Raw genomic sequence first — 57671 nt, 5'->3', positions numbered from 1 at the left:
GGAAAATAAAGACGGTAGCGCGTCCTGCTACGGGCGAATTCGGCGCCTTAGATTTTGCCACATCGGCCATTATCGCGGCGTCGTACTGCAGCGGCCCGTCAATCACCAGATCGGGACGTTTCTCCTGCGCGATACGCGTTGCCTCACGCACTTTTTCCACATCGCTGCCGGCGCCCGAGTTGCCGGTAGAGTAGGAGATCATCGCCACGCGCGGCTCGATGCCGAAGGCCGTAGCGGAATCTGCCGACTGAATAGCAATCTCTGCCAGCTGTTCCGGGTTGGGATCCGGGTTAATGGCGCAGTCGCCATAAACCAGCACCTGCTCCGGCAGCAGCATAAAGAAGATGGAGGAAACCAGCGAGCTGTTGGGCGCGGTTTTAATCAGCTGCAGCGGCGGACGGATGGTATTGGCTGTGGTGTGAACCGCGCCGGAAACCAGGCCGTCTACTTCGCTACGTTCCAGCATCATGGTGCCGAGCATGACGTTATCTTCCAGCTGCTCCTGCGCCACAACCTCGGTCATACCTTTGTTCTTACGCAGTTCTACCAGGCGCGGGACGTAGTTTTCACGCACCTGCTGAGGATCGACAATTTCAATACCTTTGCCAAGCGTCACGCCCTGTGCGGCAGCCACGCGCTGGATTTCGTCCGGATTACCCAGCAGTATGCAGGTCGCAATGCCGCGTTCAGCGCAGATAGCCGCGGCTTTTACCGTACGCGGCTCGTCGCCTTCCGGCAGTACGATACGCTTGCCCGCCTGACGTGCCAGCTCGGTAAGCTGATAGCGGAAGGCTGGCGGCGACAGACGACGGCTGCGTTCGGAAGCGGCGGTCAGCGACTCAATCCATTCGGAGTCTATATGGCTGGCCACGTATTCCTGCACGCGCTCAATACGCTGGGTATCATCGCTCGGCACTTCCAGATTAAAGCTTTGCAGGCTCAGCGACGTCTGCCAGGTATTGGTTTTCACCATAAATACCGGCAGGCCAGTAGCGAAGGCACGCTCGCACAGGTGGGCGATGGAATCATCCATCTTATAGCCACCGGTCAACAGAATTGCACCAATTTCCACGCCGTTCATCGCCGCCAGGCAGGCAGCCACTACCACATCAGGACGGTCTGCCGAAGTCACCAGCAGCGAGCCGGGGCGGAAATGCTCCAGCATGTGCGGCAGGCTGCGCGCGCAGAAGGTAACCGATTTTATACGGCGCGTATCAATATCACCCTGGTTAATTACCTGTGCATTAAGGTGACGACACATGTCGATAGCACGCGTGGCGATCAGCTCAAAGCTCCACGGCACGCAGCCCAGTATCGGCAGCGGGCTATTGGCAAACAGCTGCTTAGGATCGATGTTGGCTACGCTGGCTTTGGTTGAGTCGTCAAAAATTTCGGACAGATCGGGACGCGTACGGCCCTGTTCGTCAACGGGCGCGTTCAGCTTGTTAACAATCACGCCGGTGATGTTTTTATTTTTGCTGCCGCCAAAGCTGTTGCGGGTCAGCTTAATGCGTTCCTGCAGCTCTTCCGGAGAATCATTGCCTGGCGACATCACGAAAATGATTTCCGCGTTCAGCGTTTTGGCAATCTCATAGTTCAGCGTAGGGGCAAACTGATGCTTACGCGTAGGCACCAGACCTTCGACTAATACGACTTCGGCATCTTTAGCGCTTTCATGGTAGCGCGCGATGATTTCTTCCATCAGCACGTCCTGCTGACTGGCGCTCAGCAGGGATTCGACGTGGCTCATTTGCAGCGGTTCTGCTGCCGGAATAGCAGAATTTTTGCGGATGATTAAGGTTGTCTGGTCAAGTGAATCGCCGCCGGTGCGAGGCTGGGCGATAGGTTTGAACACGCTCAGCCGTACACCTTTGCGCTCCATCGCGCGGATAACGCCAAGGCTGATACTGGTAAGACCGACGCTGGTGCCGGTAGGAATTAACATGATGGTACGTGACACGGTAAACCTCTCGAAATCACACCCCTGGCAGCGGCGCTGACGCGTTGAGAGCTGGCTTAATCTGCCGTTAGCGCTACTGCCATGCGGGTTTCCTGGTGTCTGAAACAACACCGCCAGCCTGAGCTGACGGTGTGCGGGATTAAGCAGTCAGACGGCTGGCGTCCTGGGCAATCACCAACTCTTCATTGGTTGGAATAACGATTGCCGGGCGCGTGCCTTCTTTATTAATAAAACCGGCTTTGCCAAAGCGAGCTGCAAGGTTGCGCTCGTGATCGACTTCAAAGCCAAGCAGTGCCAGCTTATTCAGCGTCAGCTCGCGCACCATCGCGGCGTTTTCGCCGATGCCGCCGGTAAAAATCACGGCGTCCAGGCGGCCATCCATCAGCGCGGTATAGGAACCGATATATTTGGCAAGGCGGTGACAGTATACGTCCATCGCGCGCTTCGCATCTTCCTTGGTGGCGTAGTTATCTTCCACGTAGCGGCAGTCGCTGGTCACGCCGGTCAGGCCCAGCAGGCCAGACTCTTTGGTCAGCATCTTGTTAATGGCGTCCACGCTCATGCCCAGCGTATCGTGCAGGAAGAAAACAATCGCCGGATCGATATCGCCCGAGCGGGTGCCCATCACTAAACCTTCCAGCGGCGTCAGGCCCATAGAAGTATCAACGCACTCGCCGTTGCGAATGGCGCTGACGGAGCCGCCGTTACCCAGGTGACAGGTAATGATATTCAGCTCGTTCAGCGGCTTATTCAATACTTTTGCCGCCTGATGCGTCACATAATAGTGGCTGGTGCCGTGCGCGCCGTAGCGGCGTACGCCGTGCTCTTTATAAAGATGGTAAGGCAGGGCATACAGATAGGACTCTTCAGGCATGCTCTGATGAAACGCCGTATCAAACACGGCCACGTTTTTATCAGAAAGATGCGGAAAATTCTTCATGGCTTCATCAATGCCGATCAGGTGCGCCGGATTGTGCAGTGGGGCAAAAGATGAAGCATCTTTAATACCCTGAATAACATCCTGATCGATAACGATTGACTGGGTCAGTTTCTCACCGCCGTGCACAATACGATGGCCTATTGCAGTAATTTGTGCGGACAGCTCTGGTTTTTGTGCCAGAATAGTTTTAACGATAAAGTTAAGAGCCTCGCTGTGAGCTGCGCCAGCGCCTAATTCGGCTTCCTCTTTATTGCCGTCCAGTTTCCATTTAATGCGCGCTTCGGGTAGATGGAAACATTCAGCTAAACCGGAAAGGTATTCATCGCCGCTTGCGGGATTGAGAATGGCAAATTTTAACGACGAGCTACCGCAATTCAAAACCAGAACTAACTTACTCGACATGGGAGATCCTGTTGGTTGAGGGTGGCGAAAAAAAACTCAATCAGACTATCAGCGTAGCGCATGAAAGCTGGTACATTAATGATGAACATCATGCTGACGGCACATTTTGTCCGAAAGCAAAAAATTTCATAAAAATCCCAAGATTTTTTGAACTTGTGCAGGCGGCAGCGTTCAGATCTGTCTAAAGGCGCAGCAAGCACGTAACAGCCAGTCAACAATCGCGCACAGGATAACCAGAGTGCCCTGTAAAGACAAAATTTTTTGAAAGATGTCAGATAAAGTTGTTGGGTTGTGCATTATGTTTAATTTTTATCCCTGAAGTTGAGGTCAACCATGGCAAATGAATCCGGCACTGTCGGTTGGTTTAAACTGTTCCAGAACGGGCAGCACTATATGAAAACGTGGCCAGCCGATAAGCGCCTTGCACCGCTGTTCCCGGAGAACAGGGTCACAACGGCGACGCGCTTTGGCATTCGTTTTATGCCGCCGCTGGCCGTCTTTGCCATGAGCTGGCAAATTGCGCTTGGTGGCCAGCTGGGGCCCGCCGTGGCAACCGCGCTGTTTGCCTGTAGCCTGCCGATGCAGGGACTGTGGTGGCTGGGCAAGCGTTCCGTGACGCCGCTGCCGCCTACGTTGCTGAGCTGGTTCCATGAAGTGCGCGAAAAGCTACAGGCCGCAGGCCAGGCGCTGGCACCGCTCGAAGGTAAGCCGACCTACCAGTCGCTGGCCGACGTGCTGAAACGGGCCTTCAGGCAGCTGGACAAAACGTTTCTCGACGACCTTTAACGTAGCGCCATTCGCCACTTCGGTGGCGAAATTTGGTCTGGGTCAAAAAAGCCGCTGTTTGCCGTGTCGACAGGCGGCGGTTGTGCAATCCTTGCGCCATCCTAATCTCATTTTGTCCAGCGGACACCGGGAGTTAATGATGGAAATGACCCACGCGCAACGTTTAATCCTCTCTAATCAGTATAAGCTCATGAGCCTGCTCGATCCTGACAGCAGCGAGCGCTATCACCGTTTGCAAACTATTGTCGAACGCGGCTACGGGCTACAGCTCCGCGAGCTGGACCGCGAGTTCGGCGAGCTTCCCGAAACGGTTTGCCGCACCATTATTGATATCATGGAGATGCATCACGCCCTCCACGTGTCCTGGACAAATCTGAAAGATCCCTCATCTGTTGAAGAGCGCCGCCTGCTGTTTTTAGGCTTTGATGCCGCGACTGAAGCGCGCTACCTTGGCTATGTGCGGTTTATGGTACAGATTGAAGGCCGCTATACTCAGTTTGATGCAGGCAGTCACGGCTTTAACGCCCAGACGCCAATGTGGGAAAAGTATCAACGTATGCTGGCTGTATGGCACACTTGCCCCAGACAGTACCACCTGAGTGCGAATGAAATCGCGCAAATCATCAACGCCTGAGAAGGAAAAAGTAGTGAAGTGTAAAGGTTTTCTGTTTGATTTGGACGGCACGCTGGTGGATTCACTACCGGTGGTCGAACGCGCCTGGACAAACTGGGCATCGCAGCACGATATCGCAGCCGATGACGTGCTGAACTTCATCCACGGCAAGCAGGCTATCACCTCACTGCGGCACTTTATGGCCGGGGCCTCTGAAGAGACCATCCAGCAAGAGTTTCTGGCGCTGGAGAAAACGGAAGCCGAAGACACCGAAGGCGTGGTGGCTTTACCTGGCGCGGTACAGCTGCTCGCCACGCTGAACGAGCTGCATATCCCCTGGGCGATTGTCACTTCAGGTTCCGTTCCCGTTGCTTCTGCGCGACGTAAGGCGGCAGGTCTGCCAGAGCCAGAGGTGTTTGTCACCGCTGAACGAGTGCAGAACGGCAAACCGGCACCGGATGCCTATCTGCTCGGCGCGCAGCTGCTGGAGCTGGAGCCGGAAGAGTGCGTGGTGGTGGAGGATGCCGCGGCGGGTATTCTCTCCGGCCTGGCCGCCGGTAGCCACGTCATTGCCGTCAATGCGCCAGCCGGGTCGCCGCGTCTGGAGGATGTGGATATGCTGCTTACCTCGCTGGAAGAGCTGATTATCAACAAAAACGGTGATGGCACCATCGACGTTCACCGAAAGCACTAAGATATGATTTAGCCCCGCATCCGCGGGGCTTTTTTATGGCATTCTGCGGAAAATTTTTCTCACAGGCAGGAAGCAAAAGTGAATGCGGATCTGATCCGGGTGCTTATTTTGCTGGCGATAGCGATTGTCCTCTTCGTCAGCGGCAAAATACGTATGGACGTCGTGGCGCTGCTGGTTATCGTCGCTTTCGTGCTGAGCGGCACGCTGAGCCTGCAGGAAGCCACGCTGGGGTTTAGCGACGCCAACGTTATCCTTATTGCCGCCTTATTTGTGATTGGCGAAGGGCTGGTGCGTACCGGTGTCGCGTTAAGAATGGGCGAGTGGCTGATGAAAATGGCGGGCAGCAGCGAAACCAAAATGCTGACGCTGCTGATGCTTACCGTCGCTGGCCTCGGTGCCTTTATGAGCTCGACGGGCGTGGTCGCCATCTTTATTCCCATCGTGCTCAGCGTCTCGGCAAAGATGAACCGCTCGCCCGGCAGGCTGATGATGCCGCTGAGTTTTGCCGGGCTGATCAGCGGAATGATGACGCTGGTCGCCACGCCGCCCAACCTGGTCGTGAACAGCGAGCTGGTACGCGAAGGGCTGGCGGGCTTTAGCTTTTTCGACGTAACGCCCGTGGGCCTGGTTGCGCTGGTATTGGGCATCGGCTATATGCTGCTGGCCCGTCTCTGGTTAGGGAAGGGAGAACCGGCAGGCAAGAAAGGCCAGGAAAGAACCTTCCGCGACCTCATCCGCGACTACAAATTAAGCGGCAGAGCGCGTCGCCTTGCCGTTCATCCCGAATCGCCTTTAATTGGCAAGCCGCTCGACGATCTGCAACTGCGTGAACGCTATGGCGTTAACGTTGTTGGGCTAGAGCGCTGGCGCAAATTCCGGCGGATTATGGTGCCGGTAACGGGCGCAACGCAGTTTCGCGCGCGCGACGTACTGCTGATTGATATGTCCGCCGCCGATGTTGATATTCGTGAATTCTGTAGCGAGCACCGGCTTGAGCCGATGATCCTGAGGGGAGAGTACTTTTCCGATCGCGCGCAGGATGTTGGCATGGCGGAAGTGCTGATTTTCCCGGACTCGGCGCTACAGGGAAAAACGCTGCGGGAAAGCTCATTTCGCTCTCGTTATGGCGTTAGCGTCATCGGGATCCGGCGGCGGGGGGAAGTCATGGAGGGCGCGCTGAGCGATCTGCCGCTGGAGCTGGGCGACTGCCTGCTGGTCATCGGCGACTGGAAAAAAATCACTCAGCTTCAGCAGCAGAAGCGCGACGTGCTGCTGTTAAGCCTGCCGGCGGAGGTTAAAGAGGTAGCGCCGGCCAGCAGTCAGGCACCGCACGCTATTTTTTGCCTGGCGCTGATGGTTGCCATGATGCTGACCAATGAGATCCCCAATCCCGTTGCCGCGCTGATTGCCTGCCTGCTGATGGGTAAATTTCGCTGTATCGATATGGAAAGCGCCTATCGGGCCATCCACTGGCCAAGCCTGATCCTGATCGTCGGCATGATGCCTTTTGCGCTGGCGCTGCAAAAAACCGGCGGTATCGCGCTGATTGTGGATGGGCTAATGGATCTGGCTGGCGGCTATACGCCGCGCGTGATGTTACTTTGCCTGTTTATTCTGTGCGCCACCATCGGGCTTTTTATTTCCAATACCGCAACAGCGGTACTGATGGCACCGGTTGGCGTAGCGGCCGCGCATCAGATGGGCGTTTCGCCTTATCCGTTCGCGATGATCGTAGCGGTAGCCGCTTCTGCCGCCTTTATGACGCCGGTTTCCAGCCCGGTCAACACGCTGGTGCTGGGGCCAGGCGGCTATCGCTTTAGCGATTTTGTAAAAACGGGCGTGCCTTTTACTTTGCTGATTATGGTGGTGAGCGTGCTGCTGGTGCCGCTACTGTTCCCGTTTTAAAGCTGGCCTACAGCGATTCCTGGCTGATTTCATCCAGCGACAGGCTGAAGCTGGGGGCAAACACCTCGACAAAATAGTCCATTTCCGAGCTGTGGCGCTCGGTAAGCGTTTTTTCCAGGCGCGCCTTAGCCAGCTGAAACTCATGGTTTCCGGCAGAGAGTTCTTCCAGGCATTTCAGATAGGCGCACAGCGCGTCGGCCTGCTTGACGATGGCGTTTTCCTCTTCGCTACGCTGTTGTTCATCCAGCAGCGGCTGCCAGGCGTTGCGCAGCTCCTCGGGCAGCATATCAACCAGCTTTAGCTGGGCGATTTTTTCAATCTTTTTATACTCGCTGGCAATCTGGGCGTTGTAGTACTTAACCGGCGTGGGCAAATCGCCCGTCAGCACCTCGCTGGCGTCATGGTACATGGCCATCAGCGCAATGCGTTCGGCATTGAGATTGCCGTTAAACTTTTGATTTTTGATCACGGCAAGCGCGTGGGCAACCATAGCAACCTGCAGGCTGTGTTCGGATACGTTTTCCGTACGCACATTGCGCATCAGCGGCCAGCGATTAATCAGTTTCAGGCGGGAAAGGTGAGCGAAAAAATGACTTTGGTTCATAAAACGGTTTCCTGTGCTTGACGGCCAGAGGCGGGCTCTGGCGTCACAGTATAGCCGTTTCAGCAGCGGGAATGCAGCGGATATCCTCAGACGCCTGCCCGCCGCTCAAAGCGTTGAACGCTACTGGCGATAGCCTTCCAGGAAGCGGCCAAATTTACCGATAGCCATTTCCAGATCGTTGACGTGCGGCAGGGTGACAATACGGACGTGATCCGGCCACGGCCAGTTGAAAGCGCTGCCTTGCACCAGCAGAACTTTTTCCTGCAGCAGAAAATCCAGCACCATTTTCTGGTCGTCATGCAAATTGAATTTTTTCGCGTCAATCTTAGGGAACATATAGAGCGCGCCGTCCGGCTTCACGCAGCTGACGCCCGGAATATCATTGATCAGTTCCCAGGCGCGCTGGCGCTGCTCATACAGCCGACCACCGGGCACGATAAATTCGCTGATGCTTTGATAACCGCCAAGCGCGGTTTGAATCGCGTGCTGGGCCGGAACGTTGGCACACAGGCGCATCGAAGCCAGCATTTCCAGACCTTCAATATAGCCTTTGGCATGTTTTTTCGGCCCGTTCAGCACCATCCAGCCCTGACGGAAACCCGCCACGCGATAGGTTTTGGACAAACCGTTAAAGGTAATCGTCAATAAATCCGGTGCCAGTGCGGCAATGGAATGGTGCTGGGCGGCGTCATACAAAATTTTGTCGTAAATTTCGTCAGCAAAAATAATCAGGTTATGCTGGCGGGCCAGTTCCACAACTTCCAGCAGCAGCTCCTTGCTGTACACCGCGCCGGTTGGGTTGTTAGGGTTAATTATCACTATCCCGCGCGTGCGCGGCGTGATTTTGCTGCGGATGTCGTCAAGATCGGGGAACCAGCCCGCCGACTCATCGCAAAGATAGTGCACCGCTTTTCCACTGGACAGGGAAACCGCAGCCGTCCACAGGGGATAATCGGGTGCCGGAACCAGCATCTCATCACCGCTGTTGAGCAACGCCTGCATTGACTGAACAATGAGTTCAGACACGCCGTTACCGATATAGACATCTTCAACGGTGACTTCACGCAGGCCGCGTGCCTGATAGTGCTGCACGATAGCTTTACGTGCCGAATAGAGTCCTTTTGAATCACAGTAACCCTGCGCGCTCGGCAGGTTACGGATTACATCGACCAGGATTTCGTCAGGCGCTTCAAAACCAAAAGGGGCGGGATTGCCAATATTAAGCTTGAGGACTTTGTTGCCTTCTTCTTCAAGGCGTTTGGCTTCTTTTAGTACCGGGCCACGGATGTCATAACAGACGTTATCGAGCTTGCTGGATTTATCAATTGGGGTCATTTCATTCGCCTTTGGCTTAGCCGCATTCCTGCCGTGGAAAAGTAAACCCGCACAATGTACTCCTCTCGCTGACGCTTTTGAAGTGGGGCGGCTGGCTTTGGCGTAACAGGAGCGCGTTTCTTGAGAGCGGTTTTGCAAACGCCATCGAAAAAACACACGCAGCAAAAATAGCTTAAACGGTAAAGGTTTAACAAAATTCACGCCTGAAGCAGGCAGAAAAATGCAAAAAGATGCGTCAGGACGCAAGTAAGAGGAGTTTTTTTGTCATTTTTAGGTAAAATAAAGTGCATTGATGCGATGTGTAACTATAAAGCATTTCTTAACTTTTAGTGTATAATCTACTCAGGTGCCAGATAAGCAATTGCAAAGCAGAAAAGTGCAAATCTACGTAAGGCGCTGGCTTGCATGCTGACATATTGTTACCAATTGATAAATTTTTATGCTCTGAGGGAGGGGTGAGACGCCATTCTCAATAAAAACTTATTTTACTGATAAGAATAATCGGATTTGGGCTTAAAAAGTAATCGACAGTATGTCAGGATAATAGTGGAGATACCGCGTGCTTCACGCGCGGGTTTCCAGCGAGGCGGTAAATGTAGCTTATCGTCCTTAATGTTAAGTTTTTTTTATTATTATTCCGCTGTAACTACAGCGTGATGGTCGTTCAACTTTCAATGGCAGTTCTACATTGACAGCATCGTCGCTGAGCACGTAATGGTGGCCGACGAAGTAAATGGGTTTAAGCGTTGTTGTTCCTCTACCGGTCAACTGCGCGCAGTAGTGATGTACAGACGCACCGCCCGTCAGCGACTTTGTTGCGGCATTAGTCGGGCATATTGGGTCGCTGGGGTTAGCGCGTCTGCGAGTACGGTAATGGCGAACGGCAACGTTCGTAGTATTACATGATTATTACCTCTGTATCTTACTGATAGAGAAGGTAATAACACCAGGGTAGCAGTATATTAAAAATCTTATAAAGTGAATAAAACATGACCAGTGCAAATCGTCCAATCCTCAATCTCGATCTGGATCTGCTGAGAACCTTTGTGGCTGTCGCCGATCTTAACACCTTCGCGGCAGCTGCCGCGGCGGTATGCCGTACGCAGTCTGCCGTCAGCCAGCAGATGCAGCGTCTGGAACAGCTGGTAGGTAAAGAGCTGTTTGCTCGCCACGGCCGTAACAAGCTGTTAACCGAGCACGGCATTCAGCTGCTGGGTTACGCGCGCAAAATCCTGCGTTTTAACGATGAAGCCTGTACTTCTCTGATGTACAGCAATATTCAGGGTGTGCTCACCATCGGCGCTTCTGACGATACTTCAGACACCATTCTGCCTTTCCTGCTGAACCGGGTAACTTCGGTTTATCCAAAACTGGCAATTGATGTCCGCGTTAAGCGCAATCCTTTTATGATGGAAATGCTGAATCAGGGTGAAGTTGATCTGGTGGTTACCACCTCCAGTCCAATGAACTTTACCTGGCAGGTACTGCGTACTTCGCCAACGCTATGGTATTGCGCGGCAGATTACGTTTTCCAGCGGGGAGAAGCTATCCCGCTGGTTTTACTGGATGAACCAAGCCCGTACCGCGATATGGCCATCGATCACCTCAACGAGGCGGGCATTCCATGGCGCATCTCTTACGTGGCATCCACGCTGGCGGCAGTTCGCGCTGCCGTTAAAGCGGGTCTGGGCGTTACCGCGCGTCCGGTAGAGATGATGAGTCCGGAGCTGCGCGTAATGGGTGCAGCCGAAGGTCTGCCTGTGTTGCCGGATACGGAATACCTGCTGTGCCGTAATCCGGAAAGCGACAACGAACTGGCTCTGGCCATTTTCAACGCGATGGAATCCAGTAACGATCCGTACAGCCTGGCAGCCAGCGCACAGGATAGCTCTGTTTTCGCTGATGAAGATGAGTAATTATTTATTTTAATTTAGATAAATAATATCAAATAGTTGCGTTAAAAACGTGAATAAAACAGACCTTCTGAGGGTTTTAATCTTCAGAAGGTTTTTTTATGGGCTTTTTTTGCCGTCACAACCCGCATTTTTACCCCTGATTACTTTTCAACTGCTGTAAAAAACAGCATGGCGTTTTCTTGCTCATCAACAATACTCTTTTGGCAACGGGCTAATCAGCCTTGAATTGATTTTGCTCAGTTCTGGTCGCTTACTTTTTTCTCTAAAAATACCAAAGCTTGTTCTGGATCAAAAAAATAACCCTTGTAAGGGGAGGGAAAAGTACCTGATTCCTGCGAGAATAGGCACCGTTAAATCCGTGATCCATACAGGGAAATACCCGCTACACTGTAGATGACGAAGCTCACTGACACGATTTAGCGCAATTTTTGCGCATCAAATGTTAAATAAATGCTACTTATGTAAAATAACCTGTGGATACTTTTATCAAAGTTGACAAAAGGTTATATAAAGGAGTAAAAAACCCCATAAAATTGCTGCTTAATCTATAAAGACAGCATCGTTTATCTGGTTTTTTATTTTTTTCCCTTGAATCGAGGCATCAGTCAACTGCCACTCAACAGAGCAGCATGTCTGACGCCCCTTTATTGAGTTAAGCAGAGTGTATGTCAACAACCACTGAAGTCGTCGCTCATCACTGGGCATTTGCTGTATTTCTGGTCGTTTCTATCGGTCTGTGCTGCGCAATGTTGGCCGGGGCATGGTTTCTGGGCGGAAAAGCTCGCGGAAGGTATACAAATACACCTTTTGAATCGGGTGCCGCGCCTGTCGGTACAGCTAAACTGCGCATGTCCGCTAAGTTTTATCTTGTCGCCATGTTCTTCGTTATTTTTGACGTAGAAGCCCTCTATCTGTACGCATGGTCGACCGCCATCCGCGAAAGCGGCTGGATCGGCTTTATCGAAGCCACCATTTTCATTTTGGTACTGCTTGCTGGTCTGGTTTATCTGGTGCGGATCCGCGCGCTGGACTGGGCGCCTGCACCTCGTCGTGTTGTCGCTAAATCAACCACCGTTTCGCATTCCAATCGTCATACGCAGTAAAGCGAGGCAAAACAATGGACTATACGCTAACCCGCGCAGATCCGAACGGCGACAACGACCGTTATCCGCTGCAGAAACAGGAGATCGTCACCGATCCGCTGGAGAAGCACGTTCATCAAAGCGTCTATATGGGCAAGCTCGAACATGCACTGCATGACATGGTGAACTGGGGGCGAAAAAACTCCCTGTGGCCATTTAACTTCGGGCTGTCATGTTGCTATGTAGAAATGACCACTTCTTTCACCTCCGTGCACGACGTTGCGCGCTTTGGGTCGGAAGTTATTCGCGCCTCGCCTCGTCAGGCAGACTTTATGGTGGTGGCCGGTACGCCTTTCACCAAAATGGCCCCGGTTATTCAGCGCCTGTACGATCAGATGCTGGAGCCAAAATGGGTGATTTCCATGGGTGCCTGTGCTAACTCCGGCGGCATGTATGACATCTATTCGGTGGTGCAGGGCGTCGATAAGTTTTTACCTGTTGACGTTTACATTCCCGGCTGCCCGCCGCGTCCCGAAGCCTATATGCAGGCATTGCTGCTGCTGCAGGAATCCATCGGCAAAGAGCGTCGTCCGCTCTCGTGGGTGGTCGGTGACCAGGGGGTTTATCGTGCCAATATGCAATCCGAGCGTGAAAGAAAGCAGGGTGAGCGTATCGCGGTAACTAACCTGCGTACCCCGGACGAAATTTAAGAGTTAATGGACAAGGCCCGATCAGCACGCAGATAACAATAATACGCGCGCGGCCTGTTCTGACGCCAATACTGAGTGCCTGCATGCGGGCCCACATGGTGAACGACCTATGACAGATTTAACCACGCAAGATCTCGCTCAGCCAGCATGGCAAACCCGGGATCACCTGGATGACCCGGTGATCGGCGAGTTGCGTAACCGTTTTGGGCCAGATGCCTTTACCGTTCAGCCTACCCGTACCGGTATTCCGGTGGTGTGGATCAAGCGTGAACAGCTACTGGAAGTCACAGAGTTTCTGCGTAAGCTGCCGAAACCCTATGTAATGTTGTATGACCTGCACGGCATGGACGAGCGTCTGCGCACGCATCGCGATGGCCTGCCTGCGGCAGATTTTTCCGTGTTCTACCACCTGCTCTCCATTGAACGTAATCGCGATATTATGCTCAAGGTGGCGCTGTCTGAAAAAGATCTGCATCTGCCGACCATTACCAAAATTTTCGCCAATGCCAACTGGTACGAGCGCGAAACCTGGGAGATGTTCGGCATTACCTTTGATGGCCATCCACACCTGACGCGCATCATGATGCCGCAGACCTGGGAAGGGCATCCGCTGCGCAAAGATTATCCGGCCCGCGCAACCGAATTCGATCCTTTTGAGCTGACTAAGCAAAAAGAAGATCTGGAAATGGAGGCGATGACCTTCAAGCCGGAAGAGTGGGGCATGAAGCGCGGCACGGCCAACGAGGACTTTATGTTCCTCAACCTTGGCCCTAACCATCCTTCCGCACACGGCGCGTTCCGTATCATCCTGCAGCTGGACGGCGAAGAAATCGTCGACTGCGTGCCGGATATCGGCTACCACCATCGCGGTGCGGAAAAGATGGGCGAGCGCCAGTCCTGGCACAGCTATATTCCCTACACTGACCGTATTGAATACCTGGGCGGCTGCGTCAATGAAATGCCTTACGTGCTGGCGGTAGAAAAGCTGGCCGGCATTAAAGTACCGGAACGCGTGGATGTGATCCGCGTGATGCTGTCAGAGCTGTTCCGTATTAACAGCCACCTTCTTTATATTTCTACTTTTATTCAGGACGTTGGAGCGATGTCTCCGGTGTTCTTTGCCTTTACCGACCGCCAGAAAATTTACGATGTCGTAGAAGCGATTACCGGTTTCCGTATGCATCCGGCCTGGTTCCGCATTGGCGGCGTGGCGCACGACCTGCCAAAAGGCTGGGACCGTCTGCTGCGTGAATTCCTCGACTGGATGCCGAAGCGTCTGAAAGCCTACGAGCAGACCGCGCTGAAAAACTCCGTTTTGATTGGCCGTTCCAAAGGCGTCTCCGCCTACAATATGGATGAGGCGCTGGCCTGGGGCACCACCGGTGCGGGCCTGCGCGCCACCGGTCTGGACTTCGACGTGCGTAAATGGCGTCCTTATTCCGGCTATGAGAATTTCGATTTTGAAGTGCCGATTGGTGATGGCATCAGCTGCGCCTATACCCGCGTCATGCTGAAAATGGAAGAGATGCGCCAGAGCATGCGCATCCTGGAACAGTGCCTGAAAAACATGCCGGAAGGGCCGTTTAAAGCCGATCATCCGCTGACCACGCCGCCGCCGAAAGAGCGCACGCTGCAGCACATTGAAACGCTGATTACGCACTTCCTGCAGGTTTCCTGGGGACCGGTGATGCCAGCCAACGAATCCTTCCAGATGATTGAAGCTACCAAAGGGATCAACAGCTACTATCTGACCAGTGACGGCAGCACCATGAGCTACCGCACCCGCGTGCGGACGCCAAGCTTCCCGCATCTGCAGCAGATCCCTTCCGTCATCAACGGCAGCCTGGTATCCGATCTGATCGTGTACCTCGGCAGTATCGATTTTGTTATGTCAGACGTGGACCGCTAATTATGCACGATCAAAGAATTGCGATCGAAACGATCGAGCCTTCAGACGCTTTCGTCCTGAGCGCGGCAGAGCACGACGCCATTGAGCACGAAAAGCACCACTACGAAGACGCCCGCGCGGCCTCTATCGAAGCGCTGAAAATTGTGCAAAAGCAGCGCGGCTGGGTGCCGGACGGCGCGATTAACGCCATTGCTGACGTGCTGGGTATTCCGGCCAGCGACGTTGAAGGCGTAGCTACCTTCTACAGCCAGATTTTCCGCCAGCCCGTTGGCCGTCACGTTATCCGCTATTGCGACAGCGTAGTCTGCCATATCACCGGCTATCAGGGGATTCAGGCGGCGCTGGAAGAAAACCTGAAAATTAAACCGGGCCAGACTACGCCGGATGGCCGCTTCACGCTGCTGCCGACCTGCTGCCTGGGCAACTGCGACAAAGGCCCGACGATGATGGTGGATGAAGATACGCACGTGCATCTTACTCCGGAAAACGTCGTCACTTTACTGGAGCAGTATCAATGACAAGCAAAGAGATCGTGCGTACTGCGGAGATGCATCCGCTGACCTGGCGCATGCGTGACGACAAGCAGCCGGTTTTCCTGGACGAGTATCGCAGCAAGAACGGCTATGCCGGTGCGGAAAAAGCGCTGAAGGGCATGGCACCAGAAGAAATCGTGGCGCTGGTCAAAGATTCTGGTCTGAAAGGACGCGGCGGCGCAGGCTTCTCCACCGGGCTGAAGTGGAGCCTGATGCCGAAAGATGAATCCATGAACATCCGCTATTTGCTGTGCAACGCTGATGAGATGGAGCCGGGCACCTATAAAGACCGCCTGCTGATGGAGCAGATGCCGCACCAGCTGGTAGAAGGCATGCTGATCAGCGCCTTTGCCCTGAAGGCTTACCGCGGCTACATCTTTCTGCGCGGCGAATATATCGAGGCTGCCGTTAACCTGCGTCGCGCTATAGCAGAAGCGACCGAGGCTGGCTATCTGGGGAAAAATATCCTGGGGACGGGCTTCGATTTTGAACTGATCGTGCATACGGGCGCGGGACGTTATATCTGCGGCGAAGAAACTGCGCTGATTAACTCGCTGGAAGGCCGTCGTGCCAACCCGCGTTCCAAGCCGCCATTCCCTGCTTCTGCGGGCGCGTGGGGCAAGCCGACCTGCGTTAACAACGTCGAAACCCTTTCTAACGTACCGGCGATCCTGGCTAACGGCGTTGACTGGTACAAAGGCATCTCTAAAAGCGACGATACCGGTACTAAAATGATGGGCTTTTCCGGACGGGTAAAAAACCCTGGCGTCTGGGAGCTACCGTTTGGTACGACCGCCCGCGAGATCCTGGAAGATTACGCTGGCGGCATGCGCGATGGGCTGAAATTTAAAGCCTGGCAGCCTGGCGGCGCGGGAACCGACTTTTTGACCGAGTCGCACCTGGATCTACCGATGGAGTTTGCCAGCATTGGTAAAGCAGGTAGCCGTCTTGGCACCGCGCTGGCGATGGCTGTCGACCACGAAATCAATATGGTTTCGCTGGTGCGTAACCTGGAAGAGTTCTTTGCTCGTGAATCCTGCGGCTGGTGTACGCCGTGCCGTGACGGCCTGCCGTGGAGCGTCAAAATTCTGCGCGCGCTGGAGCGGAAAGAAGGGCAGCCTGGCGATATTGAAACGCTGCTGCAGCTTTGCCGCCAGCTGGGGCCGGGCAAAACCTTCTGCGCGCACGCGCCGGGTGCAGTAGAGCCACTGCAAAGCGCCATCAAATATTTCCGTGAAGAATTTGAAGCAGGCATGGCGCCGCAGGTTTACAGCAATGCGCACGCTATCGCCGGTATTCAGGCGAACCTGCTGAAGGCTCGCTGGTAGATATCGCGCAGTTAATGATATGCGCAATAACCCGATCAAATGGCGTTGTGGCAAGGCAGCAAGAGAACGCGTCCGGCTTACTTTAATAAGTACCGGGTAAAAGAGCGCAGCTAACACAGCCCCAACGCCAGTTAAGACGGTTATTTAAGAATTGTGTTTAACGCTCGATTCCGAGCCTTACTTGAGCAATTTCACTATGGCTACAATTCATGTAGACGGTAAAGAATACGATGTCGATGGAGCGGACAACCTGTTGCAGGCTTGCCTCTCGCTTGGCCTTGATATTCCTTATTTTTGCTGGCACCCGGCGCTCGGTAGCGTCGGCGCCTGCCGCCAGTGTGCGGTAAAGCAATTTCAAAATGCCGAAGATACCCGCGGTCGCCTGGTGATGTCCTGTATGACACCCGCTTCTGACGGCACCTTTATCTCGATTGATGACGGCGAAGCAAAAGAATTTCGTGAAAGCGTGGTGGAGTGGCTGATGACCAACCACCCACACGACTGCCCGGTCTGTGAAGAAGGCGGCAACTGCCATCTGCAGGATATGACCGTGATGACCGGCCACAGCTTCCGCCGCTACCGCTTTACCAAACGTACCCACCGCAATCAGGATCTTGGCCCGTTCATCTCGCATGAAATGAACCGCTGTATCGCCTGTTACCGCTGCGTGCGCTACTACAAAGACTATGCGGACGGCACGGATCTGGGCGTCTATGGCGCGCATGACAACGTCTACTTTGGTCGTCCGGAAGATGGCGTGCTGGAAAGCGAGTTTTCCGGCAACCTGGTGGAAATCTGCCCGACCGGCGTCTTTACCGATAAAACCCACTCGCAGCGCTATAACCGTAAGTGGGATATGCAGTATGCGCCAAGCATCTGCCAGCAGTGCAGCGTCGGCTGTAACATCAGCCCCGGCGAGCGCTATGGCGAACTCAGGCGTATCGAAAACCGCTACAACGGTACCGTAAACCAGTACTTCCTGTGCGACCGTGGCCGCTTTGGCTATGGCTACGTTAACCTGAAGGACAGGCCGCGCCAGCCGATGCAGCGTCGCGGCAACGACTGGATCGCGTTAAACGCCGAACAGGCGATGCAGGGCGCGGCGGACGTGCTGCGTCAGGCGAAAAAAGTGATCGGTATTGGTTCTCCTCGTGCCAGCGTGGAAAGCAACTTTGCGCTGCGTGAACTGGTCGGCGCGGAAAACTTCTCGACCGGCATCCCGGCGGGCGAGCAGGCGCGCCTGGAGCTGATGCTGAAAGTGCTGCGCGAAGGCGGTATTCATACGCCAGCGCTGCGCGAAATCGAAAGCTATGATGCGGTACTGGTGCTGGGCGAAGACCTGACTCAGGTTGGCGCTCGCGTCGCGCTCTCCGTACGCCAGGCCGTGAAAGGCAAAGCACGTGATATGGCAGCGGCGCAGAAGGTAGCCGACTGGCAAATCGCGGCGATTATGAATATCGGCCAGCACGCCAAACATCCGCTTTTCGTCACTAACGTAGATGAAACCCGTCTGGATGATATCGCCGCCTGGAGCTATCGCGCACCGGTAGAGGATCAGGCTCGTCTGGGCTTTGCCATTGCAAATGCGCTGGACGAAAGCGCGCCAGCGGTTACAGGCATCGACCGCGATCTGAGCGGCAAAATTGATGTGGTCGTGCAGGCGCTGAGCGGCGCGAAGAAACCGCTGATTATTTCCGGCGTGCATGCCGGTAGCGAAGCGATGATCCAGGCGGCGGCTAACGTAGCGAAAGCGCTGAAAGGGCGCGGCGCGGACGTGGGTATTACGCTGCTTGCAGGCGGCGCGAACAGCGTTGGTCTGGGTATGATGGGCGGCAAACCGCTGGATGCGGTGCTGGGCGAGCTGGCAGACGGCTCGGCCGATGCGGTGATCATTATGGAAAATGATCTCTATCGCCATGCACCAAAAGCGCAGGTTGATGCCGCGCTAAGCAATACGCCAAACGTAATTGTTATCGATCACCAGCGCACCACCACGATGGAAAAAGCGGGGCTGATCCTTTCAACCGCCAGCTTTGCCGAAAGTGACGGCACGGTGGTGAATCAGGAAGGCCGCGCGCAGCGCTTCTTCCAGGTTTACGATCCGTCTTACTACGACGACAAAGTACAGATGCTGGAAAGCTGGCGCTGGCTGCATTCTCTGCAAAGCACCATCAGCAGCCGCGCGGTGGACTGGACGCAGCTTGACCACGTTATCGATGCCTGCGTAGCCGCGTTGCCGCAGCTGGCCGGTATCAAAGAAGCCGCGCCGGACGCCAGCTTCCGCATTCGCGGTCAGAAACTGGCGCGTTCGCCGATTCGCGCCAGCGGCCGTACGGCGGCTCGCGCCAATATCAGCGTGCACGAACCGCGTCAGCCGCAGGATAAAGACACCATGTTCGCCTTCTCCATGGAAGGGAACAACCAGCCGAGCGCGCCGCGTTCACAAATCCCGTTTGCCTGGGCGCCAGGCTGGAACTCCCCGCAGGCGTGGAACAAGTTCCAGGATGAGGTGGGTGGCAAACTGCGCTTCGGCGATCCTGGCGTGCGTCTGTTTGAAGCGGGCGAAGGCCAGCTTGAGTGGTTTAATTCCGTGCCGGAGGCGTTTGTCGGTACGGAAAGCGGCTGGCGCGTCGCACCTTACTTCCACCTGTTTGGCAGCGAAGAGATGACCCAGCGTTCGCCGGTCTTCCAGCAGCGTATGCCGTTGCCTTATGTGATGGTTAACCCGGACGACGCCGCGAAGCTGGGCGTTAATGCGGGCGCGACCGTTGCCTTTAGCTGCGCGGGCGAAACGCTGCGTCTGCCGGTGCGCTTCTCCAGCGCGTTACAGGCAGGGCAGGTTGGTTTACCGCTGGGCTTGCCGGGCGTGCCGCCATTCTTGCTGGGTGCAAGTATTGAAAATCTGCAGGAGGCTTTGCCATGAGCTGGCTGACACCGGAAGTTATTGATGTGCTGATCGCCATCGGCAAAGCGCTGGTGATCCTGTTTGTGGTCGTGGGCTGCGGGGCGTTTATGAGCTTCGGCGAGCGCCGCTTGCTGGGCCTGTTCCAGAACCGCTACGGGCCAAACCGCGTCGGCTGGGGCGGCTCGCTGCAGCTGGTGGCAGACATGATCAAAATGTTCTTCAAAGAGGACTGGACGCCGCCTTTTACCGACCGCGTAATCTTTACCCTTGCGCCGATGATCGCCTTCACCTCGCTGCTGCTGGCCATGGCGATCGTGCCGGTAACCTCAACCTGGATGGGGGCAGACCTGAATATCGGTCTGCTGTTCTTCCTGATGATGGCCGGTCTGGCGGTATATGCGGTGTTGTTTGCTGGCTGGTCCAGTAACAACAAATACTCGCTGCTGGGTGCGATGCGCGCTTCGGCGCAGACGCTGAGTTACGAAGTCTTTCTGGGCCTGTCGCTGATGGGCGTGGTGGCGCAGGCGGGCTCGTTCAATATGGTCGATATTGTCAACAGCCAGCAGCACCTGTGGAACATCATTCCCCAGTTCTTTGGCTTTCTGACCTTTGCCATTGCGGGCGTTGCGGTTTGTCACCGTCATCCTTTTGACCAGCCGGAAGCGGAACAGGAGCTGGCTGACGGTTACCACATTGAATATGCCGGTATGAAGTTCGGCCTGTTCTTTGTGGGTGAATACGTCGGCATCGTGACCGTCTCTTCCCTGATCGTCACGCTGTTTTTCGGCGGCTGGAACGGCCCGTGGCTACCGCCCATTTTCTGGTTCGCGATTAAAACGGCTTTCTTCATGATGATGTTTATTCTGATTCGTGCTGCGCTGCCGCGTCCGCGCTACGACCAGGTAATGTCGTTCGGCTGGAAAGTTTGTCTGCCGTTGACGCTGTTGAACCTGCTGGCGACTGCCGCAGTGATTCTGTACAACGCGCAGTAAGAGGCTAATAACCATGAAAATAAAAGACATTCTGGTAGGGTTCGGCACCACGGTACGCAGTATCGTTCTGATCGGCTCAAACGCCTTCGCAAAACGCGAAACCATGATGTATCCGGAAGAGCCGGTTTATCTGCCGCCGCGCTACCGTGGCCGCATCGTACTGACGCGTGACCCTGATGGCCAGGAGCGCTGCGTTGCCTGTAACCTTTGCGCGGTAGCCTGTCCCGTAGGCTGCATCTCTCTGCAAAAAGCAGAAACGCTGGACGGGCGCTGGTATCCCGAGTTTTTCCGTATCAACTTCTCGCGCTGCATCTTCTGCGGCCTGTGTGAAGAAGCCTGTCCGACCACGGCGATTCAGCTTACCCCCGATTTTGAACTGGGCGAGTTCAAGCGTCAGGATCTGGTGTATGAGAAAGAGAACCTGCTGATCTCCGGGCCAGGCAAATATCCGGAGTATAACTTCTATCGGATGGCGGGAATGGCGATCGAAGGCAAAGACAAGGGCGAAGCGGAAAGCGAAGCCAAACCCATCGACGTCAAGGGTTTGTTACCTTAAGGAGCCAGCTATGGAAATTGCGTTTTATCTTTGCGGACTGGTGGCGGTGTTAACGACTCTGCGCGTGATCACCCACACCAATCCCGTGCACGCGCTGTTATATCTGATCATTTCGCTGCTTTCGATCGCGGGCGTGTTTTTTTCGCTGGGTGCCTACTTTGCCGGTGCGCTGGAAATTATCGTCTATGCGGGCGCCATCATGGTGCTGTTCGTCTTTGTGGTGATGATGCTGAACCTGGGCGACAGCGTGCAGGCGCAGGAGCGCGAATGGCTGAAGCCCGGCGTCTGGGTTGGCCCTGGCCTGCTGTCGCTGCTGCTGTTGTTAGTCATCGTCTACGCTATTCTGACCATTAACGATCAGGGTATCGACGGCAAGATGATCGACGCGAAAGCGGTCGGTATCAGCCTGTTTGGTCCCTACGTTCTGGCCGTGGAGCTGGCTTCCATGCTGCTGCTGGCTGGCCTGGTCGTGGCCTATCACATTGGCCGCGAACAGCGGCCAGGCGAAGTGCTGAGCAATCGCCCGGCTGACGCAGCGAAGAAGGAGGAACACGCATGATCCCTTTGCAACACGGGCTGATTCTGGCCGCCATTCTGTTTGTACTTGGACTCACGGGCGTCGTTATTCGCCGTAACCTGCTGTTTATGCTGATCAGCCTTGAAATTATGATCAACGCGGCGGCGCTGGCGTTTGTAGTAGCGGGAAGCTATTGGGGACAGGCAGACGGGCAGGTGATGTATATCCTGGCAATCAGCCTGGCCGCCGCCGAGGCCAGTATCGGCCTGGCGCTGCTGCTGCAGCTGCATCGTCGCAGCCAGAATCTCAATATTGATAAAGTGAGCGAGATGCGCGGATGAATCTTCTCTATTTAACTATCTTGTTCCCGCTGATTGGCTTTGTGCTGTTGGCTTTCTCTCGCGGTCGCTGGTCAGAAAATCTGGCCGCTACCGTCGGGATGGGTTCCGTAGGGCTGGCGGCGCTGGTCACCCTTTACGTCGGCATCGACTTCTTTGCGCAGGGACAGCCGGTCTTTAACCAGGCGCTGTGGACGTGGATGCACGTTGGCAACTTTGATATCAAAGTAAACCTGACGCTGGACGGCCTGTCGATGACCATGCTGTCGGTGGTCACGGGCGTCGGCTTCTTTATCCACATGTTTGCCTCCTGGTATATGCGCGGTGAAGAGGGCTATTCACGCTTTTTTGCCTATACCAACCTGTTTATCGCCAGCATGGTCGTTCTGGTGCTGGCCGATAACCTGATGCTGATGTATCTGGGTTGGGAAGGTGTGGGCCTCTGCTCTTATCTGCTGATTGGCTTCTACTACACCAATCCGGATAACGGCGCGGCGGCGATGAAAGCCTTTATTATCACGCGCGTGGGCGATGTCTTCCTGGCCTTTGCGCTGTTCATTCTCTGGAATGAGCTGGGCACGCTGAACTTCCGCGAAATGGTTGCGCTGGCACCGGCACACTTTGCTGCGGACAACCATATGCTGCAATGGGCCACGCTGATGCTGCTTGGCGGCGCGGTGGGTAAATCTGCCCAGCTGCCGCTGCAAACCTGGCTGGCAGATGCGATGGCGGGTCCAACGCCGGTTTCCGCGCTGATCCATGCGGCAACGATGGTGACGGCGGGCGTTTATCTGATTGCCCGCAGCCACGGTCTGTTCCTGCTGACGCCGGAAGTGCTGCATTTGGTTGGTATTATCGGCGCGATTACGCTGCTGCTGGCGGGCTTTGCCGCGCTGGTGCAGACCGACATCAAGCGTGTGCTGGCCTATTCGACCATGAGCCAGATTGGCTATATGTTCCTGGCGCTGGGCGTACAGGCGTGGGACGCGGCCATTTTCCATCTGATGACCCATGCGTTCTTTAAAGCGCTGCTGTTCCTCTCGTCCGGCTCGGTGATCCTGGCCTGCCATCACGAGCAGAACATCTTTAAAATGGGTGGCCTGCGTAAAAGTATTCCGCTGGTCTACGCCTGCTTCCTGGTAGGCGGCTCGGCGCTATCAGCACTGCCGCTGATTACCGCCGGCTTCTTTAGTAAGGACGAGATCCTGGCGGGCGCGCTGGCCAACGGACATCTCAACCTGATGGTGGCGGGTTTGGTCGGTGCCTTTATGACCTCGCTTTACACCTTCCGCATGATCTTTATTACCTTCCATGGCGAAGAGAAAATTCACGCGCACGCGGGCAAAGGCATTACGCATCACCTGCCGCTGATCGTGCTGCTTATTCTCTCAACCTTTATCGGCGCGATGATTGTGCCACCGTTACGCGGCGTACTGCCGGAGACGGCCGAACTGGCGCACGGCAGCGTCCTGACGCTGGAAATCTCTTCTGGCGTAGTGGCGATTGTCGGCATCCTGCTGGCGGCGTTCCTGTGGCTGGGCAAACGCTCGCTGGTTAACAGCATTGCCAGCAGTGCGGTAGGCCGCTTCTTCTCCACCTGGTGGTTTGCCGCCTGGGGCTTCGACTGGCTTTACGACAAAATTTTCGTCAAGCCATACCTGTTCGTTGCCTGGGTGCTGTCACGCGATCCGCTGAACGCCCTGATGAATACGCCAGCGCTGTTCTCCCGCCTGGCGAACAAAGGGCTGGTCGTCAGCGAAAACGGCTATCTGCGCTGGTACGTCGCTTCAATGAGCGTCGGCGCGGTCGTGGTGCTTGCGCTGCTGATGGTGGTTTAAAGGTTTGTGAGCGGGTGAGACAGTTGCTTCGCCCTGAGTTAAAGAATGTTGAAAATTACCTGAAGGTTGGGCGTCATCGGCGCAGTCAGTTTTGTCACCGCCAGCGCGCAGCACCCGCAGCATACTTTAGTATGTGAGGACTGCGAGCACTGCCGGGGGCAAAACTGGCAAGTAAGATAGCCCATGCAGGTTCAGAAAAGGGAATCAAATCGCCATGTTATTACCCTGGCTTATATTAATCCCGTTCATCGGCGGCCTGCTTTGCTGGCAGCTCGAGCGCTTCGGGAGCAAGGTGCCGCGTTGGATAGCGCTAATCTCAATGGGGTTGACGCTGGCGCTCTCGTTACAGCTTTGGCTACAGGGTGGTTACTCACTAACCCAGGCCGCTGGCCTGCCGCAGTGGCAGTCAGAGTTCCAGGTTTCCTGGATACCGCGTTTCGGCATCAGCGTGCATCTGGCGCTGGATGGCCTGTCGCTGCTGATGGTGGTGCTGACCGGCCTGCTCGGCGTGATGGCTATCCTCTGTTCCTGGAATGAAATTGAAAAGTGGCAGGGCTTTTTCCACCTGAATCTGCTGTGGATCCTGGGCGGCGTGATTGGCGTGTTCCTGGCCATCGACCTGTTCCTGTTCTTCTTCTTCTGGGAAATGATGCTGGTACCGATGTACTTCCTGATCGCGCTGTGGGGACACAAAGCGTCGGACGGGAAAACGCGTATTACCGCCGCTACCAAGTTCTTCATCTATACCCAGTCCAGCGGGCTGGTGATGTTGATTTCCATTCTGGCGCTGGTCTTTGTTAACTACAACGCTACGGGTATCTGGACGTTCAACTATGAAGACCTGTTGAAAACGCCGATGTCCCACACCGTAGAATATTTGCTGATGCTGGGCTTCTTTATCGCCTTCGCGGTGAAAATGCCGGTGGTACCGCTGCACGGTTGGCTGCCGGACGCGCATAGCCAGGCACCAACGGCCGGTTCGGTCGACCTGGCGGGGATCCTGTTAAAAACGGCGGCTTATGGCCTGCTGCGTTTTGCGCTGCCGCTGTTCCCGAACGCTTCCGCCGAGTTTGCACCAGTTGCCATGTGGTTGGGCATCATCGGGATTTTCTACGGCGCGTGGATGGCTTTCTCGCAGTACGATATCAAACGCCTGATCGCCTACACCTCGATTTCCCACATGGGCTTTGTGCTGATTGCCATCTATACCGGTAGCCAGCTCGCCTTCCAGGGTGCGGTGGTGCAGATGATTGCGCACGGCCTCTCTGCGGCGGCGCTGTTTATCCTGTGCGGCCAGCTTTACGAGCGTCTGCACACCCGCGATATGCGCCAGATGGGCGGCTTGTGGGCACGCATCAAATGGCTGCCTGGCCTGTCGCTGTTTTTTGCGGTGGCTAACCTGGGGATGCCGGGTACGGGTAACTTTGTGGGTGAGTTTATGATCCTGACCGGCAGTTTCCACTCGGTGCCGGTGATTATCGTTATTGCTACGTTTGGTCTGGTTTTCGCTTCTGTTTATTCGCTGATTATGATGCAGCGGGCCTATTACGGCGCGCCAAAATCTGAAACGCCGCTGCGTGGCATGTCGCCGCGTGAGTTTCTGATGATAATGGTGCTGGTGGTGCTGCTGGTTCTGCTGGGCGTCTATCCACAGCCGATTCTGGACACCTCACATGCTGCAATGAGCAATATTCAGCAGTGGTTTACCGCTTCAATTTCAACTACAAGGCCGTAATTCGCCATGACAATAACTCCTCAACAATTGATCGCGCTGCTGCCCATGCTGATCGTCGGATTGACGGTGGTAGTTGTGATGCTTTCCATTGCGTGGCGACGCAATCACTTCGTCAACGCTACGCTGGCCGTTGTCGGTCTGAACCTGGCGCTGCTTTCGCTGTGGTTTGTCGGCCATGCGGGTGCGATGGACGTAACGCCGCTGCTGCGCGTGGATGGCTATTCGATGCTCTATACGGGCCTGGTCATTCTGGCCAGCCTGGCAACCTGCACCTTCGCCTATCCGTGGCTGGAAACCTATCCGGACAACCGGGAAGAGTTTTACCTGTTGGTGTTGATTGCGGCACTGGGCGGCGTGGTGCTGGCAAGCGCTAACCATCTGGCTTCGCTGTTTATCGGTATCGAACTGATCTCCCTGCCGCTGTTTGGCCTGGTGGGCTACGCCTTCCAGCTGAAACGCTCGCTGGAAGCCAGTATTAAATACACCATTATGTCTGCGGTTGCCTCTTCCTTTCTGCTGTTCGGGATGGCGCTGCTGTACGCTAACTCCGGTAACCTGGGCTTTGTCACGCTGGGCCAGAGCCTGAATGACGGCATGCTGCATCAGCCGCTGCTGCTGGCGGGACTGGGCATGATGATTGTGGGCTTAGGCTTTAAGCTGTCGCTGGTGCCTTTTCACCTGTGGACGCCGGACGTGTACCAGGGTGCTCCAGCCCCGGTATCTACTTTTCTGGCTACCGCCAGCAAGATTGCCATTTTCGGCGTGGTGATGCGTCTGTTCCTGTACGCACCAGCCGCCGACAGTGAAGCAGTACGCCTGGTGCTGGCGATTATTGCTTTCGCCTCCATCCTGTTCGGCAACCTGATGGCGATTACGCAAAGTAACATCAAGCGTCTGCTGGGTTATTCATCGATTGCGCATCTGGGCTATCTGCTGGTGGCGCTGATTGCCATTCAAACGCATCAGCTGTCGCTGGAAACCGTCGGCGTCTATCTGGCGGGTTACCTGTTCAGCAGCCTGGGCGCTTTCGGCGTGGTCAGCCTGATGTCCAGCCCGTATCGCGGGCCGGATGCCGATTCGCTTTACTCCTATCGCGGCCTGTTCTGGCATCGTCCGATTCTGTCGGCGGTAATGACGGTGATGATGCTGTCGCTGGCAGGTATTCCAATGACGCTGGGCTTTATCGGTAAGTTTTACGTTATTGCCGTGGGCGTAGGCGCGCATCTGTGGTGGCTGACCGGCGCGGTAGTGGTAGGGAGCGCGATTGGCCTTTACTACTATCTGCGCGTTACCGTCAGCCTTTACCTGAATCCACCAGAGCTGCTGCAGCGTGATACGCCAGCCAACTGGGCCTTTACCGCAGGCGGCGTGGTCGTGCTGATTTCCGCGATTCTGGTGCTGGTGCTGGGTATTTACCCGCAGCCGCTGATTTCGCTGGTACAGATGGCTCAGCCGCTGATGTAATCTGGTTTGCTGTACAACTATAACGGGCTCTCAGGAGCCCGTTTTTTATTGACGTTTTCAGGTTAACGATGCACCCTGGTTTAATATCAGTAATAAACAGAAATTTTGCTAAAAATGGAAAAAAAAGAAAAAGCGCCTGATACTGTTTCATCCGCACTAAGAGTTTTAAAAATGTGCTGCGAGCTGCACCGTCTTGGCTTCCGGCAATTACAAATTTACCCGGCAATGTCGCCTTCTGGCGCTCACTGGCGGCTTACGCTTGCGCCTGCCTGCTGCTTTACACGCTGGAATAGCTCGCCACAAGAACATGACCAGCTATTTGCACATTACAGCGGTGGTAACAATCCGTTGATGCTATGGCCGTTAAACGGTGAATTAACTTCAAGCCAGCTGGCAGAGAAGTTCATACAGACCTTTCCGGAGTTGATCAAGCGGTGTAAAGGGAAACATGAAGCCTATAGCTTTTGGCTGGCTGAACTCATCGACTTTTGTATTAATCAACAGTCATTACCTTATTTCCAGGCTGACTGGCAGTATGATTTCAATCAAGGCGTACCTTTGATTAACGGGCAGACTTTTCGCCTGCTGCCTGAAACAGAACGCAGCCGCTGGCAACAATGGATAAACAGGATTTGGCGACGTTAGCTTATTCGGGTCGCTAATCCACCAGGTCAATATCCAGACCTTCCAGCAGGCTGACCGCTTCCGGGCGAGAAAATTTTGCGCGCGCAACGAGGTTATTCAACACGTTGATATTGAAATTCCACGAGTCGGTAAAATCCGCCCCGCGAAGATTAGTATTACTGAATAAGCTACCTGCTAAATCACAGCCGGTGATCTCAGCGCTGGAGAGATCGCACTCCCGAAAATCGACCTCGTGCAGCTTACACTCAATCAGCTTTAAACCCTGAAGCGTCAGACCAAAAAAGGAAGCATTGGTCAGAATACATTTCGCAAAGCTCAGCTCCGGATCGACGTTAAAAGCAGGCCAGTACGCGCGCGTCCAGTCAATGCCGCTCAGCTTGCACTCGTTAAAGCTGCTCTCGTTAATGCGAGTACCCGAGATTTCCATCATGCTAAGGTTACAGTGCATGAACGTGCAGTTGATAAACTTGCAGCGGGAGAAGTGGGCAGAAGTAAAGTTGCAGTGGCTAAACTCGCAGTCTTCAAAAATTGCATCCTTTATAAGGGCTGATGACAGATCCAGTCTGCTAAAAGCATCGTCAAAATATTCTTTATTGCCGGATAGTTGCGTCATGCAGAACCTCGCTCAGACCGAATAAAACGATGATACATTATTGTTAAACAGATTTACTCTGCAAAGGGGAAAGCGCTAATGCGGCCGGACGGGAAAAAGATGAACATAAAGTGGCAGGATCTTCACCATAGCGAACTCAACGCTGCGCAGCTGTATCAAATTCTGGCGCTGCGCAATGCAGTATTTATCGTTGAGCAGAATTGCCCTTATCAGGATATCGACGGCCAGGATCTTACTGGCGAAAATCGGCATTTGTTGGCCATGCTGGATAATCAGCTGGTGGGCTATGCTCGCATCCTGGCGCCCGGACAGGCCAACTCAGTGGTAAAAGTGGGCAGGGTAATCGTCTCCGGCGAGGCGAGGGGATTGAGCCTCGGCAGTCGATTAATGGAGCAGGCTATCGACTGCTGTGAACATTACTGGCCACAGCACACCATTTTCCTCTCTGCCCAGGCCCATTTGCAAAAATTTTATGGCCGCTTCGGCTTTAGGGCGGTCAGCGAAATTTACCTGGAGGATGCTATCCCCCATATCGACATGACGAAGCCAGGCAGGACAGAGCACAGCTAAGCCAAAATATCCCGATCATAACGTGGTCATTAACTCTTCGGACGGGCTGGCGTCGTCCGCTTTTCAGGGGAAAGATTATCGCCGTTAGAGCGAATGACCTCTTTATACCAATAGAAAGATTTTTTCCGCATGCGTGCCAGCGAACCTTTTCCCTTATCATCCAGATCGACATAAATCAGGCCGTAGCGTTTTTTCATCTCTCCAGTGCCTGCCGAGATGAGATCTATGCAGCCCCACAACGTATAACCTAACAGATCAACCCCATCTTCAGTTACGGCCAGCTTCATCTGATAAAGATGCTCTTCCAGATAACGAATACGGTGGTCGTCGTTGATAGTGCCGTCGTTTTCTGGCCTGTCGTCAGTGCCAAGCCCGTTTTCAACAATAAACAGGGGCAGCTGATAACGATCGTTAAAATAGTTCAGGGCGTAACGAAGTCCCACAGCATCTATCTGCCAGCCCCAGTCAGAGCTGGCAATATAAGGATTTCTGACCAGGCTGCCAGGTTCGTCATAATCCATATCAGGGTTATCAGCAGCAAACCGGGTGGCGAAAGACATGTAATAACTCAGGCCGATATAATCAACGCAGTTATGTTGCAGAATCGATTTATCTTCCAGGGTGATATCAAGCTTAAATTTTTTTCGTTCGAAGTAATTCAGCATGTACTGAGGATAGCGTCCGCGAACATGAACATCAGTAAACCAGTATCGCTGGTGCATGGCCTTCACTGACATCATCATATCTTCAGGCATGCAGGTTAAAGGGTAAATCGGGCACATAGCAATCATGCAGCCCACCTGAAGATCAGGATTTATTTTATGGGCAATTGCAACCGTGAGCGCGCTGGCTACCAGTTCATAGTGGGCCGCCTGCAGCATAATCTCTTCCCGGTTATCGTGCTCCTGATAAATAATCCCCGAATTGCTGAACGGCATTAAATCATGGTGGTAATTAACCTGGTTATTGATTTCATTAAAGGTCATCCAGTATTTAACTTTATGTTTATAACGTTTAAGCACGACCTCCGCGTAACGGATAAAAAAAACGATCATCTTACGGTTGCGCCATCCACCATAATGAACGACAAGGTGCCACGGCATTTCAAAATGAGAGAGCGTTACGACAGGTTTAATATTATATTTCAGACACTCATCAAAAAGGTTGTCATAGAACTGGAGCCCGGCTTCATTTGGTTCAGATTCATCGCCCTGCGGGAAAATCCGACTCCAGGCAATGGAGGTACGGAAACACTTAAAACCCATTCCGGCACAGAGTCTTATGTCCTCTTTATAGCGGTAATAAAAGTCAATGGCGTTATGGCTGGGATAATATTCATCTGGCAGCACGCCATTGGTAATCCTTCGTGGAACCTGATGTGAGCCAGCAGTAACGACGTCAGCAATACTTATGCCTTTTCCGTCCTCCTGCCAGCCGCCTTCAATTTGATTAGCCGCAACGGCACCTCCCCATAAAAAATCGGCGCGTAGTCCTGACATAATTACTCCTTAACTATATTTGATTATCCGACTTTTTTACCACCACAGCTCTGCCTGAACCCCGGCAAGAAATTCATTATTGCTGTCATCATTGAACCTGAACTCAGAAATTTCATTTTTTAATATATTCAGGTATGTGCCATAGAAGCGAATTTCCGGACGAGATGCCAGCAGGCTGGGGCCAACTTTAAACGCATGATAGAGCGTGGTTTTTAATGCGGACTCTTTAAATTGCTGGCCCTGACTATTTTTATTAACTTGTCGAAACCAGCCCAGTTCAATACCGCTTTGGTTCCAGCTATCCCAAATCCATGCGGGACGAATGACCGTTCTTAAGCTACTGAAATCGCTGTGTGCACCCGTATGGTAGCTATAGATATCATGGCCCCGGGAGAACACCATAGCGTTCGCCATAATGATTCGATTGGAAAAATACATTTCCCCCTGGTTAATCAATCGCCATGCCATACCTCCAGAATGGTCACCGTAATAACGGTTGCCCTTGCTCATGGACGTGCTGGCACCAGACAAGCCAGAAAAACTACCGGCATAAGAGTTATTAGCAATTTGCAGGGCGGACTCGTTAAAAGCGTCTTTGTCCATTTGTTGATGAAGGTAGACGGTCGCCAGCCAGGTATCTTTAAATTTAAAGAACTCGTTATGAGCTTCGCCGCTTTTTTGGCTTCGGGTCTTATTGCTGAAGGCATATTTCCCCGTCAGAGATAAGGTTGCCCTGTCCCACACAGGAATATTGCGGTAGCGTAAATCGACAGAGTTAGTGTTCATTTCTGTCGTACGGGAAAAATCACGTGAGGAGACATCAACATCGTTGCGGTTCAGGGACACATCCAGCAGCCCCGGACCGGTTGCCCAATTCTCAATGCCGATGGCGACCGCCTGATCGGTTGACAGAGGCTTCCAGTCCAGCATTTGTATTTCATAATCAGGCAAAGCGTGACGGCCTACCCAAAAATCGGCCTGCGGCGCGAAAGGCAGGAAGCCGGCAGTAGTGAGATACATATCGCTGAACTGCATGATATTGTCACCTTGACCACCAAACCATGCATCGTTATATCTTTCACCCACATTGCCATCAAAAGTCACAATGGCGCTGGCTGTTTTATTGCCGCTGTTATAAACCCTCTGTTTGAACGTCAGGTCATACCAGCCCGAAAGCTCATTGCCAAAGCGCCCCAGTGCGCCGACAGCATAAGTTTCAGGAGCGCCGCGATTGGAGGTTGCCCAGCCGGTGCGGAAATAACCTTCATAGCTGAACCCAATATCGTCTTTAACAAATTTGCTGATATCTTTGAGTGTGATAGTGCTGGCAAGATGACTACTGCCTTTTATTTTTGGGTCGGTAACGGGTTGTGGCGATGCAGTATTATTCTGCAATAGTGATAATTTATGTTGCGAAATTGCCAGTTCCTTCTGTGTTTTGCTAAGTTCCCGTTTATTGGCTGACAACTCTTTCTCGAGTATTTCAAGCCGCTGTTCAATCGTCAGACCGGCTGACAGAACCTCAGCTGATGATAAGCCGAAAAGCAGGCAGCAGATTAAATAACGTTTTCCCTGTTTCATTCCTTTGTGGCTCCCTGAATTAGTCTGTTTATTTCCGTATAGCGAAATGGCCTCAGGCCAGGATCTGTTTATGCAATAATACGAGCTCTTTAGCGAGGTCCTGACAAAGCATCGCCGTCATCAGATGATCCTGAGCGTGGACCAGGATCAGGTTGATCGTAATTTTGCCACTGCCTTCATCCTGGCTTATTAACATGGTCTGGATCTTGTGCGCTTCACGGCTGGCGCTATCCGAACTTGCCATCAGCTGTTCCGCTTCGGCCCAGTTTTTCCGACGGGAAGCGGCTATCGCTGCCATCGCATCGGAACGTGCCTGCCCGGCGTGGACCAGCAGTTCCATTACGCTATTTTCATCTGCAAACATGGCTGTTACTCCCGAAATGAATGTTATTCACCTGTTGCTACAGAGCCGGTATTTACTTTGTTTGAGGCAATGACAAAGGGTAGATAGATTAAAGTGGCGACGATGAGACATAAGAAGCCGACCAGCAGCGCCAGCCAGTTACCGCCCGTACCGAAAAATGCGATTAGCGGGCCCGGCGTTGTCCAGGGGACGGCGTAAGCAACAGGCGGAATAATTTGCATGCTGATAAAGAAATAACCAATTAGCGTATTGACTAAAGGAACCAGTATTAACGGGATCGCAAGAAGCGGATTTAAAACCACGGGCAGACCAAAAAGCACGGGTTCATTGATGTTAAACAGGCCGGGTACCAGGGCCATTTTGGCCATATCGCGATACTCTTTACGCCGTGACGCGATAAAGATAGCCAGCAGTAAACCAAGCGTCATACCTGAGCCGCCACAGTTAGCAAAAGCATCGTTGATGCTAACCCAGGTGACGGGGTAGGGTGCCCCCCAGGTTGTACCGTGTGAGGCTGCCCACGACAGGTTCTCCATATTTGCTTCGGTAAAAATAGTCTCCCGAATCGTGGCTAAGGTATTGGGACCGTGAATACCAATACTCCATAGAAAATTAGTGATAACCCCCAGGACAGCAACCGTGAAGATATTGGTACCCATATCCTTTAGCGGAGCCTGGATCAGCGTATAGATCAGTTCGTTTAATCCGCCCGGTGATACCTTAGTCAGGAGGTAATCGATCGTTGAAAATAAAATCATTACGCAAAATATCGGCAGTAAGACTTTAAAAGAACGAGCAACGGCAGGGGGAACAGAAGCCGGCATAGAAAGGATGACTCTCGGATTTCGGGCTAGCCGACAGAAAATCTCACTGGAAATTAACGCAACGATGATAGCGACGAAAAGCCCCTGCGGCCCCAGATATTTCGTTGTCAGGTACGCCTGTTTATCAATGATGACGTAAGGTGTATAGATAACGAAAAAAGCCCCAAGAGATGTTAAGCCGCACAGTAGGTCGTCCTGCTTATAGCCGATTGCCAGATTTCTGGCCACCAGAAAAGCAATCAGTAACGCCATAATATTGACGGAACCATTCAGCACGGGTGAAAAAACCTGCTGCGCCTCGTCAAGATGCGGGAATAACACATTCAGAAAGAACATTTTTGCAATAAAACCATCCGGGGAGAGGATGGCAAAATTAATCAGCACAATCAGCGAGCTGGCCATAATAATCGGAAAGATTAAAATAAAGGCATCGCGGATAGACGCAATATGTATCTGCGAGTTCAATTTAATCGCCAGCGGGACAAGTAGCTTTTCCATACCTGTTTCAAGGCCTTTCATGAGTTCCATTCGTTTCATGATGTCTCCTTACGCTTTGCCAGAGTAACCGGGACGGGTTATTTAACCGCAAGTAACTCCAGCGCTCTCATTAATACGGCCTGGCCATCCATCCTGCCGTAACTGACCATGTCAATGACTTCCACAGGGATATTTCCTTGCGCTGCGGCCTCAATTTCCTCTTTCTGGAAACGAACCTGAGGCCCCAGCAAGACGACGTCGATCTGCTGCTGGCTAATTTTTTCTTTGGCTTCCGTTACTGACAGCGCGCTAATATTTATCTCAATATTTTTTAATGCAGCACTGTCTTTCATTCGGCTAACCAACATGCTGGTAGACATGCCGGCGGCGCATACCAGTAGTATATTTTCCATGTAAGCAGGCTCCTGACTATATGCACAATTTCATCCGCTAATCTCTGGCAATCAATCAAATGTTACTGTTAGGTTGTTCACAGAAAAGAAACCCTTTGATGTTTACTATCCGTTGTGGAATTGAACCAGTTAAGCCGTATGTAAGGAATAATTATTATTTTTCATGGAATTATGAAGAGGTTTAAAATGGTTTATCTGAAGGTTTATCACCAGTTAAAAAATGGCATAAACACGGGGTTTTATCGGCAGGGAGAAAGTTTTCCTGCAGAAGTAGATCTTGCCAGGCAGTTTGATGTTTCAAGAAATACGCTCAGAAAGGCATTAAAAATGTTGCAGAACGGTGGCTTCCTGAGATGCAGGCAGGGTGCTGGAAACTTTGTTTCCTGTAAAAGTGCTAACGCCGATTTTTTGCAAAATTCGCAAGGGTTCTCGGAAATTATCCAGAGCGATAAAACCACTGCGAAAAGTCACGTTTTAAAGTTTGAAATTCAGCTTGCCTCACCGGTGATAGCCAACGCGCTGGCTATTAAATTTAAAGAACAGGTTTACTTTATTTCAAGGGTTCGCTTTATCAATGACTCACCCGCTGAACTGGAAAATAGCTGGATTTCGGCTGAAAAGTTCCCCGATCTCACGCTTAAGTATATAAAAGGCTCACTTTATGACTATTTTGAAGATAAGTGTCGCTTGCATATTTCCGGTACGTACTTACATTACTCGCCGTTATTACCTTCTCGAGAAATAGCCGCGTTGCTAAAAATTGATAAAGAAATGCCGGTTATTAAGGTGCAGAGCCAGTCGGTTGATATGTGGAACGTGCCTTTTCTTTTTTCAGAGAACTATACTAATTTCCTGGAATATCCACTTAAAATTTTTGTTTCACGGAAAAGAACGAATTATTCTGCGCCAACATAAAATTTTATCGCAGTAGGGGGAATACACCCTGCTCGCTTACCGCTCACAGGGTGCAGAAGACGCCTTTACTAAGATGGCGGTTAACCCGCGGTCATCTGGCGGTCGTCCACATATTTGCGCTTATCCGGCGCTGGCGGGAAATATTGATACAGCCAGGTTTCGGTCAGCGTCTCATCTTTCGTACGCAGGAACAGACGCAGATTGACCGGTTCGACAGAATCGCTGTTCGGATACCAGTCAAACAGAATGCGATAGCCGTCAATTGGCTCAACGTAAAGGATTTCTACCTGCTTAAAGGTTCCTGAGGTCACGGTAATCACCGGCTCAATGCCTTTTGGCGCGGCCGCTTTCAGATCGCCGCCGACAAAATCTACCGCAAAACGGCGTGCCCAGACGTCCGGATAGTGTTCGCCAGGCGCCCAGCCTTCCGGGAAGCCGCCCATGCCGGTACGGGTTGCCCTGACGCGGGCCAGATCGCTGTGAACCGGCGGCAGGCCGCTCCAGTAAAGCTTATAGCTAAAGCTGTGCTCGCTACCGGCTTTAATGTTTTCTGTTGGCCGCCAGAAGCAAACGATGTTGTCCAGCGTTTCACCCGTGGTAGGGATCTCCATCAGGTTAACCGCGCCTTTGCCCCATTTGCCGACAGGCTCTACCCACAGGCTCGGACGCTTGTTGTACCAGCCAATCACGTCCTGGTAATCCTGGAAATCGTGATCCAGCTGCAGCATGCCGAAACCGCGTGGATTTTCATCCTGATAGGCGTTAAAGGTCAGGCGCTGCGGATTATTCAGCGGACGACAGATCCATTCACCGCTGCCCGTCCACATCGCCAGGCGATCGGAGTCGTGAATCTGCGGATGAATAGTGTCGCACATACGGCGTTCGTTAGTGCCGCAGCTGAACATCGTGGTCATCGGCGCGATGCCTAACTGAGCGATGTCTTTGCGGGCATAGAGATGATTTTCCACTTCCATCACCACGCGTTTTTCTTCGCAATGAATCACGAATTTAAAAGCGCCGGTGCAGCTTTCGCCATCCAGCAGCGTATAGACGGTAAAGGTCGTGTCGTCCGCTTTTGGCGTTTCAAACCAGAAGGCGGTGAAGTCAGGGAACTCTTCTTTACTGCCGAAGGTGTTGATCGCCACGCCGCGAGCGGAAAGACCGTACTGGTAGGTATCGTCAACCGCGCGGAAATAACTGGCACCTAAGAAAGAAACGATGTCCCGGCTGGCCAGCTCCGGCTTTTTAAACGCGCGGAAACCGGCAAAGCCCAAATCGGTTTTACCTTCAAGCTGTTTAGTATCTACTTTGGCATTGTTGTAGTTAAACAGCTCGGGACGGAAGTGGATTTCGCGCGCCTGGCGGTCGGCATCCACCGAAAACATGCGCAGGCGGCGTTTGAAGCCCATGCCAACGTGAAAAAACTGTACGTCCAGTTCACGGTCGGGAATGGCGTTCCAGAGTGAATGATTCGCGTCGTACTGAATTTCGTTATACGCCTGCGGCGTCAGGGTCGCTAACGTCTCGGGAAGGGGAGCAGGCGCGCCGCCGTAGGGTTTTTTCGCCAGGGAAGCGGCCAGGTTTTTCAACACGTCGTAATCAAAGCGCTTCGCCGTGCCGTCGGCAATATCGGTGTCGGCCCAGGCGGCCTGAGCAAACAACGTTGATAAACCGGACATCCCGCTTACCGTAGCGAAAGCCATTGACGCTTTCATAAACATTCTTCGATTCATGCCAGAGTCATATCCTTTGCTTAACGGAATTGATAAAGCTTGTGGTCTGGGTTGCCCTTATGGACAGCCTTGTTTTACCTGAATTGTGAGCGGGTCACAGGGTGTTACGACAGCGTGTGGCGTCAGAAATTCAGTCAGGCAAAATTTAGCAGATAAATCTGAAGAAAGCAGGCGAATCCGGCGCACCGCGACAGCGTTAAGCGAGGCAAAAAAAGTGCTGTGGCAACATCATTATCAGCCAATTCCTGGCTAACAGAACAAGCAGAGCGGCAAAAAGTGTCTACAGTTAAAGGTATTATTCGCACAAGGAGACGTTATGGCTACGAAAATTGAACCACAAGAACTCGACACTCGCCTGGATGATGATTTGGCTCTGCTGACCGAAACGCTGGAAGAAGTGCTGAAATCTTCAGGCGACCCGGCTGACGAAAAATATGCCGAGCTGAAAGCGAAAGCCGAGAAATCGCTGAAGGACGTGAAGTCACGCGTGAGTAATGCTTCTGATAATTACTATCATCGTGCCAAACAGGTTGCCAGCCGTGCCGACGAATATGTACACGAAAAACCGTGGCAGGGAATTGGCGTAGGCGCGACGCTGGGTCTGGTGGTTGGTCTGCTGCTGGCACGCCGTTAAGGTCTTGTCCGCTAAGAAAGGGCGTCCTTCGGGGCGCCCTTTCTGTTTCTGCCACAGGTTACAAAACTGGAAATAACACGTTAATCCTGCCCTAAATCAACATTGCCCGTTCAGGCCGCTTTTATACTGCCCGCTGCTTGTTTGATCTGGAGTGGGCGATGTCGCACAGTATCTTTAACCGCCGCTGGGCTGCCGTAATTCTGGAAGCGATAACCCGTCATGGCGTGCAGCATATCTGTATCGCGCCGGGTTCCCGCTCCGCGCCGCTGACGCTGGAAGCGGCCGCCAGCCGGCTTTCCTGCCATACCCATTTTGATGAGCGCGGTCTTGGCTATCTGGCGCTGGGGCTGGCAAAAGCGTCTCGCCAGCCGGTCGCCATTCTGGTTACTTCCGGCACCGCCGTCGCTAACCTCTATCCGGCCATTATCGAAGCCAGCCTGACCGGCGAACGGCTGATTATTTTAAGCGCCGACCGCCCGCCAGAGCTGATTGGCTGCGGCGCTAACCAGGCTATCGTGCAGCCAGGCCTCTTTGCTTCCCATGTCAGTGGCGCATTAAATCTTCCTCGCCCCTCAGCGGATATCTCCGCGCGCTGGCTGGTTTCGGCTATTGACGCGCTGCTGCAACAGCATCCAGCTGGTGCCATACACATTAACTGTCCGTTCGCAGAACCTTTATACGGGGAGGAATCCCTGGCTTTTAAAGCGTGGCACGACGAGCTGGGAAACTGGTGGCATGAGGATACGCCATGGCTGATGATGAGCGCCGCTACGCCTACGCCGTTTACCAGCAGCTGGCCACGCTGGCGGCAAAAGCGCGGGCTGGTAGTCGCCGGAAAACTCTCTGCGGAAGAGGGCGTGGCGCTAGCGAAATGGGCGGCGGAGCTGGGCTGGCCGCTCTTATCGGATATCCAGTCACACACCGGCACGCCTTTGCCCTGCGCCGAAGTCTGGCTGCGGGAAGCCCATGCGCAAAAGGCGCTGGCCAGCGCGCAAATCATCATTCAGTTTGGCGCACGGCTAACCGGAAAGCGGCTGGCTGGGTGGCTGGCAGCGTCGCAGCCCGAAGCTTACTGGCTGATCGATCCATTACCGGGCCATCTGGATCCAGCGCATCGTCGCAGCCAGCGGATGGTGGCTGAGACTGGCGCCTGGCTTGCGGCACATCCGGCCATCGCTCAGCCGGAATGGTCGCCTTCGTTGCAGGCGCTGGCCGAGGAAACACACCGGTCGCTGGCCTGCCGTCTGCAAGAGTTTGGCGAAGCACAGCTTGCCCTGCGCTTACCGGAACTGTTACCGGAAAACGGTACGCTGTTTCTCGGCAACAGCCTGACCGTCAGGCTCGTCAATGCTTTTGCCTGTTTACCGGCAGGCTATGCGGTTTATGCCAATCGCGGTGCCAGCGGCATTGACGGCCTGATTGCCACTGCTGCTGGCGTACAGCGCGGCAACGGTAAACCATTACTGGCAATAGTTGGTGACCTTTCGGCGCTTTATGATTTGAACAGCCTGGCTCTGCTACAGATGCCGCTGGTGCTGATTGTGGTGAATAACAGCGGCGGCCAGATTTTCTCGATGCTGCCGACGCCCGCAGCGGAGCGGGAAAAGTTTTTCACTATGCCGCCTCGGGTCAGTTTTGCCGCCGCCGCCATGGCGTTCGGTCTTGACTATCAACAGCCGCAGGACTGGAGTGAGCTAAAGGCAGCAGTCGCGGCAGGCTGGCAACGTGATACGGCCACGCTAATTGAACTGAAAGTAGCGGGCGAGAGCGGCGCACAATGGCTGGCCGAGGCCGGGAAATGATCCTGCACGCGCGCTGGCAGGGCGCCCACGACAGCCGCAGGCCGGTGCTGGTCTGGCTGCATGGTTTTCTGGGAAATAGCGAAGAGTGGCGGCCGGTGCAGCGTTTTTTTCGCGACTGGCCGCAGTTAAGCATCGATTTACCGGGACACGGCGGTTCCAGCGCGCAGCCAGTCAGCGGATTCGATCGGCTTTCCCAACGGCTTAACGCCACGTTACAAAGCCATCGCGTTAAGCGCTACTGGCTAATCGGCTATTCGCTGGGCGGTCGGATTGCCAGCTATCACGCCTGCCGTCATGCGGATTCGTCGCTGGCTGGCGTGATTGTCGAGGGCGCGCATCCGGGGCTGGCATCGGACGAGGCTAAAGCGGCCAGGTTAGCTTCGGATCGTGAATGGGCGCGGCTTTTTTGCCAGCAGCCCCTGCCTAAAACGCTGGCGCAGTGGTATCGCCAGCCGCTGTTCGCCGGGCTTAGCGAGCAGCAGCGCCAGCAGATGATTGCGCTGCGAGCCAACAACAACCCGCAAGCGCTGGCCGCCATGCTGTTAACAATGTCGCTTGCCGGGCAGCCCAATCTGTTGCCAGAGATCCGCCAGCTGAATCATTTCCACTATCTGTGCGGCGAGCATGACGATAAATTTCGGCAGCTTGCCGTGCAGGCTTCGTTACCTCTCACCCTCGTCCCGGCCGCTGGCCACAATGCCCATCACGCTAATCCGCAGGCTTTCGCGCAGCTTCTGGCGTGCAGGCTGGAAATACAGAAGGAAAAATAATGATCTATCCCGAGCTGGAAGAGCTGTATGCGCCCGCAGAATGGCAGGCCTGCGGCGACTACACCGATATTTACTACCATAAATCGCCGGACGGCATGGCCAGAATCACCATTAACCGGCCCGAGGTGCGCAATGCTTTTCGTCCGCAAACCGTCAAAGAGATGCTGCACGCGCTAAGCGATGCGCGCCATGATGAGCAAATCGGCGTCATTATTCTTACCGGCGCGGGCGATAAGGCCTTTTGTGCAGGCGGCGACCAAAAAATCCGGGGGGATTACGGCGGCTATCGTGATGACGCTGGCGTGCACCATCTCAACGTCCTGGATTTTCAGCGCCAGATCCGCACCTGTCCCAAACCGGTGGTGGCGATGGTCGCTGGCTATGCGGTCGGCGGCGGTCACGTTTTGCATCTGCTTTGTGATTTAACCATTGCGGCGGACAACGCGCAGTTTGGCCAGACCGGACCGAAGGTGGGCTCTTTTGACGGCGGCTGGGGCGCGGCCTATATGGCGCGGATTGTCGGCCAGAAAAAAGCGCGTGAAATCTGGTTTTTGTGCCGTATGTACAGTGCGCAGCAGGCGCTGGAAATGGGGCTGGTGAATACGGTCGTGCCGCTGGCGGAGCTGGAAAAAGAGACGGTGCGCTGGTGTCGGGAAATGTTGCAAAACAGCCCGATGGCGCTGCGCTGCCTGAAAGCGGCGCTCAATGCCGACTGCGACGGCCAGGCAGGTTTACAGGAGCTGGCCGGTAACGCCACCATGCTGTTCTATATGACGGAAGAGGGGCAGGAAGGGCGCAACGCCTTTAACCAGAAGCGCCCGCCGGATTTCAGCCAGTTTAAGCGGAATCCATAATGCGCCAGGCGACGCTCTTTAATTACAACATACTATTAGAAGCGGGAACGGTGCTGCGCGATCGGCGTATCAAGTCGCGGCAGGGATTGCTGGTCAGGCTAAAAGAAAACGGCCGGGAAGGCTGGGGCGAGATCGCGCCGCTACCGGGTTTTAGCAGGGAAACCTTGCCGGAAGTGCAGAGCGAAGCAGCTCGCTGGCTGCAAAACTGGCAGGCCGATCCTGCCACGCAGACTCTGCCCACGCTGCCTTCCGTTGCTTTTGGCCTGAGCTGTGCGCTGGCGGAACTGGCAGATGTGCTGCCAGCGGAAGGCAATTTTAATAGCGCGACGCTGTGTACCGGCGATCCTGATGAACTCCTGCAACAGCTCGGCCGGCAAGAAAAGCCGACAGCAAAAATGAAGGTTGGCCTGTATGAAGCCGCTCGCGATGGCATGCTGGTCACGCTGCTGCTGGAAGCCGTGCCGGAGCTGACGCTGCGGCTGGATGCTAACCGCCAGTGGAGCCTGGCAAAGGCCCGGCAGTTCGCCAGTTTTGTACCTGAGCATCTTCGCTCGCGCATCGCCTTTATCGAAGAGCCTTGCCGGACGCAGCAGGAATCAAGGCTCTTTATCCAGGAAACGGCTATGGCGCTTGCGTGGGATGAAAGCACGCGGGAAGTCGATTTTCAGCCCATGGCCGAGCCGCACTTACGCGCTATCGTCATTAAGCCGATGCTGCTTGGCAGCCTGACGAAAGTCGGGCTGCTGGTTAGCCAGGCAAAAAAGGCGGGGCTAACCGTGGTTATCAGCTCTTCGCTGGAATCGAGCCTTGGTCTGACCCAGCTTGCGCGTCTGGCGAACTGGTTAACGCCAGGCGTCGTGCCGGGTCTGGATACGCTGTCGCTCATGCAGCAGCAGCTGGTGCGTGCCTGGCCCGGTTCAACTTTGCCGCTGGTAGCGGCGGATAATCTGGATAGCGTATGGCCGCACTGAACATCTGGCCGTGGCAGCGTTTTGCAGGTAAGCAACCCGCACTGAAAATCGGCGACAGGGCTTATAGCTGGGCGCAGCTTGCGCAGCAGATTGACGAGCTGGCGACGGGATTCCGCTTTCAGGGGGTACAAACGGGCTGCGGCGTGATGCTAAGGGCGCGTAATAGCGAGCTGGCGCTGTTGGCTTACCTTGCGCTACTACGCTGCGGCGCACGTTTATTGCCGCTTAATCCACAACTTCCTCTCTGCCAGCTGACGACTCTGCTGCCCGGGCTCAATATCGACTTTGCGCTGACGCTGGAGGGGGAAGCGCCCGCGACCGTTCCGGCGCTAAAAATGATGCCCAAAACCGGCCTGTTGCAGCACGCTTTTCAGGAAAGCGAGATTGCCACGTTAACGCTCACGTCCGGCTCGACGGCGTTGCCGAAAGCGGCCGCGCACAGCTTCAGCGCGCATCTTGCCAGCGCTCGCGGCGTCGTCACCTCGCTCAGGTTTACCGCTGACGACAGCTGGCTTCTGTCGCTGCCGCTGTACCATGTTTCCGGACAGGGCATCGTCTGGCGCTGGCTTTATAGCGGCGGCACGCTGGTGCTGACGGATGAAAAGCCGCTGCTGGCGGCGCTGGCTGACTGTACCTTCGCTTCGCTGGTGCCTACGCAGCTCTGGCGTTTGTTGCAGCAACCAGCACTGCCGCGAAATTTACGTAGCGTGCTGTTGGGCGGCGCGGCTATTCCCGAAACCTTAACCGCACAGGCAGAAGAGAAGGGCATTGCCTGCTGGTGTGGATACGGTATGACCGAAACGGCTTCGACCGTGGCGGCCAAAAGAGCGGATGGCCAGCCAGGCGTTGGGCGACCGCTTCCCGGCAATCAGATTCGGCTGGTAGGGGGCGAAATAGCGCTACGGTCGCAGGCACTGGCCTGCGGCTACTGGCAAAACGGTGATTTACTGTCGTTAACGGACAGCGAAGGCTGGTTTTACACTCGCGACGGCGGCGCGTGGTCAGAGGGAAATCTGCTGATTAAGGGCCGGCTTGATAACCTGTTTTTTTCGGCAGGGGAAGGGATCCAGCCAGAACAGATAGAAGCCGTTTTGTTACAACATCCTGCCGTAGAGCAAGTTTTTATCGTGCCGCAGCATGATGAAGAGTACGGGCAGCGGCCGGTGGCGCTGGTGGCGTTAAAGGGCGCAACGATGGGGCAGCTGCAAGGCTGGGCTACTACGCGGCTGGCGGGTTTTCAGCGTCCGGTGCGCTGGCTTAGCCTGCCGGAAACGGATAACGGCGGCATTAAACTTTCACGCCGCTGGCTGGCCGAATGGGTAACGCAGCAGCCGGTGGAAAAATAATGCCGGAGTCTTCTCCGGCATATTTGCTACATTTCTAACGCGTTTCCTTCAGCGCTTTCTCCACGCCTGCACCATAGGCCGGATGTACCTGATAAAAAAGGGCGATCTGGCGCTGCTGAATAAACTCAGGGATCTGGCGCAGCTCACCAGCGATACGCTGAAACATGCGCTGGTGTTCTTCTTCACTCAGCAGGTTAAACAACGCGCGCGGCTGGGTGAAATAGTCATCATCCTCACGGTGGTTCCAGTGGTCGGCGGCGCCTTCCAGCGACAGCGGCGGCTCGCTAAAGTCCGGCTGTTCCTGAAAGACGTTAAAGCTGTTTGGCTCATAGGTGGCACCGTTGCCGCTGTTGCCGTCCACGCGCATCGCGCCGTCGCGATGATAGTTATGGAACGGGCATTTTGGCGCATTAACCGGAATCTGGTGATGGTTAACGCCCAGGCGATAGCGATGCGCATCACCGTAAGAGAACAGGCGGCCTTGCAGCATCCGGTCGGGAGAAAAGCCAATGCCGGGCACCACGTTAGCCGGGCTCATCGCGACCTGCTCCACTTCCGCAAAGTAGTTATCCGGATTGCGGTTGAGTTCAAACTCACCTACTTCAATCAGCGGATAATCCGCATGCGGCCAGACTTTGGTCAGGTCGAACGGGTTGTAAGGCGTTTCTGATGCTTGCGCTTCCGGCATAATTTGCACAAAGAATTTCCAGCGCGGAAAGTTACCCTGTTCGATAGAGTCAAACAAATCGCGCTGTGAGCTTTCGCGGTCGCGGCCAATCAGCTGCGCGGCTTCATCGTCCATCAGGTTCTGAATACCCTGTTCGCTACGCATATGGAACTTAACCCAAAAACGTTCCTGATTAGCGTTGATAAAGCTGTAGGTGTGGCTACCAAAGCCGTGGATATGGCGATAGGACGCAGGCAGGCCGCGATCGCTGAAATCGATAGTCAGCTGATGCAGCGACTCTGGAAGCTGTGAAAAAAAGTCCCATTTATAGGTCGGATTACGCAGGTTGGTACGCGGATCGCGCTTAACCACGTGATTGAGATCGGGGAACTTCAGCGGATCGCGCAGATAAAACACCGGCGTATTGTTGCCGACCAGATCCCAGTTGCCTTCTTCCGTGTAAAACTTCAGCGAAAAGCCGCGGATATCGCGCTCGGCATCCGCGCCGCCGCGCTCGCCGGCAACGGTGGAAAAACGCATAAACAGGTCAGTTTTTTTACCGACTTCGGCAAAAATTTTCGCGCGGCTGAAGCGGGTAATATCCTGGGTAACGGTAAACGTCCCGTAAGCGCCAGAGCCTTTGGCATGCATGCGGCGCTCCGGAATGACCTCACGGTCAAAGTGCGCCAGCTTCTCCAGAAACCAGACATCCTGTAACAGCATCGGGCCACGGCGTCCGGCCGTCATCACATTGTTATTGTGGGCGACGGGCGCGCCCGCTGCGGTAGTAAGTCCTTTTTTGCTCATAGTGGGATCTCTTCTTATCGACGGGTTTATCTTTTAAATTCTTTTATTCAATCGGCATCGCCTATAAATCCATTGTGCCCGCTCGCGCTTCGCTGCGGCAATCTGGCGTTAACTATCGCTGCCATTTGCCGGGCTGATAGCGGAATGCGATTGTAATTGTCGCTATTGCTTCATACAGTTAACTAAACCTGAACAATCTGGAGAAACACATGAGAGTGGAAATGCTTTCCACCGGCGATGAAGTGCTGCATGGACAAATCGTGGACACCAATGCGGCATGGCTTGCCGAACGGCTGTTTCAGGAAGGTCTGCCGATGACCAGTCGCCAGACCGTGGGCGACAGCATGCAGGAGCTGGTCAACGTGCTTGTTGAACGCAGTAAGGTTGCCGATGTGCTGATTGTTAACGGTGGCCTGGGGCCGACCAGCGACGATTTAAGCGCGGCGGCGGCGGCCAAAGCAGCAGGCGTTGGGCTGGTTATGCAGGAAGAGTGGCTGGCGAAAATGGAGGCTTTCTTTGCCGGACGCGGCCGTAAAATGGCCGACAGCAACCGCAAACAGGCAGAGATTCCGGCGGGCGCAGAGATGATCGACAATCCCATCGGCACGGCGTGCGGCTTTGCTATGGAACTTAACCGCTGCTGGATCTTCTTTACGCCAGGCGTGCCTTCTGAATACAAAATGATGGTTGAGCAGCAAATTCTGCCGCGAATGAAGGCTCGCTTCCCGGTTTCCGATCCGCCGGTTTGCCTGCGGCTAACCACTTTTGGCCGGGGCGAAAGCGATCTGGCTTCTGAAATTGAACCTTTACTGCTGCCGGAAGGCGTGGTGATGGGCTATCGCGCCTCTATGCCGATTATTGAGTTAAAGCTAAATGGCCCCGCGTCAAAGCTGTCTGAGATGAAGCAGTTTTGGCAGCAGGTACGCGATATCGCTGGCGAAAGTATTATTTTTGAAGGAACGGAAACGTTGCCTGCGCAGCTGGCGCGTCGTCTGAACGAGCAGCGTTACCAACTGGCCGTTAGCGAACAGTTTACCGCCGGACTGGTGCAGTGGCAGCTGGCTTCTGTTGCCGCGCCGCTGGCGGCAGGGAACGTACTGCCGACGCAGAGTGAAAGCCTGGCTGAACTGGCGCAGCGCGCGCAGCAGCTGGCCTCAGGCAGTGACGCCACGCTGGCGCTGGTGGTGGGCGGCGAACAGGATAACCAGCTGGGCTTTGCTCTGCATACGCCGCAAGGCAGCTGGGGTCAGAAGGTGAGGTTCAACAACAGCCGTCACGGTCTGAAAGCGCGTCAGGATGTGGTTGCGATGATGGCGTTAAATATGCTCAGGCGCTGGCTCGACGGGCTGGATGTTGGCAGCGGTCACGGCTGGATTGACGTGGTGGATACGCTGGAAATAAAACCGGAAAGCTAAAGCCTGACTTTCTGTAATACCATAACGTCGCTTTAAGATGTTTTCAGGAAAAGGCTGAATGTTTATATATCGACAATCAGCCTTTATAACAAACCGCGCTTTTTTACTAAATGACTTTGCCAGCCTCAGGCAGAAATATCCTGGACAAAAATATATTCCCCTGCAAAAGTTAGCCAATATTTTATTGGTGCGCATTTCTCTATTTAACAGAATGATTTTGATTTATTCATAACGTCTCTCAGGAAACGTGCTTTCCTGTAAAAAAAGTTGTTTTTATATTTTTGTTGTGTCACATTTTTAGCGGCTTAAAAACGAGCGATCGTTTTTAGTGCGCTTATTTATTTCAAGCTTAATAGCAAAAGGAATTTGTCTTGGCTGATAATTTTACAACAGATATTTCTGTTAAACATGAATATACCAATTATATTACCTGGTCTGGAGAAACAAAAGGCGACCACATCCTGACTTTTACGCCAAAAAATGCGGAAGAGGTGGTCAAGGTTGTTAACTGGGCAAAAGAAAACGCGTATTGCGTCAGGCCTGTAGGCGGAAGCTTTAACTGGTCGCAGCTTATTATCGAAAATGGGGAAAACAACAGCAAAGTCCTGCTCCTGGACTTAAAGAAAAACTTTACCTCTGTTTCGATTGAAAAGCGCGGTGACTACGGCATCGTGACGGCCCAGCCCGGCATCACGATGTTAAACCTGATGACTAAACTGGAGAAGCAGAAGCTGGGCTTTTACGCCGTGCCCGGTATGGGGAAAATGACGCTGGGCGGTATTTGTGCTATTGGAGGACACGGAACCTGTCTTCCGGCTAAAGGCGAAACGCTGCAACAGGGCGGCACCTATGGTTCCGTCTGCAACAGCATTCTGGCCTTGACGGCCGTAGTGTGGAACGATGAGAAGAAAAGCTACGAGCTCAAAACCTTCACGCGCAAAGATAAAGAGATTTCAGCTTTCCTGGTTCATGTTGGCCGGGCGTTAATTACAGAGGTTACCTTGCAGGTTCCTCGCAACCGCCGCCTGCGCTGCCAGAGCTTTATGAATTTAACGCCGGAGGTGTTATTTGCTAACAGCGACACCAGCCCCAACAGATATATCGATTTTCTGGATAAAAGCGGCAGGGCGGAAGTTATCTTGTTTCCTTTCGTCGACAAAGCCTGGCTTAAGGTCTGGACGGTAACGGACTCTTATCCCACTACCGCAAAGCCCGTGCATCAACCTTTTAATTATCCTTTCTGCGATAAAATCCCTTCCCAGGTTTCAGATTTTGTTAAAAGCATATTTAGCAATCATCAGGAAGTTACGCCCGCGCTCTGCCAGAAGCTTAACGAAATTGTGCAGGTTGGCCTGGGGGCGTCCATTTCCGGCGATCTGTGGGGATGGAGCAAAGATCTCCTGCTGTATGTAAAACCCAGCACGCTGCGGATAACGGCCAATGGCTATGCCATCGTGACCAAAAGAGAGAATATACAGAAAGTCCTTAACGAGTTTTACAGTAAATATAAAGAGATGCTCACCAGCTATCAGAATGCCAATTCGTTCCCGATTAATTGTCCGATTGAGATCCGCGTGACCGGATTAGATAACGCGGAAGAGACCGGTATAGCCAACGCCGCGACGGCTTCCTTATCCGCGAACCGTCCTGACAGCCTTCATCCTGAATGGGATGTGGCAATCTGGCTTGATGTCCTGACAATGCCAGGCACGCCGGATGCCAATAAGTTTATGAAGGAGCTGGAGGCGTGGCTCTTCGAACACTATACCGGCGACTATGCGGTCAGGGTCGAATGGAGCAAAGGCTGGGGTTACAGCGAAACCAGCGCCTGGGGAAATGACGATTTTATCAAAACAAACATTCCTGCCAGCTTGCCGGATGATGAGTATGGCTGGCGCTACGCCTTAAAAACGCTCAGCAAATATGATCCTCACCATCTGTTCTCGTCACCTCTTATCAAAAAGATATTTCAAGAAAAATAACTACGGATGCGGTTTAACCTGAATATAAGGAGATTTATGATGAAAGAGTTAGGCTTTAGTGAGATGGATCAGGTAGCGGGCGCTTCTTTTTCTGGCATCACAACATACATCGGCAACGCGATTATTGATGCCGTTATGATTAGCAACGATATTTTCAACATGTCAGTGGTTTATTCGGTTGGGCGATTCTTTGATTCCGTTGGGTTTGGCAGTTTTCACTATACCCTGGATTCCTGGGGCTATTCCCTGTCTAAACTGGTGGCAGGTATAGGGACAGCGCTGGGCGGCGACGATAGCCGTATAGCCTATCATTTCGATGAAGAGTGGGGTGCCTGATATTAACCGTAATAACCCTCTGTAGTGCTGAGGGTTATTTTACTCTGACGAAACAGCGTTAAAGCTCCAGCTCAATATCCCCTTCTGCCTTACAGCAGCACGGCAGAATTTCACCATCCTTAATAAACGCCAGCGGCTGTGATGAATAGCTGACCTGTCCTTGCAGCAGACCAATCCGGCAGGAGCCGCAATAGCCTTCACGGCACTGGTATTCCACGCAAACCTGGTGAAATTCAAGCGCGTCCAGCAGGGAGCGATGTTCATTATGACAGTGCAGCTGCGTGCCGGAAGCACGCAGTTTAATAATTGGGCCGGTCATGCTTAGAGCTGGAAGTCGTCGAAGTCGTTTTCGCCCACTTCGGAGTCGATCTGACCCACCAGGTAAGAGCTAACCTCTACTTCCTGCGGCGCAACCTGCACGTTGTCGGAAACCAGCCAGGAGTTGATCCACGGAATTGGGTTAGAACGGGTCTTAAACGGCAGCTCCAGCCCAACCGCATTCATGCGGATATTGGTGATGTACTCAATGTACTGGCAAAGAATATCTTTGTTCAGACCGATCATTGAGCCGTCGCGGAACAGATATTCCGCCCACTCTTTTTCCTGCTGCGCTGCCAGCACAAACAGGTCGTAACATTCCTGCTGGCACTCTTTAGCGATCTCAGCCATTTCCGGATCGTCTTCACCGCTGCGTAACAGGTTCAGCATATGCTGCGTGCCGGTCAGATGCAGCGCTTCGTCGCGGGCGATCAGCTTGATAATCTTTGCGTTGCCTTCCATCAGCTCGCGTTCTGCAAAAGCAAAAGAACAGGCGAAGCTAACATAAAAGCGGATGGCTTCCAGCGCGTTTACGCTCATCAGGCAGACGTAAAGCTGCTTTTTCAGCGCCCGCAGATTAACGGTAACGGTTTTGCCGTTAACCTGATGCGTGCCTTCACCCAGCAGATGCCAGTAGTTGGTCATTTCGATCAGGTCGTCGTAGTAACCCGAAATATCTTTGGCGCGCGACAGAATCTGCTCGTTGGTCACGATATCGTCAAACACAATCGCCGGGTCGTTGACGATATTGCGAATGATATGGGTATAGGAGCGCGAGTGGATAGTTTCGGAAAACGCCCAGGTTTCTACCCAGGTTTCCAGCTCGGGAATCGAAATCAGCGGCAGCAGCGCGACGTTTGGACTGCGGCCCTGGATAGAGTCCAGCAGCGTTTGATACTTCAGGTTGCTGATAAAAATGTGCTTTTCGTGATCCGGCAAGCCCTGGTAGTCGATACGGTCGCGCGACACGTCCACTTCTTCCGGACGCCAGAAAAAGGAGAGCTGCTTTTCAATCAGCTTTTCAAAAATACCGTATTTTTGCTGATCGTAGCGGGCGACGTTAACCGGCTGGCCGAAAAACATCGGTTCGTTCAGCTGATCGTTTTTATTTTGCGAGAACGTGGTGTAAGCCATGTCATTATCCAGTGAAGAAGGGCAGAGAAAACCCGGCCCGACAGAAAATCAGGGGGCGATAGTCGCCCCGCTATGGTTAAATTTTGCAGGCGCCGCTTTCACAGCCGTCATCCTGAATGGATGGCGCCAGATCGTCCTGGGCATCTTCTGCACCGTCACGGGTGTTCTGGTAGTACAGCGTTTTCACGCCGAACTTATAGGCGGTCAGCAGATCTTTCAGCAGCTGTTTCATCGGCACGCGACCGTTAGCAAAGCGCGTCGGGTCATAGTTGGTGTTCGACGAAATCGCCTGGTCGATAAACTTCTGCATCAGGCCAACCAGCTGTAAATAGCCGTCGTTGTTTGGCATATCCCACAGCAGCTCATACTGGTCTTTCAGGCGCTCATATTCCGGCACTACCTGACGCAGAATGCCGTCTTTCGACGCTTTAATGCTGATGTGGCCGCGCGGTGGTTCGATGCCGTTAGTCGCATTAGAAATCTGCGACGAGGTTTCTGACGGCATCAGCGCAGAAAGCGTGGAGTTGCGCAGGCCGTGCGTTTTGATCTCTTCGCGCAGCGCTTCCCAGTCCAGATGCAGCGGCTCGTTGCTGATGGCATCCAGGTCTTTCTTATAGGTATCGATCGGCAGAATGCCCTGCGCGTAGGTGGTTTCGTTGAACCACGGGCACGCACCTTGCTCTTTCGCCAGGTCGTTAGAAGCCTTCAGCAAGTAATACTGAATAGCTTCAAAAGTTTTGTGCGTCAGGTTGTTGGCGCTGCCGTCCGAGTAGCGTACGCCGTGCTTCGCCAGATAGTAAGCGAAGTTAATTACGCCGATACCCAGCGTACGACGGCCCATTGCGCCGCGTTTTGCCGCAGGAATCGGGTAATCCTGGTAGTCCAGCAGCGCGTCCAGCGCACGTACGGCCAGCGTTGCCAGCTCTTGCAGATCGTCCAGGCTTTCAATAGCGCCCAGGTTAAACGCCGACAGCGTACACAGCGCGATTTCGCCGTTTTCGTCATTAACGTCCATCAGCGGTTTGGTCGGCAGCGCGATTTCCAGGCAGAGGTTAGACTGGCGGACCGGCGCGATAGCAGGATCGAACGGGCTATGCGTGTTGCAGTGGTCAACGTTCTGAATGTAGATACGGCCGGTAGAGGCACGTTCCTGCATCATCAGCGAGAACAGGTCAACGGCTTTTACACGCTGCTTGCGAATGCTGTCGTCTTTTTCATATTTGGTGTACAGGCGCTCAAACTCTTCCTGATCGGCAAAGAAAGCGTCATACAGGCCCGGCACGTCGGAAGGGCTGAACAGGGTGATCTCTTCGCCTTTCAGCAGACGGGTATACATCAGCTTGTTCAGCTGCACGCCATAGTCCATATGACGCACGCGGTTGCCTTCCACGCCACGGTTGTTTTTCAGCACCAGCAGGCTTTCAACTTCCAGATGCCACATTGGGTAGAACAACGTGGCCGCACCGCCGCGCACGCCGCCTTGCGAACAGGATTTCACCGCAGTCTGGAAATGCTTGTAAAAAGGAATACAGCCGGTGTGGAAAGCTTCCCCGCCGCGGATCGGGCTGCCCAGCGCACGGATGCGGCCAGCGTTGATGCCGATACCGGCGCGCTGTGAAACGTACTTCACAATCGCGCTGGATGTCGCGTTGATAGAGTCCAAGCTGTCGCCGCACTCGATCAGCACGCAAGAGCTGAACTGGCGAGTTGGCGTACGCACGCCGGACATGATTGGCGTCGGCAGTGAAATTTTAAAGGTGGAGATGGCGTCATAAAAACGCTTCACGTAATCCAGACGCGTTTCACGCGGATAGCCGGAGAACAAACAGGCGGCCACCAGAATATAGAGGAACTGCGCGCTTTCGTAGATATCGCCGCTGACGCGGTTCTGTACCAGATACTTACCTTCCAGCTGTTTTACGGCAGCATAAGAGAAGTTCATATCGCGCCAGTGGTCAATAAAGCCGTCCATCAGCTCGAACTCTTCTGCGCTGTAATCTTCCAGCAGGTGACGGTCATATTTGCCCAGGTCCACCATGCGCTTCACCTGATCGTAAAGCTTAGGCGGTTCAAACTGGCCGTATGCTTTTTTACGCAGATGGAAGATTGCCAGGCGGGCGGCCATATACTGATAGTCCGGCGCATCGCGCGAGATCAGGTCGGCAGCGGATTTGATGATCGTTTCATGAATATCAGAGGTCTTGATACCTTCATAAAACTGGATATGAGAACGCAGCTCAACCTGTGAGACGGAAACGTTTTGCAGTCCTTCTGCAGCCCAGTCAAGTACGCGGTGGATTTTATCCAGATTGATGCGTTCGGTGCGGCCATCGCGTTTAGTGACAAGCAGGCTCTGATTCATGTGGCGTTTTTATCCTGTCCGTGAGATCGAAAGTATCCCCCGTTTATGCACAGACTGCTCGGGTGTGAGTAACTCTGTGGATAAACACTATATATAGGGGGTAAGGGAAGTATTGATAACAATATGGTGGTTATTTTAGTAAGTTCTGCGATCTTAACAAGCCTTGACGAAGCGGCAATTTTACTGATCCAGAGCTGGCGGTTTTCCTAAGTCCGCGTTTCTCAAGGCTCCACGTCCTTGTCAACACGCTGGAAAAAAAATTCAAAAAATAGCTGAACGCGGCTTTATTGCTCAGCAGTGAAACCCCGCCGTTTTTTTTGGCGAAAAAGTATACTTCAGATCGCCAGATGCACCAGGCAAACAGCGACTTAAGAAAGACGAAATACTTATAAAGATGAAATAAGAGAAAAAAAGGGGAAGCACCTTACCGGGAGCGCTGCGGCGATTTTTCGTCCGGGAAAGCGTATGTCAGTGCGGTTCTGCGGCAGGGGAGCTTGCCCGCTGTACCGCAAGGGTTGTTACCCGGTACGTTTACCGCAGGGTAAAAGGGAAGCTTTCGTCGAGGTGACAGAAGATTTTTAATTACGGGTCAATAAAAAAATAGCCAAATGGAAGTGTTACTTTTAGTGCGTATTAGCATGATTTTATAGGTTAAGTCTGCAGTAAAAAGGCCACTCATCAAAGTGGCCTCTGTACTGCGAGCTACCCTACAAACAGGCTTTTATAAAATAGGTCAATCGGTAGCCTTACTGGATTTACTAAACCGTTCCAGAAACCAGCTGTAAATATCTTCTAAAAATCGGACACAACCTAGCGATGTAATGACTACTACTGCCCAATGCGAAAAATTCTCTGGTAACTCTAACCAGCCAGAGATGATATGTGCTCCGCTCAATATAGATGCTGCAAATTGAAAACCTACAATAACGACAATTATGTGTCCTGATTTTATCAAAAGCTTTTTTTTTACCACGTGCATTGTCCCGGAGAGATACTTCCTCCTCCATTTGAATTTCGACTGCCAGGATCGCGAACGCAAGAGTTATAAGAGTTAGCGATCATTCCAGACAATACCGCTGCTGGTCCACTTTTTAAACCACCAATTATTCCCGAACCAATATCCATTAAGCATTGGGTACTAACATCCTTATAAATATCTACTGCGGCACCTCTTTGTATAGTAGACTGCCTGCTTCTGCGCCCTGAAAAAGGCCCTTCATTATTGCTGTTGGCATTACCGCCTGAGATTGCATCCCAATATTCAGGACTAATTTCTCTTATCGTCATAATATCCTCCTTGTAATTTCAATTTGAAGTATTTCCCTTTACTGCTTAACAAGGTAATTTCACAATTACATTCTTTTTAACATCAGGTCAAATAATGTGATTTTATGTCAATTGCCATAAAATGAGATGCGCTATCAAGAAGATAGAATCAATAATAGAGTGCTTGCTGCATATTTATGGAATCTTGCATTGATAATACACAAAAAAATATGAGCTCTCTCACAGTGGGAGGATTTAAAACTTCCCTTAAGAACCGCGTTCTTAAGGGAAACAAAATCATTCGGCAGGCGAGTGCGTGTGCACCATATAGTTAACGTCTACGCCAGGCGCCAGCTTAAACTTATTGGTCAGCGGATTATAATGCAGGCCAATCATATGGCGTTCGCGCAGCTGCGTTTCATCAACCCAGTTCAGCAGCTCGCCGGGACGGATAAATTTCTTAATGTCGTGCGTGCCGCGCGGCACCATGCGCAATACGTATTCTGCACCGATGACCGCCATCAGCCAGGATTTGCTGTTGCGGTTGAGCGTAGAGAAAAAGACTTCGCCGCCTGGCTTAACCAGTCTGGCGCAGGCATGCACTACGGAGCGCGGATCCGGCACGTGCTCCAGCATCTCCATACAGGTCACCACGTCATACTGACCGGCAAACTGCTCGGCATGCTCTTCTACCGTTTGCTGCACATACTCTACCTTTACGCCGCTTTCGAGCGCGTGCAGCCGGGCAATCTCCAGCGGTTCCGCACCCATATCCAGGCCGGTGACTTCTGCGCCTTCACGCGCCATGCTCTCGGCCAGAATGCCGCCGCCGCAGCCGACGTCCAGCACCTTTTTGCCAAACAGGCCGTTACTGTGCTGAGCAATATAGCCAAGGCGCAGCGGGTTAATACGGTGAAGCGGCTTAAATTCGCCTTCCAGATCCCACCAGCGTGATGCAACCGCCTCGAATTTAGCAATTTCCTGATGATCCACGTTAGCCGTGGCGCTGTTTTGCTCTGCCTTCATTGTTTTCTGACTCCCTACAGGTTTGGCTTCAGTATACATCTTTCCATGCGGTGAAGGGCAGCGAGCCGCCAATGGCAGAAAAGCGCGCGATTAAAGCGCCGGAAACGATGCTTTCCATTCACCACCAGGCCGAAAGGTGGTATACTTTCGCACCTTTGAATCCGGGTATATTTTAGAAGGAAAGAGCCTGAATGAGTGACCTGGCCAGAGAAATCACACCGGTTAATATTGAAGAAGAGTTAAAAAACTCTTACCTCGATTACGCCATGTCGGTCATTGTTGGCCGTGCATTGCCAGATGTTCGCGATGGCCTGAAACCAGTACACCGTCGTGTACTCTATGCCATGAACGTGCTGGGCAATGACTGGAACAAACCTTATAAAAAGTCCGCCCGTGTTGTCGGCGACGTTATCGGTAAATACCACCCTCACGGCGACACCGCCGTTTATGACACCATTGTCCGTATGGCGCAGCCGTTCTCGCTGCGCTATATGCTGGTAGATGGCCAGGGTAACTTTGGTTCCGTTGACGGCGACTCCGCCGCCGCGATGCGTTATACCGAAGTGCGCATGTCCAAAATCGCCCACGAGCTGCTCTCCGATCTGGAAAAAGAGACCGTTGACTTTGTGCCTAACTACGACGGCACCGAGCAGATCCCGGAAGTCATGCCGACGAAAATCCCGAACCTGCTGGTGAACGGCTCTTCGGGCATCGCGGTAGGGATGGCGACCAATATTCCGCCGCACAACCTGACGGAAGTGATCAACGGCTGCCTGGCCTACATCGAAGATGAAAACATCAGCATTGAAGGGCTGATGGAACACATTCCGGGGCCAGACTTCCCGACAGCCGCCATTATCAACGGCCGTCGCGGTATTGAAGAGGCGTATCGCACCGGGCGCGGCAAAATTTACATCCGCGCGCGTGGCGAAGTCGAAGTCGATGCGAAAACCGGCCGTGAAACCATCATCATTCACGAGATTCCCTATCAGGTGAACAAGGCTCGCCTGATTGAGAAGATGGCTGAGCTGGTTAAAGAGAAGCGTCTGGAAGGGATCAGCGCGCTGCGTGACGAATCAGATAAAGATGGTATGCGCATCGTTATCGAGGTTAAACGCGACGCGGTTGGTGAAGTGGTGCTGAACAACCTCTACTCGCTGACCCAGCTGCAAACCTCTTTCGGCATCAATATGGTGGCGCTGCATCAGGGCCAGCCAAAGATTATGCCGCTGAAGGATATTCTGGAAGCCTTCGTGCGCCACCGTCGTGAAGTGGTGACGCGCCGCACTATCTTTGAACTGCGTAAAGCACGTGACCGCGCGCATATCCTCGAAGCGCTGGCGATAGCGCTGGCTAACATCGATCCGATTATCGAGCTGATCCGCCGTGCGCCAACGCCAGCGGAAGCGAAAGCGGGCCTGGTCGCGCAGCCGTGGGCGCTGGGTAACGTTTCCGCCATGCTGGAGCGTGCCGGTGACAACGCCGCGCGTCCGGAATGGCTGGAAGACGAGTTCGGTATTCGTGACGGCCAGTACTATCTGACCGAGCAGCAGGCTCAGGCTATCCTGGATCTGCGTCTGCAAAAGCTGACCGGTCTGGAGCATGAAAAGCTGCTGGACGAGTACAAAGAGCTGCTGGAGCAGATTGCCGAGCTGATTCATATTCTGGAAAGCGCCGAGCGCCTGATGGAAGTGATCCGCGAGGAGCTGGAGCTGGTTCGCGATCAGTTCGGCGACAAGCGCCGTACCGAAATCACCGCCAACAGCGCCGATATCAATATCGAAGATCTGATCAACCAGGAAGACGTTGTCGTTACGCTGTCTCATCAGGGCTACGTGAAGTACCAGCCTCTGACGGATTACGAAGCGCAGCGTCGCGGTGGCAAAGGCAAATCGGCAGCACGCATCAAAGAAGAAGACTTTATCGATCGTCTGCTGGTGGCCAATACCCACGACACGATCCTCTGTTTCTCGAGCCGTGGCCGTCTCTACTGGATGAAGGTTTACCAGCTGCCGGAAGCGAGCCGTGGCGCGCGTGGACGTCCTATCGTCAACCTGCTGCCGCTGGAAGCTAACGAACGCATCACCGCAATCCTGCCGGTGCGTGAATATGCTGAAGGCTGGAATATCTTTATGGCGACCGCCAGCGGCACCGTGAAGAAAACCGCGCTGACCGAGTTTAGCCGTCCGCGCAGCGCCGGTATCATCGCCGTCAACCTGCGTGAAGACGATGAGCTGATTGGCGTGTCGCTGACTAACGGTAGCGACGAAGCCATGCTGTTCTCTGCAGCGGGTAAAGTGGTGCGCTTTGCAGAAAGCGCGGTGCGTGCCATGGGCCGTACGGCTTCGGGCGTACGCGGTATCAAGCTGGCCGAAGGCGATCGCGTCGTGTCGCTAATCGTGCCGCGTGACGAGGGTGCCATCCTGACGGTTACGCAGAACGGTTACGGTAAACGTACCGCCAACAGCGAATACCCGACCAAGTCTCGTGCTACCCAGGGCGTTATTTCGATCAAGGTGACCGATCGTAACGGTCCGGTCATTGGCGCGGTACAGGTTGTCGACAGCGATCAGATTATGATGATCACCGACGCTGGTACGCTGGTTCGCACGCGCGTTTCTGAGGTCAGCGTGGTAGGGCGTAACACCCAGGGTGTTATCCTGATCCGCACCGCTGAAGATGAAAACGTGGTGGGCCTGCAGCGCGTAGCTGAACCGGTAGCGGAAGAAGAGCTGGACGCTATCGACGGCAGCGTGGCGGAGGGCGACGACGATATCGCGCCGGAAGTCATCGAGGACGATGCGCCAGAAAACGACGAAGAAGAATAAATTCGTTTGCTGTGCGCCTGAAAAGCCGGTTCCCTGAACCGGCTTTTTTTATGTCCTTTTTTCGTAGCCACGGCGGCAGGTAATAAACTGGAAGCCGCTACGCAATATTGGTAGCAAAACCTGACGATAAATCAGGGGAATGATATACAGACGGGGCACGTAAAGGAGGTACCTATGCAAATCAGGATTGCACGTTATTTTGCATTGCCAGGCAAAGCGGAGCGCTATCTGGTTACGGTCCAGAAGCGGGACGGCAGAAGCCGGGCCTATATGGTTGAAATTAATCCGCTGCATTCGGCCATGCACTTTCTGTTTACCGGGCAGTGGTCGCAGTATTACGTTGAGAACTTTGCCTGGATGGTGAGCTTCTACCCGCATGAAAGGTTACTGTTTCCGGGGAGCAAAGGCCGTTTTAAAGCGGACAGCGCGATGGGATTCAATCGTAAGGAACTGAACA

At 53.6% G+C, this 57671-nt stretch carries 49 protein-coding genes (2 of these 49 only partly in view); 32 read left to right on the top strand and 17 right to left on the bottom strand.

The annotated features are described in order from the left end of the window. Nucleotides 1-1960: the 5' portion of a phosphate acetyltransferase gene (gene pta / locus KUE00_RS02900; protein ID WP_246757977.1), read on the bottom strand. 185 nt of this gene lie to the left of the window's left edge; only the first 1960 of its 2145 coding nucleotides appear in the window; its start codon is at nucleotides 1958-1960; its stop codon lies off the left edge, out of view. Nucleotides 1961-2099: 139 nt separating this feature from the next. After that, nucleotides 2100-3302 carry an acetate kinase gene (gene ackA, locus KUE00_RS02895; protein ID WP_246757976.1) on the bottom strand — a complete coding sequence of 401 codons (1203 nt, stop codon included), beginning with the start codon at nucleotides 3300-3302 and terminating at the stop codon, nucleotides 2100-2102. 333 nt (nucleotides 3303-3635) lie between these two features. On the opposite strand from ackA, the gene yfbV reads away from it, so the two are divergent. The 4 genes from yfbV (at nucleotide 3636) to KUE00_RS02875 (ending at nucleotide 7300) form a co-directional block, all read left to right on the top strand. Continuing rightward, complete coding sequence (gene yfbV / locus KUE00_RS02890; RefSeq protein WP_246757975.1) at nucleotides 3636-4088, top strand: terminus macrodomain insulation protein YfbV; 453 nt, start codon at nucleotides 3636-3638, stop codon at nucleotides 4086-4088. A 139-nt stretch (nucleotides 4089-4227) separates the two neighbouring features. Further along, nucleotides 4228-4722, top strand: a complete 495-nt coding sequence (locus tag KUE00_RS02885) for a YfbU family protein (RefSeq protein ID WP_246757974.1) — start codon at nucleotides 4228-4230, stop codon at nucleotides 4720-4722. 13 nt (nucleotides 4723-4735) lie between these two features. Then, on the top strand, nucleotides 4736-5395 hold the full coding sequence (locus KUE00_RS02880) for a sugar phosphatase (RefSeq protein ID WP_246758081.1): 660 nt from the start codon (nucleotides 4736-4738) through the stop codon (nucleotides 5393-5395). A 78-nt stretch (nucleotides 5396-5473) separates the two neighbouring features. Beyond that, complete coding sequence (locus KUE00_RS02875) at nucleotides 5474-7300, top strand: SLC13 family permease (protein WP_246757973.1); 1827 nt, start codon at nucleotides 5474-5476, stop codon at nucleotides 7298-7300. Between the two features lie 7 nt (nucleotides 7301-7307). Here the strand turns inward: KUE00_RS02875 and yfbR are convergent, their stop codons facing one another. Further along, entirely contained in the window at nucleotides 7308-7904 is a 597-nt protein-coding gene (gene yfbR, locus KUE00_RS02870; RefSeq protein ID WP_246757972.1) for a 5'-deoxynucleotidase, read from the bottom strand. A 120-nt stretch (nucleotides 7905-8024) separates the two neighbouring features. Further along, on the bottom strand, nucleotides 8025-9239 hold the full coding sequence (locus tag KUE00_RS02865) for a pyridoxal phosphate-dependent aminotransferase (RefSeq protein WP_246757971.1): 1215 nt from the start codon (nucleotides 9237-9239) through the stop codon (nucleotides 8025-8027). A gap of 989 nt (nucleotides 9240-10228) precedes the next feature. Here KUE00_RS02865 and lrhA point away from each other — a divergent pair. The 15 genes from lrhA to KUE00_RS02790 all read left to right on the top strand — a co-directional run bounded on the left by lrhA (nucleotide 10229) and on the right by KUE00_RS02790 (nucleotide 27707). Further along, entirely contained in the window at nucleotides 10229-11155 is a 927-nt protein-coding gene (gene lrhA / locus KUE00_RS02860) for a transcriptional regulator LrhA (protein ID WP_246757970.1), read from the top strand. Nucleotides 11156-11820: 665 nt separating this feature from the next. After that, entirely contained in the window at nucleotides 11821-12258 is a 438-nt protein-coding gene (locus KUE00_RS02855; protein ID WP_246757969.1) for an NADH-quinone oxidoreductase subunit A, read from the top strand. Nucleotides 12259-12272: 14 nt separating this feature from the next. Continuing rightward, entirely contained in the window at nucleotides 12273-12947 is a 675-nt protein-coding gene (locus KUE00_RS02850; protein WP_125288254.1) for a NuoB/complex I 20 kDa subunit family protein, read from the top strand. Between the two features lie 109 nt (nucleotides 12948-13056). Next, nucleotides 13057-14856 carry an NADH-quinone oxidoreductase subunit C/D gene (nuoC, locus tag KUE00_RS02845; protein ID WP_246757968.1) on the top strand — a complete coding sequence of 600 codons (1800 nt, stop codon included), beginning with the start codon at nucleotides 13057-13059 and terminating at the stop codon, nucleotides 14854-14856. A 2-nt stretch (nucleotides 14857-14858) separates the two neighbouring features. After that, nucleotides 14859-15374 (top strand): NADH-quinone oxidoreductase subunit NuoE, encoded by a 516-nt coding sequence (gene nuoE / locus KUE00_RS02840; protein WP_246757967.1) that lies wholly within the window; start codon nucleotides 14859-14861, stop codon nucleotides 15372-15374. Continuing rightward, nucleotides 15371-16717, top strand: coding sequence for an NADH-quinone oxidoreductase subunit NuoF (gene nuoF / locus KUE00_RS02835; protein ID WP_246757966.1), 1347 nt, complete (start codon nucleotides 15371-15373; stop codon nucleotides 16715-16717). Before nuoE ends, nuoF begins: the two co-directional genes overlap by 4 nt. 196 nt (nucleotides 16718-16913) lie before the next feature. Beyond that, entirely contained in the window at nucleotides 16914-19640 is a 2727-nt protein-coding gene (gene nuoG, locus KUE00_RS02830; protein ID WP_246757965.1) for an NADH-quinone oxidoreductase subunit NuoG, read from the top strand. Further along, nucleotides 19637-20614, top strand: coding sequence for an NADH-quinone oxidoreductase subunit NuoH (gene nuoH / locus KUE00_RS02825; protein WP_246757964.1), 978 nt, complete (start codon nucleotides 19637-19639; stop codon nucleotides 20612-20614). The genes nuoG and nuoH overlap by 4 nt, the downstream gene beginning before the upstream one ends. A 13-nt stretch (nucleotides 20615-20627) precedes the next feature. Next, nucleotides 20628-21170 (top strand): NADH-quinone oxidoreductase subunit NuoI, encoded by a 543-nt coding sequence (gene nuoI, locus KUE00_RS02820; protein ID WP_246757963.1) that lies wholly within the window; start codon nucleotides 20628-20630, stop codon nucleotides 21168-21170. Between the two features lie 10 nt (nucleotides 21171-21180). Beyond that, nucleotides 21181-21729, top strand: a complete 549-nt coding sequence (gene nuoJ, locus KUE00_RS02815; RefSeq protein WP_246757962.1) for an NADH-quinone oxidoreductase subunit J — start codon at nucleotides 21181-21183, stop codon at nucleotides 21727-21729. Then, entirely contained in the window at nucleotides 21726-22028 is a 303-nt protein-coding gene (gene nuoK, locus KUE00_RS02810) for an NADH-quinone oxidoreductase subunit NuoK (RefSeq protein WP_034894855.1), read from the top strand. Before nuoJ ends, nuoK begins: the two co-directional genes overlap by 4 nt. Beyond that, nucleotides 22025-23863 (top strand): NADH-quinone oxidoreductase subunit L, encoded by a 1839-nt coding sequence (gene nuoL, locus KUE00_RS02805; RefSeq protein WP_246757961.1) that lies wholly within the window; start codon nucleotides 22025-22027, stop codon nucleotides 23861-23863. The genes nuoK and nuoL overlap by 4 nt, the downstream gene beginning before the upstream one ends. A 214-nt stretch (nucleotides 23864-24077) precedes the next feature. Beyond that, the gene (gene nuoM, locus KUE00_RS02800; protein WP_246757960.1) at nucleotides 24078-25598 is read left to right on the top strand and encodes an NADH-quinone oxidoreductase subunit M; all 1521 of its coding nucleotides are present in this window, start codon (nucleotides 24078-24080) and stop codon (nucleotides 25596-25598) included. A 6-nt stretch (nucleotides 25599-25604) separates the two neighbouring features. Further along, nucleotides 25605-27062, top strand: coding sequence for an NADH-quinone oxidoreductase subunit NuoN (nuoN, locus tag KUE00_RS02795; protein WP_246757959.1), 1458 nt, complete (start codon nucleotides 25605-25607; stop codon nucleotides 27060-27062). Between the two features lie 114 nt (nucleotides 27063-27176). After that, nucleotides 27177-27707, top strand: coding sequence for a hypothetical protein (locus KUE00_RS02790; RefSeq protein ID WP_246757958.1), 531 nt, complete (start codon nucleotides 27177-27179; stop codon nucleotides 27705-27707). Between the two features lie 13 nt (nucleotides 27708-27720). On the opposite strand, the gene KUE00_RS02785 is transcribed toward KUE00_RS02790, so the two are convergent. After that, complete coding sequence (locus KUE00_RS02785) at nucleotides 27721-28320, bottom strand: pentapeptide repeat-containing protein (RefSeq protein ID WP_246757957.1); 600 nt, start codon at nucleotides 28318-28320, stop codon at nucleotides 27721-27723. Between the two features lie 99 nt (nucleotides 28321-28419). Here KUE00_RS02785 and KUE00_RS02780 point away from each other — a divergent pair, with 99 nt between their 5' ends. Further along, complete coding sequence (locus tag KUE00_RS02780; protein ID WP_246757956.1) at nucleotides 28420-28890, top strand: GNAT family N-acetyltransferase; 471 nt, start codon at nucleotides 28420-28422, stop codon at nucleotides 28888-28890. A gap of 29 nt (nucleotides 28891-28919) precedes the next feature. Here KUE00_RS02780 and KUE00_RS02775 read toward each other — a convergent pair whose 3' ends face one another. The 5 genes from KUE00_RS02775 to KUE00_RS02755 are packed head-to-tail and all read right to left on the bottom strand — an operon-like array spanning nucleotide 28920 to nucleotide 34048. After that, nucleotides 28920-30389 (bottom strand): 6-phospho-beta-glucosidase, encoded by a 1470-nt coding sequence (locus tag KUE00_RS02775; RefSeq protein ID WP_246757955.1) that lies wholly within the window; start codon nucleotides 30387-30389, stop codon nucleotides 28920-28922. Nucleotides 30390-30425: 36 nt separating this feature from the next. Further along, nucleotides 30426-31970: a carbohydrate porin gene (locus KUE00_RS02770; RefSeq protein ID WP_246757954.1), complete on the bottom strand. Its 1545-nt coding sequence runs from the start codon at nucleotides 31968-31970 to the stop codon at nucleotides 30426-30428. A 52-nt stretch (nucleotides 31971-32022) separates the two neighbouring features. Further along, complete coding sequence (locus KUE00_RS02765; RefSeq protein WP_246757953.1) at nucleotides 32023-32334, bottom strand: PTS lactose/cellobiose transporter subunit IIA; 312 nt, start codon at nucleotides 32332-32334, stop codon at nucleotides 32023-32025. Nucleotides 32335-32357: 23 nt separating this feature from the next. Continuing rightward, entirely contained in the window at nucleotides 32358-33686 is a 1329-nt protein-coding gene (locus KUE00_RS02760; protein WP_246758080.1) for a PTS sugar transporter subunit IIC, read from the bottom strand. Nucleotides 33687-33733: 47 nt separating this feature from the next. Then, nucleotides 33734-34048: a PTS sugar transporter subunit IIB gene (locus KUE00_RS02755; protein ID WP_246757952.1), complete on the bottom strand. Its 315-nt coding sequence runs from the start codon at nucleotides 34046-34048 to the stop codon at nucleotides 33734-33736. Nucleotides 34049-34219: 171 nt separating this feature from the next. Between KUE00_RS02755 and KUE00_RS02750 the strand changes: the two genes are divergently transcribed. Beyond that, nucleotides 34220-34963, top strand: coding sequence for a GntR family transcriptional regulator (locus KUE00_RS02750; RefSeq protein ID WP_246757951.1), 744 nt, complete (start codon nucleotides 34220-34222; stop codon nucleotides 34961-34963). Nucleotides 34964-35043: 80 nt separating this feature from the next. Here the strand turns inward: KUE00_RS02750 and KUE00_RS02745 are convergent, their stop codons facing one another. Further along, on the bottom strand, nucleotides 35044-36696 hold the full coding sequence (locus KUE00_RS02745; RefSeq protein ID WP_246757950.1) for a glucan biosynthesis protein D: 1653 nt from the start codon (nucleotides 36694-36696) through the stop codon (nucleotides 35044-35046). A gap of 316 nt (nucleotides 36697-37012) precedes the next feature. Between KUE00_RS02745 and elaB the strand changes: the two genes are divergently transcribed. The 6 genes from elaB (at nucleotide 37013) to menE (ending at nucleotide 43073) form a co-directional block, all read left to right on the top strand. Then, nucleotides 37013-37330 carry a stress response protein ElaB gene (gene elaB / locus KUE00_RS02740; protein ID WP_246757949.1) on the top strand — a complete coding sequence of 106 codons (318 nt, stop codon included), beginning with the start codon at nucleotides 37013-37015 and terminating at the stop codon, nucleotides 37328-37330. Nucleotides 37331-37488: 158 nt separating this feature from the next. Next, nucleotides 37489-39132, top strand: a complete 1644-nt coding sequence (menD, locus tag KUE00_RS02735) for a 2-succinyl-5-enolpyruvyl-6-hydroxy-3-cyclohexene-1-carboxylic-acid synthase (protein WP_246757948.1) — start codon at nucleotides 37489-37491, stop codon at nucleotides 39130-39132. Further along, a complete protein-coding gene (menH, locus tag KUE00_RS02730) occupies nucleotides 39129-39902 on the top strand; it encodes a 2-succinyl-6-hydroxy-2,4-cyclohexadiene-1-carboxylate synthase (RefSeq protein ID WP_246758079.1) in 774 nt (257 codons plus the stop codon). The genes menD and menH overlap by 4 nt, the downstream gene beginning before the upstream one ends. Further along, nucleotides 39902-40756, top strand: coding sequence for a 1,4-dihydroxy-2-naphthoyl-CoA synthase (menB, locus tag KUE00_RS02725; RefSeq protein ID WP_246757947.1), 855 nt, complete (start codon nucleotides 39902-39904; stop codon nucleotides 40754-40756). The genes menH and menB overlap by 1 nt, the downstream gene beginning before the upstream one ends. Next, nucleotides 40756-41727 (top strand): o-succinylbenzoate synthase, encoded by a 972-nt coding sequence (gene menC, locus KUE00_RS02720; protein ID WP_246757946.1) that lies wholly within the window; start codon nucleotides 40756-40758, stop codon nucleotides 41725-41727. The genes menB and menC overlap by 1 nt, the downstream gene beginning before the upstream one ends. Continuing rightward, nucleotides 41715-43073 (top strand): o-succinylbenzoate--CoA ligase, encoded by a 1359-nt coding sequence (gene menE / locus KUE00_RS02715; RefSeq protein WP_246757945.1) that lies wholly within the window; start codon nucleotides 41715-41717, stop codon nucleotides 43071-43073. Before menC ends, menE begins: the two co-directional genes overlap by 13 nt. A 34-nt stretch (nucleotides 43074-43107) precedes the next feature. Here the strand turns inward: menE and KUE00_RS02710 are convergent, their stop codons facing one another. Further along, complete coding sequence (locus KUE00_RS02710; RefSeq protein WP_246757944.1) at nucleotides 43108-44547, bottom strand: catalase; 1440 nt, start codon at nucleotides 44545-44547, stop codon at nucleotides 43108-43110. A gap of 209 nt (nucleotides 44548-44756) precedes the next feature. Between KUE00_RS02710 and KUE00_RS02705 the strand changes: the two genes are divergently transcribed. From KUE00_RS02705 to KUE00_RS02695, 3 genes are all read left to right on the top strand, one after another. Then, nucleotides 44757-45962: a nicotinamide mononucleotide deamidase-related protein YfaY gene (locus KUE00_RS02705; RefSeq protein ID WP_246757943.1), complete on the top strand. Its 1206-nt coding sequence runs from the start codon at nucleotides 44757-44759 to the stop codon at nucleotides 45960-45962. A gap of 371 nt (nucleotides 45963-46333) precedes the next feature. Beyond that, a complete protein-coding gene (locus KUE00_RS02700; RefSeq protein ID WP_246757942.1) occupies nucleotides 46334-47944 on the top strand; it encodes a cholesterol oxidase substrate-binding domain-containing protein in 1611 nt (536 codons plus the stop codon). Nucleotides 47945-47980: 36 nt separating this feature from the next. Continuing rightward, on the top strand, nucleotides 47981-48280 hold the full coding sequence (locus KUE00_RS02695; protein ID WP_246757941.1) for a hypothetical protein: 300 nt from the start codon (nucleotides 47981-47983) through the stop codon (nucleotides 48278-48280). Between the two features lie 58 nt (nucleotides 48281-48338). Here KUE00_RS02695 and yfaE read toward each other — a convergent pair whose 3' ends face one another. The 5 genes from yfaE to ubiG all read right to left on the bottom strand — a co-directional run bounded on the left by yfaE (nucleotide 48339) and on the right by ubiG (nucleotide 54386). Beyond that, nucleotides 48339-48599 carry a class I ribonucleotide reductase maintenance protein YfaE gene (gene yfaE, locus KUE00_RS02690; RefSeq protein WP_246757940.1) on the bottom strand — a complete coding sequence of 87 codons (261 nt, stop codon included), beginning with the start codon at nucleotides 48597-48599 and terminating at the stop codon, nucleotides 48339-48341. Between the two features lie 2 nt (nucleotides 48600-48601). Then, nucleotides 48602-49732, bottom strand: coding sequence for a class Ia ribonucleoside-diphosphate reductase subunit beta (gene nrdB / locus KUE00_RS02685; RefSeq protein ID WP_246757939.1), 1131 nt, complete (start codon nucleotides 49730-49732; stop codon nucleotides 48602-48604). Between the two features lie 76 nt (nucleotides 49733-49808). Then, entirely contained in the window at nucleotides 49809-52094 is a 2286-nt protein-coding gene (nrdA, locus tag KUE00_RS02680; protein ID WP_246757938.1) for a class 1a ribonucleoside-diphosphate reductase subunit alpha, read from the bottom strand. Nucleotides 52095-53060: 966 nt separating this feature from the next. After that, a complete protein-coding gene (locus tag KUE00_RS02675; RefSeq protein WP_246757937.1) occupies nucleotides 53061-53381 on the bottom strand; it encodes a hypothetical protein in 321 nt (106 codons plus the stop codon). 276 nt (nucleotides 53382-53657) lie between these two features. Then, nucleotides 53658-54386, bottom strand: a complete 729-nt coding sequence (gene ubiG, locus KUE00_RS02670) for a bifunctional 2-polyprenyl-6-hydroxyphenol methylase/3-demethylubiquinol 3-O-methyltransferase UbiG (protein WP_246757936.1) — start codon at nucleotides 54384-54386, stop codon at nucleotides 53658-53660. Between the two features lie 191 nt (nucleotides 54387-54577). Here ubiG and gyrA point away from each other — a divergent pair, with 191 nt between their 5' ends. Then, nucleotides 54578-57214, top strand: coding sequence for a DNA topoisomerase (ATP-hydrolyzing) subunit A (gene gyrA, locus KUE00_RS02665; RefSeq protein WP_246757935.1), 2637 nt, complete (start codon nucleotides 54578-54580; stop codon nucleotides 57212-57214). A 174-nt stretch (nucleotides 57215-57388) separates the two neighbouring features. Next, nucleotides 57389-57671, top strand: the 5' portion of a protein-coding gene (locus tag KUE00_RS02660) for a hypothetical protein (RefSeq protein WP_246757934.1). 281 nt of this gene lie beyond the right edge of the window; only the first 283 of its 564 coding nucleotides appear in the window; its start codon is at nucleotides 57389-57391; the stop codon falls past the right edge of the window.

Origin of the sequence: Erwinia phyllosphaerae (assembly GCF_019132875.1) — a bacterium.
GTDB lineage: Bacteria > Pseudomonadota > Gammaproteobacteria > Enterobacterales > Enterobacteriaceae > Erwinia > Erwinia phyllosphaerae.
The sequence above is the reverse complement of the archived record's forward strand: the minus strand, read 5'-3'. Positions and strand labels throughout refer to the sequence as shown.

Bases quoted from the DNA above. Each gene is read 5' to 3' on its own strand.
- nuoL (WP_246757961.1), top strand. From the start codon at position 22,025: ATGAATCTTCTCTATTTAACTATCTTGTTCCCGCTGATTGGCTTTGTG.
- KUE00_RS02745 (WP_246757950.1), bottom strand. From the start codon at position 36,696: ATGAATCGAAGAATGTTTATGAAAGCGTCAATGGCTTTCGCTACGGTA.
- nrdA (WP_246757938.1), bottom strand. From the start codon at position 52,094: ATGAATCAGAGCCTGCTTGTCACTAAACGCGATGGCCGCACCGAACGC.
- KUE00_RS02780 (WP_246757956.1), top strand. From the start codon at position 28,420: ATGAACATAAAGTGGCAGGATCTTCACCATAGCGAACTCAACGCTGCG.
- menE (WP_246757945.1), top strand. From the start codon at position 41,715: ATGGCCGCACTGAACATCTGGCCGTGGCAGCGTTTTGCAGGTAAGCAA.
- nuoJ (WP_246757962.1), top strand. From the start codon at position 21,181: ATGGAAATTGCGTTTTATCTTTGCGGACTGGTGGCGGTGTTAACGACT.
- nuoC (WP_246757968.1), top strand. From the start codon at position 13,057: ATGACAGATTTAACCACGCAAGATCTCGCTCAGCCAGCATGGCAAACC.
- nuoH (WP_246757964.1), top strand. From the start codon at position 19,637: ATGAGCTGGCTGACACCGGAAGTTATTGATGTGCTGATCGCCATCGGC.
- KUE00_RS02850 (WP_125288254.1), top strand. From the start codon at position 12,273: ATGGACTATACGCTAACCCGCGCAGATCCGAACGGCGACAACGACCGT.
- menH (WP_246758079.1), top strand. From the start codon at position 39,129: ATGATCCTGCACGCGCGCTGGCAGGGCGCCCACGACAGCCGCAGGCCG.
- KUE00_RS02750 (WP_246757951.1), top strand. From the start codon at position 34,220: ATGAAGAGGTTTAAAATGGTTTATCTGAAGGTTTATCACCAGTTAAAA.
- nuoN (WP_246757959.1), top strand. From the start codon at position 25,605: ATGACAATAACTCCTCAACAATTGATCGCGCTGCTGCCCATGCTGATC.
- KUE00_RS02855 (WP_246757969.1), top strand. From the start codon at position 11,821: ATGTCAACAACCACTGAAGTCGTCGCTCATCACTGGGCATTTGCTGTA.
- nuoK (WP_034894855.1), top strand. From the start codon at position 21,726: ATGATCCCTTTGCAACACGGGCTGATTCTGGCCGCCATTCTGTTTGTA.
- elaB (WP_246757949.1), top strand. From the start codon at position 37,013: ATGGCTACGAAAATTGAACCACAAGAACTCGACACTCGCCTGGATGAT.
- lrhA (WP_246757970.1), top strand. From the start codon at position 10,229: ATGACCAGTGCAAATCGTCCAATCCTCAATCTCGATCTGGATCTGCTG.
- KUE00_RS02775 (WP_246757955.1), bottom strand. From the start codon at position 30,389: ATGTCAGGACTACGCGCCGATTTTTTATGGGGAGGTGCCGTTGCGGCT.
- KUE00_RS02695 (WP_246757941.1), top strand. From the start codon at position 47,981: ATGATGAAAGAGTTAGGCTTTAGTGAGATGGATCAGGTAGCGGGCGCT.
- KUE00_RS02675 (WP_246757937.1), bottom strand. From the start codon at position 53,381: ATGACGATAAGAGAAATTAGTCCTGAATATTGGGATGCAATCTCAGGC.
- nuoF (WP_246757966.1), top strand. From the start codon at position 15,371: ATGACAAGCAAAGAGATCGTGCGTACTGCGGAGATGCATCCGCTGACC.
- KUE00_RS02755 (WP_246757952.1), bottom strand. From the start codon at position 34,048: ATGGAAAATATACTACTGGTATGCGCCGCCGGCATGTCTACCAGCATG.
- yfaE (WP_246757940.1), bottom strand. From the start codon at position 48,599: ATGACCGGCCCAATTATTAAACTGCGTGCTTCCGGCACGCAGCTGCAC.
- menD (WP_246757948.1), top strand. From the start codon at position 37,489: ATGTCGCACAGTATCTTTAACCGCCGCTGGGCTGCCGTAATTCTGGAA.
- KUE00_RS02705 (WP_246757943.1), top strand. From the start codon at position 44,757: ATGAGAGTGGAAATGCTTTCCACCGGCGATGAAGTGCTGCATGGACAA.
- nuoM (WP_246757960.1), top strand. From the start codon at position 24,078: ATGTTATTACCCTGGCTTATATTAATCCCGTTCATCGGCGGCCTGCTT.
- KUE00_RS02770 (WP_246757954.1), bottom strand. From the start codon at position 31,970: ATGAAACAGGGAAAACGTTATTTAATCTGCTGCCTGCTTTTCGGCTTA.
- KUE00_RS02785 (WP_246757957.1), bottom strand. From the start codon at position 28,320: ATGACGCAACTATCCGGCAATAAAGAATATTTTGACGATGCTTTTAGC.
- KUE00_RS02760 (WP_246758080.1), bottom strand. From the start codon at position 33,686: ATGGAACTCATGAAAGGCCTTGAAACAGGTATGGAAAAGCTACTTGTC.
- KUE00_RS02710 (WP_246757944.1), bottom strand. From the start codon at position 44,547: ATGAGCAAAAAAGGACTTACTACCGCAGCGGGCGCGCCCGTCGCCCAC.
- yfbV (WP_246757975.1), top strand. From the start codon at position 3,636: ATGGCAAATGAATCCGGCACTGTCGGTTGGTTTAAACTGTTCCAGAAC.
- menB (WP_246757947.1), top strand. From the start codon at position 39,902: ATGATCTATCCCGAGCTGGAAGAGCTGTATGCGCCCGCAGAATGGCAG.
- menC (WP_246757946.1), top strand. From the start codon at position 40,756: ATGCGCCAGGCGACGCTCTTTAATTACAACATACTATTAGAAGCGGGA.
- nuoG (WP_246757965.1), top strand. From the start codon at position 16,914: ATGGCTACAATTCATGTAGACGGTAAAGAATACGATGTCGATGGAGCG.
- nrdB (WP_246757939.1), bottom strand. From the start codon at position 49,732: ATGGCTTACACCACGTTCTCGCAAAATAAAAACGATCAGCTGAACGAA.
- ackA (WP_246757976.1), bottom strand. From the start codon at position 3,302: ATGTCGAGTAAGTTAGTTCTGGTTTTGAATTGCGGTAGCTCGTCGTTA.
- KUE00_RS02790 (WP_246757958.1), top strand. From the start codon at position 27,177: ATGGAAAAAAAAGAAAAAGCGCCTGATACTGTTTCATCCGCACTAAGA.
- nuoI (WP_246757963.1), top strand. From the start codon at position 20,628: ATGAAAATAAAAGACATTCTGGTAGGGTTCGGCACCACGGTACGCAGT.
- KUE00_RS02885 (WP_246757974.1), top strand. From the start codon at position 4,228: ATGGAAATGACCCACGCGCAACGTTTAATCCTCTCTAATCAGTATAAG.
- KUE00_RS02865 (WP_246757971.1), bottom strand. From the start codon at position 9,239: ATGACCCCAATTGATAAATCCAGCAAGCTCGATAACGTCTGTTATGAC.
- nuoE (WP_246757967.1), top strand. From the start codon at position 14,859: ATGCACGATCAAAGAATTGCGATCGAAACGATCGAGCCTTCAGACGCT.
- KUE00_RS02765 (WP_246757953.1), bottom strand. From the start codon at position 32,334: ATGTTTGCAGATGAAAATAGCGTAATGGAACTGCTGGTCCACGCCGGG.
- gyrA (WP_246757935.1), top strand. From the start codon at position 54,578: ATGAGTGACCTGGCCAGAGAAATCACACCGGTTAATATTGAAGAAGAG.
- yfbR (WP_246757972.1), bottom strand. From the start codon at position 7,904: ATGAACCAAAGTCATTTTTTCGCTCACCTTTCCCGCCTGAAACTGATT.
- ubiG (WP_246757936.1), bottom strand. From the start codon at position 54,386: ATGAAGGCAGAGCAAAACAGCGCCACGGCTAACGTGGATCATCAGGAA.